This window comes from Actinomadura sp. NBRC 104412, assembly GCF_030269515.1.
GTDB lineage: Bacteria > Actinomycetota > Actinomycetes > Streptosporangiales > Streptosporangiaceae > Spirillospora.
Genome location: NZ_BSTM01000009.1, coordinates 1 through 56,155, shown reverse-complemented (window position 1 = coordinate 56,155; position 56,155 = coordinate 1). Strand labels below are relative to the sequence as shown.

Annotated in this window: 55 protein-coding genes, 3 tRNA genes, 1 pseudogene and 1 riboswitch (1 of these 60 cut by a window edge); of the genes and pseudogenes, 43 read left to right on the top strand and 16 right to left on the bottom strand. The window is 71.4% G+C overall.

What is annotated here, in order from left to right; all coding sequences use genetic code 11:
• From QSK21_RS13735 to QSK21_RS13725, 3 genes are all read left to right on the top strand, one after another.
• A protein-coding gene (locus tag QSK21_RS13735; protein ID WP_285696057.1) for a thymidylate synthase family protein crosses the window boundary here: on the top strand, window positions 1-446 show its 3' portion. The gene continues 223 nt to the left of window position 1, outside the view; 446 of the gene's 669 nt are visible here — the last part of the coding sequence; its start codon lies off the left edge, out of view; the stop codon is at window positions 444-446.
• Window positions 447-689: 243 nt separating this feature from the next.
• A complete protein-coding gene (gene serA, locus QSK21_RS13730) occupies window positions 690-2,276 on the top strand; it encodes a phosphoglycerate dehydrogenase (RefSeq protein WP_285696055.1) in 1,587 nt (528 codons plus the stop codon).
• Between the two features lie 686 nt (window positions 2,277-2,962).
• Window positions 2,963-3,649, top strand: a complete 687-nt coding sequence (locus tag QSK21_RS13725; protein ID WP_285696054.1) for a (2Fe-2S)-binding protein — start codon at window positions 2,963-2,965, stop codon at window positions 3,647-3,649.
• Here the strand turns inward: QSK21_RS13725 and QSK21_RS13720 are convergent.
• Window positions 3,552-4,346: a CbtA family protein gene (locus tag QSK21_RS13720; protein ID WP_285696053.1), complete on the bottom strand. Its 795-nt coding sequence runs from the start codon at window positions 4,344-4,346 to the stop codon at window positions 3,552-3,554. The two genes, QSK21_RS13725 and QSK21_RS13720, sit on opposite strands and share 98 nt — an antisense overlap.
• Complete coding sequence (locus QSK21_RS13715) at window positions 4,346-4,567, bottom strand: CbtB domain-containing protein (protein ID WP_285696051.1); 222 nt, start codon at window positions 4,565-4,567, stop codon at window positions 4,346-4,348. The genes QSK21_RS13720 and QSK21_RS13715 overlap by 1 nt, the downstream gene beginning before the upstream one ends.
• A 31-nt stretch (window positions 4,568-4,598) precedes the next feature.
• Window positions 4,599-4,789: riboswitch (cobalamin riboswitch) on the bottom strand.
• 835 nt (window positions 4,790-5,624) lie between these two features.
• Between QSK21_RS13715 and QSK21_RS13710 the strand changes: the two genes are divergently transcribed.
• The gene (locus QSK21_RS13710) at window positions 5,625-8,273 is read left to right on the top strand and encodes a LuxR C-terminal-related transcriptional regulator (protein ID WP_352231278.1); all 2,649 of its coding nucleotides are present in this window, start codon (window positions 5,625-5,627) and stop codon (window positions 8,271-8,273) included.
• Here QSK21_RS13710 and QSK21_RS13705 read toward each other — a convergent pair.
• Both QSK21_RS13705 and QSK21_RS13700 read right to left on the bottom strand, forming a co-directional pair.
• Window positions 8,270-10,954: a LuxR C-terminal-related transcriptional regulator gene (locus QSK21_RS13705; RefSeq protein WP_285696049.1), complete on the bottom strand. Its 2,685-nt coding sequence runs from the start codon at window positions 10,952-10,954 to the stop codon at window positions 8,270-8,272. The two genes, QSK21_RS13710 and QSK21_RS13705, sit on opposite strands and share 4 nt — an antisense overlap.
• Window positions 10,955-10,993: 39 nt before the next feature.
• On the bottom strand, window positions 10,994-11,614 hold the full coding sequence (locus QSK21_RS13700) for a M23 family metallopeptidase (protein WP_285696047.1): 621 nt from the start codon (window positions 11,612-11,614) through the stop codon (window positions 10,994-10,996).
• A gap of 170 nt (window positions 11,615-11,784) precedes the next feature.
• Between QSK21_RS13700 and QSK21_RS13695 the strand changes: the two genes are divergently transcribed.
• From QSK21_RS13695 to QSK21_RS13655, 9 genes are all read left to right on the top strand, one after another.
• The gene (locus QSK21_RS13695) at window positions 11,785-12,840 is read left to right on the top strand and encodes a 3-isopropylmalate dehydrogenase (protein WP_285696046.1); all 1,056 of its coding nucleotides are present in this window, start codon (window positions 11,785-11,787) and stop codon (window positions 12,838-12,840) included.
• Window positions 12,841-13,006: 166 nt separating this feature from the next.
• On the top strand, window positions 13,007-14,122 hold the full coding sequence (locus QSK21_RS13690; RefSeq protein WP_285696045.1) for a branched-chain amino acid aminotransferase: 1,116 nt from the start codon (window positions 13,007-13,009) through the stop codon (window positions 14,120-14,122).
• Window positions 14,123-14,442: 320 nt separating this feature from the next.
• On the top strand, window positions 14,443-16,020 hold the full coding sequence (gene cimA / locus QSK21_RS13685) for a citramalate synthase (protein WP_285696044.1): 1,578 nt from the start codon (window positions 14,443-14,445) through the stop codon (window positions 16,018-16,020).
• Between the two features lie 64 nt (window positions 16,021-16,084).
• A complete protein-coding gene (locus QSK21_RS13680; RefSeq protein WP_285696043.1) occupies window positions 16,085-16,366 on the top strand; it encodes a GNAT family N-acetyltransferase in 282 nt (93 codons plus the stop codon).
• A gap of 168 nt (window positions 16,367-16,534) precedes the next feature.
• A complete protein-coding gene (locus QSK21_RS13675; RefSeq protein WP_285696041.1) occupies window positions 16,535-16,906 on the top strand; it encodes an SEL1-like repeat protein in 372 nt (123 codons plus the stop codon).
• A 66-nt stretch (window positions 16,907-16,972) separates the two neighbouring features.
• Window positions 16,973-18,496, top strand: coding sequence for a cellulose binding domain-containing protein (locus QSK21_RS13670; protein ID WP_285696040.1), 1,524 nt, complete (start codon window positions 16,973-16,975; stop codon window positions 18,494-18,496).
• 92 nt (window positions 18,497-18,588) lie between these two features.
• Window positions 18,589-19,353, top strand: a complete 765-nt coding sequence (locus QSK21_RS13665) for a fumarylacetoacetate hydrolase family protein (protein ID WP_285696039.1) — start codon at window positions 18,589-18,591, stop codon at window positions 19,351-19,353.
• A 160-nt stretch (window positions 19,354-19,513) separates the two neighbouring features.
• Window positions 19,514-19,588, top strand: a tRNA-Gln gene (locus QSK21_RS13660).
• A gap of 355 nt (window positions 19,589-19,943) precedes the next feature.
• The gene (locus QSK21_RS13655) at window positions 19,944-20,873 is read left to right on the top strand and encodes a phosphotransferase enzyme family protein (RefSeq protein ID WP_285696038.1); all 930 of its coding nucleotides are present in this window, start codon (window positions 19,944-19,946) and stop codon (window positions 20,871-20,873) included.
• Window positions 20,874-20,876: 3 nt separating this feature from the next.
• On the opposite strand, the gene QSK21_RS13650 is transcribed toward QSK21_RS13655, so the two are convergent.
• Entirely contained in the window at window positions 20,877-22,277 is a 1,401-nt protein-coding gene (locus tag QSK21_RS13650) for an NsdA family TPR-like regulatory protein (protein ID WP_285696037.1), read from the bottom strand.
• 133 nt (window positions 22,278-22,410) lie between these two features.
• Window positions 22,411-22,788, bottom strand: coding sequence for a GntR family transcriptional regulator (locus tag QSK21_RS13645; RefSeq protein ID WP_285696036.1), 378 nt, complete (start codon window positions 22,786-22,788; stop codon window positions 22,411-22,413).
• Between the two features lie 114 nt (window positions 22,789-22,902).
• Between QSK21_RS13645 and QSK21_RS13640 the strand changes: the two genes are divergently transcribed.
• From QSK21_RS13640 to QSK21_RS13535, 22 genes and pseudogenes are all read left to right on the top strand, one after another.
• Entirely contained in the window at window positions 22,903-23,052 is a 150-nt protein-coding gene (locus tag QSK21_RS13640) for a hypothetical protein (RefSeq protein WP_285696035.1), read from the top strand.
• 105 nt (window positions 23,053-23,157) lie between these two features.
• Window positions 23,158-23,457, top strand: a complete 300-nt coding sequence (locus tag QSK21_RS13635) for a WhiB family transcriptional regulator (protein ID WP_285696034.1) — start codon at window positions 23,158-23,160, stop codon at window positions 23,455-23,457.
• A 307-nt stretch (window positions 23,458-23,764) separates the two neighbouring features.
• Window positions 23,765-24,325 carry a hypothetical protein gene (locus tag QSK21_RS13630; RefSeq protein ID WP_285696033.1) on the top strand — a complete coding sequence of 187 codons (561 nt, stop codon included), beginning with the start codon at window positions 23,765-23,767 and terminating at the stop codon, window positions 24,323-24,325.
• Between the two features lie 7 nt (window positions 24,326-24,332).
• Complete coding sequence (locus QSK21_RS13625; RefSeq protein WP_285696031.1) at window positions 24,333-24,470, top strand: hypothetical protein; 138 nt, start codon at window positions 24,333-24,335, stop codon at window positions 24,468-24,470.
• Window positions 24,470-24,868, top strand: coding sequence for an RRQRL motif-containing zinc-binding protein (locus QSK21_RS13620; RefSeq protein ID WP_285696030.1), 399 nt, complete (start codon window positions 24,470-24,472; stop codon window positions 24,866-24,868). The genes QSK21_RS13625 and QSK21_RS13620 overlap by 1 nt, the downstream gene beginning before the upstream one ends.
• A complete protein-coding gene (locus QSK21_RS13615; protein ID WP_285696029.1) occupies window positions 24,865-26,115 on the top strand; it encodes a hypothetical protein in 1,251 nt (416 codons plus the stop codon). The genes QSK21_RS13620 and QSK21_RS13615 overlap by 4 nt, the downstream gene beginning before the upstream one ends.
• Window positions 26,112-26,396 (top strand): hypothetical protein, encoded by a 285-nt coding sequence (locus QSK21_RS13610; protein ID WP_285696028.1) that lies wholly within the window; start codon window positions 26,112-26,114, stop codon window positions 26,394-26,396. Before QSK21_RS13615 ends, QSK21_RS13610 begins: the two co-directional genes overlap by 4 nt.
• Window positions 26,396-26,704, top strand: a complete 309-nt coding sequence (locus tag QSK21_RS13605) for a hypothetical protein (protein ID WP_285696026.1) — start codon at window positions 26,396-26,398, stop codon at window positions 26,702-26,704. The genes QSK21_RS13610 and QSK21_RS13605 overlap by 1 nt, the downstream gene beginning before the upstream one ends.
• Window positions 26,701-27,063 carry a TraA-like protein gene (locus QSK21_RS13600; protein ID WP_285696025.1) on the top strand — a complete coding sequence of 121 codons (363 nt, stop codon included), beginning with the start codon at window positions 26,701-26,703 and terminating at the stop codon, window positions 27,061-27,063. Before QSK21_RS13605 ends, QSK21_RS13600 begins: the two co-directional genes overlap by 4 nt.
• A gap of 12 nt (window positions 27,064-27,075) precedes the next feature.
• Window positions 27,076-29,058 (top strand): hypothetical protein, encoded by a 1,983-nt coding sequence (locus QSK21_RS13595; RefSeq protein ID WP_285696024.1) that lies wholly within the window; start codon window positions 27,076-27,078, stop codon window positions 29,056-29,058.
• A gap of 394 nt (window positions 29,059-29,452) precedes the next feature.
• Window positions 29,453-29,809, top strand: a complete 357-nt coding sequence (locus QSK21_RS13590; protein WP_285696023.1) for a hypothetical protein — start codon at window positions 29,453-29,455, stop codon at window positions 29,807-29,809.
• Window positions 29,806-30,279: pseudogene (locus tag QSK21_RS13585) on the top strand (DNA cytosine methyltransferase); the annotation flags it as partial. The gene QSK21_RS13590 and the pseudogene QSK21_RS13585, both read left to right, overlap by 4 nt.
• A 10-nt stretch (window positions 30,280-30,289) precedes the next feature.
• Window positions 30,290-30,652 carry a hypothetical protein gene (locus tag QSK21_RS13580; protein ID WP_285696280.1) on the top strand — a complete coding sequence of 121 codons (363 nt, stop codon included), beginning with the start codon at window positions 30,290-30,292 and terminating at the stop codon, window positions 30,650-30,652.
• Window positions 30,653-30,675: 23 nt separating this feature from the next.
• A complete protein-coding gene (locus QSK21_RS13575; RefSeq protein WP_285696279.1) occupies window positions 30,676-30,837 on the top strand; it encodes a hypothetical protein in 162 nt (53 codons plus the stop codon).
• A complete protein-coding gene (locus tag QSK21_RS13570) occupies window positions 30,834-31,691 on the top strand; it encodes a hypothetical protein (protein ID WP_285696022.1) in 858 nt (285 codons plus the stop codon). The genes QSK21_RS13575 and QSK21_RS13570 overlap by 4 nt, the downstream gene beginning before the upstream one ends.
• Complete coding sequence (locus tag QSK21_RS13565) at window positions 31,688-31,894, top strand: hypothetical protein (RefSeq protein WP_285696021.1); 207 nt, start codon at window positions 31,688-31,690, stop codon at window positions 31,892-31,894. The genes QSK21_RS13570 and QSK21_RS13565 overlap by 4 nt, the downstream gene beginning before the upstream one ends.
• Complete coding sequence (locus tag QSK21_RS13560; protein WP_285696020.1) at window positions 31,891-33,060, top strand: bifunctional DNA primase/polymerase; 1,170 nt, start codon at window positions 31,891-31,893, stop codon at window positions 33,058-33,060. The genes QSK21_RS13565 and QSK21_RS13560 overlap by 4 nt, the downstream gene beginning before the upstream one ends.
• Window positions 33,057-34,265 carry a DUF3631 domain-containing protein gene (locus QSK21_RS13555; RefSeq protein WP_285696018.1) on the top strand — a complete coding sequence of 403 codons (1,209 nt, stop codon included), beginning with the start codon at window positions 33,057-33,059 and terminating at the stop codon, window positions 34,263-34,265. Before QSK21_RS13560 ends, QSK21_RS13555 begins: the two co-directional genes overlap by 4 nt.
• A 209-nt stretch (window positions 34,266-34,474) precedes the next feature.
• Window positions 34,475-34,675, top strand: coding sequence for a helix-turn-helix transcriptional regulator (locus tag QSK21_RS13550; RefSeq protein WP_285696016.1), 201 nt, complete (start codon window positions 34,475-34,477; stop codon window positions 34,673-34,675).
• Window positions 34,675-36,096 carry a tyrosine-type recombinase/integrase gene (locus tag QSK21_RS13545; RefSeq protein ID WP_285696014.1) on the top strand — a complete coding sequence of 474 codons (1,422 nt, stop codon included), beginning with the start codon at window positions 34,675-34,677 and terminating at the stop codon, window positions 36,094-36,096. Before QSK21_RS13550 ends, QSK21_RS13545 begins: the two co-directional genes overlap by 1 nt.
• A gap of 277 nt (window positions 36,097-36,373) precedes the next feature.
• Window positions 36,374-36,446: transfer RNA gene (locus tag QSK21_RS13540), tRNA-Glu, on the top strand.
• Window positions 36,447-36,631: 185 nt separating this feature from the next.
• A tRNA-Glu gene (locus tag QSK21_RS13535) sits at window positions 36,632-36,707 on the top strand.
• A gap of 22 nt (window positions 36,708-36,729) precedes the next feature.
• Here the strand turns inward: QSK21_RS13535 and QSK21_RS13530 are convergent.
• From QSK21_RS13530 to QSK21_RS13505, 6 genes are all read right to left on the bottom strand, one after another.
• The gene (locus QSK21_RS13530) at window positions 36,730-37,128 is read right to left on the bottom strand and encodes an NUDIX hydrolase (RefSeq protein WP_285696013.1); all 399 of its coding nucleotides are present in this window, start codon (window positions 37,126-37,128) and stop codon (window positions 36,730-36,732) included.
• Between the two features lie 5 nt (window positions 37,129-37,133).
• The gene (locus tag QSK21_RS13525) at window positions 37,134-37,922 is read right to left on the bottom strand and encodes an SAM hydrolase/SAM-dependent halogenase family protein (protein WP_285696012.1); all 789 of its coding nucleotides are present in this window, start codon (window positions 37,920-37,922) and stop codon (window positions 37,134-37,136) included.
• Window positions 37,923-37,939: 17 nt separating this feature from the next.
• Window positions 37,940-38,239 (bottom strand): DUF202 domain-containing protein, encoded by a 300-nt coding sequence (locus QSK21_RS13520; RefSeq protein ID WP_285696011.1) that lies wholly within the window; start codon window positions 38,237-38,239, stop codon window positions 37,940-37,942.
• Window positions 38,236-38,595: a YidH family protein gene (locus QSK21_RS13515; protein ID WP_285696010.1), complete on the bottom strand. Its 360-nt coding sequence runs from the start codon at window positions 38,593-38,595 to the stop codon at window positions 38,236-38,238. Before QSK21_RS13515 ends, QSK21_RS13520 begins: the two co-directional genes overlap by 4 nt.
• A 57-nt stretch (window positions 38,596-38,652) precedes the next feature.
• Window positions 38,653-41,004, bottom strand: a complete 2,352-nt coding sequence (locus tag QSK21_RS13510; protein WP_285696009.1) for a glycoside hydrolase family 3 protein — start codon at window positions 41,002-41,004, stop codon at window positions 38,653-38,655.
• 102 nt (window positions 41,005-41,106) lie between these two features.
• Window positions 41,107-41,826, bottom strand: coding sequence for an IclR family transcriptional regulator (locus QSK21_RS13505; RefSeq protein ID WP_285696007.1), 720 nt, complete (start codon window positions 41,824-41,826; stop codon window positions 41,107-41,109).
• An 85-nt stretch (window positions 41,827-41,911) separates the two neighbouring features.
• On the opposite strand from QSK21_RS13505, the gene leuC reads away from it, so the two are divergent.
• Both leuC and leuD read left to right on the top strand, forming a co-directional pair.
• Window positions 41,912-43,351, top strand: coding sequence for a 3-isopropylmalate dehydratase large subunit (gene leuC / locus QSK21_RS13500; RefSeq protein WP_285696006.1), 1,440 nt, complete (start codon window positions 41,912-41,914; stop codon window positions 43,349-43,351).
• A 17-nt stretch (window positions 43,352-43,368) separates the two neighbouring features.
• A complete protein-coding gene (gene leuD, locus QSK21_RS13495) occupies window positions 43,369-43,956 on the top strand; it encodes a 3-isopropylmalate dehydratase small subunit (protein WP_285696005.1) in 588 nt (195 codons plus the stop codon).
• Here the strand turns inward: leuD and QSK21_RS13490 are convergent.
• The 4 genes from QSK21_RS13490 to pstC all read right to left on the bottom strand — a co-directional run bounded on the left by QSK21_RS13490 (window position 43,946) and on the right by pstC (window position 48,548).
• Entirely contained in the window at window positions 43,946-45,448 is a 1,503-nt protein-coding gene (locus tag QSK21_RS13490) for a substrate-binding domain-containing protein (protein WP_285696004.1), read from the bottom strand. The two genes, leuD and QSK21_RS13490, sit on opposite strands and share 11 nt — an antisense overlap.
• A 66-nt stretch (window positions 45,449-45,514) precedes the next feature.
• Window positions 45,515-46,273 (bottom strand): phosphate ABC transporter ATP-binding protein, encoded by a 759-nt coding sequence (locus tag QSK21_RS13485; protein WP_285696259.1) that lies wholly within the window; start codon window positions 46,271-46,273, stop codon window positions 45,515-45,517.
• A 104-nt stretch (window positions 46,274-46,377) separates the two neighbouring features.
• On the bottom strand, window positions 46,378-47,547 hold the full coding sequence (gene pstA / locus QSK21_RS13480) for a phosphate ABC transporter permease PstA (RefSeq protein WP_285696003.1): 1,170 nt from the start codon (window positions 47,545-47,547) through the stop codon (window positions 46,378-46,380).
• A complete protein-coding gene (pstC, locus tag QSK21_RS13475; RefSeq protein WP_285696002.1) occupies window positions 47,547-48,548 on the bottom strand; it encodes a phosphate ABC transporter permease subunit PstC in 1,002 nt (333 codons plus the stop codon). The genes pstA and pstC overlap by 1 nt, the downstream gene beginning before the upstream one ends.
• A 307-nt stretch (window positions 48,549-48,855) precedes the next feature.
• Here pstC and QSK21_RS13470 point away from each other — a divergent pair, with 307 nt between their 5' ends.
• The 6 genes from QSK21_RS13470 (at window position 48,856) to QSK21_RS13445 (ending at window position 55,609) form a co-directional block, all read left to right on the top strand.
• Window positions 48,856-49,809 (top strand): class E sortase, encoded by a 954-nt coding sequence (locus QSK21_RS13470; protein ID WP_285696001.1) that lies wholly within the window; start codon window positions 48,856-48,858, stop codon window positions 49,807-49,809.
• 151 nt (window positions 49,810-49,960) lie between these two features.
• Entirely contained in the window at window positions 49,961-52,135 is a 2,175-nt protein-coding gene (locus QSK21_RS13465; RefSeq protein WP_285696000.1) for a hypothetical protein, read from the top strand.
• 236 nt (window positions 52,136-52,371) lie between these two features.
• Entirely contained in the window at window positions 52,372-53,586 is a 1,215-nt protein-coding gene (locus QSK21_RS13460; protein WP_285695998.1) for a substrate-binding domain-containing protein, read from the top strand.
• A gap of 252 nt (window positions 53,587-53,838) precedes the next feature.
• A complete protein-coding gene (locus tag QSK21_RS13455) occupies window positions 53,839-54,783 on the top strand; it encodes an NHL repeat-containing protein (RefSeq protein ID WP_285695997.1) in 945 nt (314 codons plus the stop codon).
• Between the two features lie 144 nt (window positions 54,784-54,927).
• Entirely contained in the window at window positions 54,928-55,173 is a 246-nt protein-coding gene (locus QSK21_RS13450; RefSeq protein WP_285695996.1) for an SCO5555 family protein, read from the top strand.
• A gap of 157 nt (window positions 55,174-55,330) precedes the next feature.
• Window positions 55,331-55,609 carry an HU family DNA-binding protein gene (locus QSK21_RS13445; RefSeq protein ID WP_285695995.1) on the top strand — a complete coding sequence of 93 codons (279 nt, stop codon included), beginning with the start codon at window positions 55,331-55,333 and terminating at the stop codon, window positions 55,607-55,609.
• The last annotated feature ends 546 nt before the right edge of the window (window positions 55,610-56,155 follow it).

Genomic DNA, 56,155 nt, shown 5'->3' with positions numbered 1-56,155 from the left:
GCACCCGGGGCGCCGCCCGTCCCGGGCCGGGGCCACGGCCGCGCGGCGCGCACGGCGCCGACCGGCTCCGCTGGGTGATCGACCTACTGAGGGCCCGGCCCTGGACCACCAGTGCCTGGATTCCCTTCGCCGCCGCCCCGCCGTCCGATGCCGAACCGCGGGCCGCGGCAGGAGATCCGCCCGACCTGGTGCCGCGCGTCGTCGCCCTGTCGTTCCGGATCCGCGGCTACCGGCTGATCATGACGGCGATGTTCCGGTCGCAGGACGTGATCCGCTGCTACCTGTCCTACATCCCGCTGCGGGACGTCCAGGTCGAGGTCGCCGAGGAGCTGGGGCTGCCACCGGGACCGCTGCGGATCTTCATCGACGTCCCGCACGTCCGGGTCGCCGACGCCGACCATGTGGCGGGCATCCTCGCGGCGGTCCCGGAGCACAACGCCGCCTGACCCCGGACGGCCGGTGGGTCGGGCGCCCTTACGGGGACGTATGGCGCGAGGGTACATTTCGCCTGGCAAATGGGGTGTTCGGCCGGGTGTGCCCCCGGGCCGTAAGAGCCGCGTACGGTGGGCGATAGACTCGGGAAACCGAGGCGAGGGCACACCGTGGTGACTCGCGTGCAGATTCGCCCGGGGGCCCGAGCCCCCTGGACCCCGCAGTTCATCCCACATCCCATTCCAAAGGAACCTTCCTTGAGCAAGCCTGTCGTCCTCGTCGCAGAAGAACTCTCACCGGCCGGCATCGCGGTGCTCGAAGCCGACTTCGAGGTCCGCCATGCCGACGGCGCCGACCGCCAGACGCTGCTGTCCGCCGTCGCCGACGTCGACGCGCTGGTCGTCCGCAGCGCCACCAAGGTCACCGCCGAGGTCTTCCAGCACGCCAGGAAGCTGCGCGTCGTCGCCCGCGCGGGCGTGGGCCTGGACAACGTCGACGTCGAGGCCGCCACCAAGGCCGGTGTCATGGTGGTCAACGCCCCCACGTCCAACATCGTCACCGCCGCCGAGCACGCCATCGCGCTGCTGATGGCGACCGCCCGCAACGTGCCCCAGGCCCACGCGGCGCTCAAGCGCGGCGAATGGAAGCGCTCCAAGTACACGGGCGTGGAGCTTCAGGGCAAGACCGTCGGCGTGCTCGGCCTCGGCCGCATCGGCGTGCTCGTCGCCCAGCGGCTCGCGGCCTTCGACATGAACGTGATCGCCTACGACCCGTACGTGCAGGCCGCCCGGGCCGCCCAGCTCGGCGTCCGGCTCGTCACCCTGGACGAGCTGCTGGCCGAGAGCGACTTCATCACCGTCCACCTGCCCAAGACGCCCGAGACGCTCGGCCTCATCGGCGACCGCGAACTGCACAAGGTCAAGCCGAGCGTGCGCATCGTCAACGCCGCCCGCGGCGGCATCGTCGACGAGGAGGCGCTGGACCTGGCGCTCAAGGACGGCAGGGTGGCCGGCGCCGGCATCGACGTGTTCAGCACCGAGCCGATGACCGACAGCCCCCTGTTCCACCACGACAACGTCGTGGTCACCCCGCACCTCGGCGCCAGCACCCACGAGGCGCAGGAGAAGGCCGGCACCCAGGTCGCCCGCTCGGTGAAACTGGCGCTGTCCGGCGAATTCGTCCCGGACGCGGTGAACGTCCAAGGCGGCGCCGTCGCCGAGGACGTCAAGCCCGGCCTGCCCCTCGCCGAGAAGCTGGGCCGCATCTTCACCGCCCTCGCCGGCGGCGTCCCCGTCCGGCTCGACGTGGTCGTACGCGGCGAGATCGCCGCACACGACGTCAAGGTGCTCGAACTGGCCGCGCTCAAGGGCGTGTTCGTGGACGTGACCGAAGACTCGGTGACCTTCGTCAACGCCCCGCTGCTGGCCCGCGACCGCGGCGTCGAAGTCACCCTCAGCACCACCGAGGACAGCCCCGACTGGCGCAACGTCGTCCAGGTGCGCGGCACCATGGCCGACGGCACCGTGGTGTCGGTCTCCGGCACCCTGACCGGCCCCAAGCACATCGAGCGGATCATCGAGATCAGCGGCTACGACATGGAGCTGGTCCCCACCGAGCACATGGCGTTCTTCACCTACGTCGACCGCCCCGGGATCGTCGGAGTGGTCGGCCGGCTCCTCGGCGACGCCGGCGTGAACATCGCCAGCATGCAGGTCGGCCGTGCCAGCAAGGGCGGCAAGGCGCTGATCGCGCTCACCGTGGACTCGGCCATCCCCACCCAGCTCGTCGACGTGATCACCACCGAGATCGGCGCCGACAGCGGCCGCCGCGTCGACCTTGGGTAGTAGGTGCTTGTTTATTGCAAGCGAGAGCTGCGCTGTGTTCATTGGCGGTGCCTGCGGCGTCGGGCGCTGGGCGCCCTCCTTCTCCGGCACCGCGTGCGATCGCTGCATCGCTCCGACTCGCCTGGGGGCTCGCTTCGCGATCAGATTCTTGCTTCGCTCGAATCTGCCTTCGGTCGCGATCGCAGCGCTTGGGCGCCGTCCTGGGCTGGGGTGACGGGTTGAGGTCGTCGGGCAACGGACTGGCGTGACGCTGGGCGGCTCGTGGCAAAGGGGCTTCTGGGGTCATGGCCTTGGGAGCCCCCTTTGCTGTGCGATCAGCTTGGTGCGCTTGTGTCTCGGTATTTGGGATTGGTGACCGGCGGTCAAGACAGGGAGTTGGGTGGCGGGTAACCTGGAAGCATCATGCGGCGCTTCGTAGTGATCCTTCGCCGCCGCGACGGGGCCTGCTAGGCGGGCCAACCCCGTCGCGGAGCCGAGCGCTGGCCGTAAGCCCCATCGATCCTTCGCCGCTTCTTCGCAAGCTACGGAGCATTCTCATGAACACCACCTTGAACGCTGCCGCGTCCACCCCGCGTCCCGACGACGCCGAAGAGGAGGCCGCGCGCGCCCTGCAGAAGGCCCTGGACCGCAGGGACAACGGCGGTCGGAGCTGACGTCACCCCCGGCCCGGATGCGATCATGGGGGAATGAGGGCTGAGACCGCTGCGGTGCTGGCCGAGGCCGCGGCCCTCGGGCCGTTCTTCGAGATCGTCACCGACGAGTCCGAAGCGGTCGACCCGACCTGGCGGGCACTGCCGGAACGTGACACCGCGCGGCTGCTCGGCCTGACGGACCTGTACGCCGAGCGGCTTGGCACGGCCGAACGCCGGGTCGCGGCCTCGATCCTCTTCCAGGGCCTCGCCTCGCGGCTGTGGTCGCCCACGGTCACGGCCGCGGCACTCGGAATCGTCCCGGACCTGTCCCGCCTGCACTGGCGGTGGGCCCCGGGGGCGCCGATCGCCCTTTGGCTGGCCGAGCCCACGGGCCGGCCGGTCCACGACCCCGTGGAGGCGGCCGAGCTCATCCATCACGAGGTCGTGGAACGGCACCTACGTCCGCTGCGTGACGCGATGCGCGCCTTCGCGCGGTTGGCGGACGGCCTTTTCTGGGGCAACGCCGCATCGGCCCTCGCCGGGACGCTGCGCGCCGGTTCGCTGCGTCCCGGACTGGCCGCGCCGGTACGTGCCCTGGTGGACGAGCTGCTCACCCGCGAGCCGCTCGCCGGGACAGGGACGTTCAACCAGGGTGGGTTCGTTCGGCGTAGCTGCTGCCTGTACTACCGGGTGCCGCCAGGCGGGGAGATGTGCGGAGACTGCGCCCTGCTCCGCCGCTAGCCCGTTCGGTCAGGTACCCGAAAAGCAACCCCAATGTGGCCCACAGGGCGAGCTGCGTGCCCAGTGAGGCGATGCGGAAGTCCCACAGCACCGTCCCCGGGAACCCCTCGGGGATCGCGTCCGGACGTGGTGTCAGGCGGAACACGCCCGCGACCACGACCGCGAACCCCACTGCCGCGACCGTGGCCGCGTTCCAGGCGCCCAGGCGCGGCAGCAGCCGCCCGTACACGATCACCGCGGCGACCGTGCCGAGCACGCCCAGCGCCACCATGCCGAAATAGAGGGACGTACGCTCGCCGATGGTGCCCGGATCACCCACGGCCGGGGGAGTGGGCGGGTACTTCAAAGCCGGAACCAGCACCACAGCCACGAACCCCAGCGAAGCCACCAGCGCGGCGGTGGCGCGGGCGCCCAGCGGGCCCGAGGCCGAAGCGAGCCGCCCCTGGGCGAACGCGAACACGATCGAGAACAGCCCGCCGATCGCCGCCCCGTACACCGCCATGGCCGTGACCAGCCCGGCCGTCCGCTGCACCGTCCGGCTCACCACCTCCTCGCCGTGCTCGTGGGCCGCGGCATGCGACTCCTCGAACGCGATCGCGTGGGCGACCTGCGGCTCACCGTAGATCCAGGCGACGAGCAGGCCGACGGCCGCGGCGACCAGCCCAGTGACCATGCCGCGGATCAGCAGCGCCCTCATCAGTGGCAGGGGAAGCCGAGCAGATGACGGCCGTCGTGCGTGAACTCGTGCACCCAGGTGCCGCCGAACAGCGACGTGGCGCCCTGCTCGGCGCCCACGAAGTACAGCAACGCGGCCCCTACGACCAGGGCGAACACTGCCCACGGCAGAATCTCGCGAACGGGGATGCTCTGCGGCGCCGCGGTGGAACGCGCCTGCGGCGAAACGACGGGCTGGGCCATGAAGATCTCCTCACGGGGTGCACTCGCCCCGGTGACGGGAGGACGACGGGTCAGTCTCCTGACTCCCAGATCATCGCCGCCCTCCGACCTTCCCGCCGGAACATCCGGCCGTGGTCGCATGCGGGGGAGGCTCCCTGGTCACAGTGGCGGGACCGTCCTGGAATCGCACCAGAGTTCCTGCGCACCGTCGCCTCGGTGTGAACTTGTCGTCCCGAGCGTCCCCTTTGACCACGCCGCCCGTCAAGAGCCCGCGCACGGGCGGAACCGAGGTGAAGATCACGGACGTCCCTTCCGCTGGAACTTGAGTAAGGGCTACTCATGTGCCGTCCCGGTCCCATCGGCCACCCTCTATACCCAGGGAGCCTCTCCGGTAGCCAGCCAGCCCACCGGACAGGCCAACGGCACCGGCGCCGGTCGGCCGAATCGCCGACGCCGGATCGGGAGGGGGCACCGTCCGTATCTCCAGCGGGGGGAGATACGAACGGTGTCCCCTTGCTGTGTTTATTTGCAGGTGCGAGCTGCGCTCCTCGCCTGGCGGCTCGTCGCTTGTCGCACCTGCGGCGATCGCTGGCATCGCTTCGACTCGCCCAGGGGCTCGCTGCGCGATCAGGGTCTCGCTGGCGCTCGCCCCTGCCTTCGGTCGCGATCGCAGCGCTTGGGCGTCGTTCGGGGTTGGGGTTGTGGGCTGGGGTGGGTGCGAGAGGTGTTTGTTGCATGCGCGAGGTGCGCTCCTGGCCTGGCGGCTCGTCGTTTGTTGCACCTGCGGCGATCGCTGGCATCGCTTCGACTCGCCCAGGGGCTCGCTGCGCGATCAGGGTCTCGCTGGCGCTCGCCCCTGCCTTCGGTCGCGATTGCAGCGCTTGGGCGGCCGTTCGGGGGTTGAGGTCGTTGCGGTGTGTTTATTGCTTCAGCTTCTTGCCTTGGCGGATCGTTGTGTGATCAGGGGTTTCGCTTCCGTTTGAAGCCTGTCTTTGGTTGTGGTCGCAGTGCTTGGGGTTGTGGGCTGGGGTGGGTGTCGTGGTTTTCGTGGCTTGCTTTGGGATCGGGTGGTTCCGCTATGCGGGACAATCTGGCGTCGTACGATCCTGGTGTGCGTACCTCTTGGCCTTTTACCGGGCGTACGTCGACGCTGGACGAGGTGGACTCGCTGCTGCGCACGGGGGGCGCGCAGGGTGTCGTGGTGGCGGGGGCCGCCGGGGTGGGGAAGACGCGGCTGGTTCGGGAGGCGCTGGACCGGTTGGAGCCGGGGCTCTTCACGGTTCTGCAGGTTGGTGGGACCGCTGCGGACGCGGGGATACCGTTCGGGGCGTTCGGGCATGTGCTGCCGGTCGAGGGCGTGGCGGGTTCGGTGGTGAATCCGTTGCGGTGGGCCAGTGAGGCGTTGCGGTCGGTTTCCGGGGACGGGCTGCTGGTGGCGGTGGACGACGCGCACCTGCTCGATCCGAACTCGGCCGCGCTGGTGCACCATCTGGTGTTGCACCGGGAGGCGCAGGTGCTGGCGACGGTGCGTACCGGGGCGGCGGCGCCCGATCCGGTGACGGCGTTGTGGAAGGACGACCTGGCCCGCCGGGTCGACCTCGTGCCGTTGACGAAGGCGGAGAGCCAGGCGGTGGTGGAGGCGGCCTTGGGCGGGCAGCTCGCCGAGGCGACGGCCCGGCGGCTGTACCACAGCACTCAGGGGAACCTGCTGTTCCTGCGTGAGCTGGTCCTGGCGGGGCTGGCCGAGGGGCGGCTGGCGCAGGTCCGCGGTGTCTGGCAGTGGGACGGGGACCTGCCGCTCAGTCCCAAGATCATGGAGCTGATCGAGGCGCGGCTGGGGACGGTCGGGCCCGCTGAGAGGGAGGTCCTGGAGTACGTGGCGCTCGGTGAGCCGCTGGGCGCCGCGCAACTGGTGGACCTGACCTCCGAGGAGGCGGTGGAGCGCGCGGAGGCGCGGAACCTGATCGCCTCGGCCGCCACGGGACGCCGCATCCAGGTCCGGCCCGCGCACCCCTTGTACGGGGAGGCGGCCCGGGTCCAGGCAGGGGCGGAGCGTGTCAGAGGGCGCCTCGCGGATCTGGCCGCCGCGATGGAGAAGACCGGGATGCGCCGCCACGGCGATCTGCTGCGGGTCGCCACCTGGCATCTGGACAGCGGTACGGCGGCCGCTCCACAGCTCTTGCTGGCGGCGTGCCGGCAGGCGTGGACGCTGCACGACATGGACCTTGCGCTGCGGTGCGGGCGGGCCGCGCTGGACGCGGGCGTGGATGTCGCGGCGACGATCTGGCTGGCGTCCGTCCTGCTTCTGGCGGGGCATCCGCGCGAGGCCGAGGAGCATCTGGCGCGGATCGCGGACGAGCCGATGGACGAGGCGACCCGGGTGAGCCATGCCACGGTGCGGGCGTTCACGCTGGGGCTCGGCATGGGACGTGCCGCGCAGGCAGAGCGGTTGCTCGGCGGGACGTTGGAACGGACGACCGATCCGGCGCTGCGCCGGGAGGTCGTGGCGCACCAGGCCATCGGTGAGGTGTACGCGGGGCGGCTCGGCGAGGCCGTGGAGAAGGTCGCCATGGTGCGCACGCCGGGCTTGGTGACGCCGCGGGCGGCGGTGCTCGCGGACGCGGTGGACTCACTGGCGGCCATGCTGACCGGTGAGTTCGACCGTGCCGTGCCGCTCGCGTCCAAGGCGCTGGACGAGCAGGACGGCTGGATCCAGGAGCTCCCCACCCTCGTCGCCACGTTCAACGACGCCCGCGCGGCCTCCGCGTTGTTCGCGGGGGACCTGGACATCGCCGACTCCTACATCACCTATGGCGAGAAGCGGTTCGCCGAGGAGCACCTGTCGCATGTGCCGGCGGCGACGTCCCGTTACCTGCGCGTGCACTACTGCATGCTGCGCGGGGAGATCCGGCCCGCGGTGCGCTGGGCGCACGAGGCCGCCGCGCACGGGGCCAAGGCGATCAGCGCGCTGTCCGGCCATGGGTACGAGGTGCTCGCCTACGCCGCTGCCGCCGCCGGGGACGCCGACACCGCGTCCGCCGCGCTCGACCAGGCCGAGCGGCGCCGCGTCCCCACCGGGCGGATCTTCCATTTCCCCGGGGACGTGGCCCGCGCCTGGATCAGGGCCTCGACCGGCGACCTCGACGGCGCCGCACGCATCGCGCTGGAGGCCGCCGACCGCTACGCCGAACACGCGCTGCGTCCGTACGTCATGGTCGCCCTGCACGACGCGGTGCGCCTGGGCGCCGCCGAGCCCGCCCGTGCGGGACTGGCACGCCTGGCGGGGGAGATGGACGGCGCGCTGGCCGGCATCTGCGCCCGCCACGCCGCCGCTGCCGCCGACCGCGACGCGGAGGGCCTGGACGAGGTGTCACGGGCGTTCGCCGACCGCGGCATGGCGCTGTTCGCCGCGGAGGCGGCGGCGCAGGCATCCCGCGCGTACGGGACGTCCGGCCGCACCCGCGAGGCGAACGCCGCCGCGACCCATGCCCGCCTGCTGGCGGCACGCTGCCCGGACGCCCGCACCCCGGCGCTGACCCGGCTGGACGCGCCCGAACTGACCGCGCGTCAGCTCGAGATCGCCCGGCTCGCCGCGGACGGCCTGAGCAACCGGGAGATCGCGGACCGGCTGGTGCTGTCGGTGCGCACCGTCGCCAACCACCTCCAGGCCGTCTACGACAGGCTCGGCGTCCGCGACCGCGACGGCCTGCGCGGCGTCATCGGCTAGCCGGGAGGGGCGCCCGCGAGCAGCTCGGCCAGTTCGCCGCGCCCGCTGACGCCCAGCCGCTCGTAGACGGTGGCCAGGTGGTTGCCGACCGTGCGCACGGAGATCTCCAGCCGGTCCGCGATCTCCCGGTCGGTGAGGTCCTGCGCGGCGAGCTGCGCGATCTGCCGCTGGCGGTCGGTGAGCCTCGGGACGGACAGGTGCGCGAGCGCCGGGGTGCGCGGGCCGTCGCAGCGCGCGGCGAGCGCGCGGGCCCGGGCCGTCGCCGCGGACGCGCGCCTGCCGTCCCCCGCGGCCTCGTGGACCCCGGCGGCCTGGGCGGCGGCCTCCGCCGCGTAGAGGATCAGCCCGCGGCCCTCGAACTCCTGCGCCACCCGCATCAGGCCGTCCGCGTCGGCGTTCACGGCGGCGCGGGCATGCCGTGCGCACAAGGGGGCCAGCGCGCCCTCCATCCGCCGCGCCACGGCCTCCAGCCGTTCCGCCGCGACGGCGACCGACGCGTCCCCCGCCTCCCGCAGGCGCACCGCGTCGTGCAGCGCGAACATCGCGTACCCCAGCAGGCCGTGCTCCTCGGCGTCGTCGGCCGCGACCAGCGCGACGTCCACGCCGGTGGACGTGTCGCCGCGCGCCGCCAGCACCCAGGGACGGGCCAGCAGGATGGAGAACTCGACCCCGTGCCAGGCGGGCCGGGACAGGTCGGCCGCCCGGTCCAGCGCCCACTCGGCCTCGTCCACCCGTCCGAGCTGCGCCGTGGCGCACGCCAGCTCGCCGTAGCACAGCCCCGCGTACATGGCCGAGCGGTCACCGAGGCGGGCCGTGCCGTTCCGGGACCAGCGCATCGCCTCGCCCAGCTCGCCGCGCAGCCGGTGAAGCTGGGCGCGCCAGCCGCTGAACGAGGCGGCGACCCGGTCCCACTCGCCGAACTCGCGCACCAGTCCCAGCCCGCGCGCGGCGCCGTCCAGGCCCTTAGCGGTCTCCCCGGCGAACAGGTGCGCCACGGTACGCGCCTGCGTGAAGTAGGTCATCGCGATGGGGATCTCGTCCCGCCACTTCGCGATGTCGTTCATCGCCGCTTCGGCCACCGCTATCGCGCGGTACGAGCGGCCGCCGTAGGCGTGCAGGAGCGCGTCGGCGGCCTCGGTCGCGGCGACGACCGGCGGGCCCGCCGGGACGAGGGCACGGGACCGCTCCACCGCCCCGGCCCCCTCGGCGAGCCTGCCCGCCGTCACGTGGATCCAGGCGGACAGGGACAGCAGGTGCCGCCGCGACTCCGGCTTGGTGACGGTCTTGGCCGCCTCGTCCAGCACCCTCTGCCCGGCACGGTCGTCGGCCAGCCCCAGGGCCAGCACCAGCGCGCGGGCACCGGCGTGCAGCGCGCGCTCCCGGTCGTCGCGGAGCCGCCCCGCGACCTCGCTCAGCGCGACCTCCGCCTCCCGGTCGCGGTCCGCGAAGTGCAGCACGGTCGCCAGCAGCGCCGCGGCCATGCCCGCGCCGCCGGGACGCCTCCCCGGCCGCGCCAGGTAGCCGTTCAGCGCCGCCGACGCCAGCCGCGCCGCCAGCTCCAGGTCGAACCCCGACCAGGCGATCCGGGCGGCGCGCAGCAGCAGCCGGGGATCGGTGTCGCCGCCGGAGTCCAGCCGCCAGGTCGCCAGTCTCAGCACGTCCTCGCGCCGGTGCGTGCCGGCGTCCTCCACCGCCTCTGCCAGGCGGCGCAGCCGGGCACGCGCCGCCAGCGGGCCCATCCCGGCACGGACCGCCTCCGCGTACAGGGCGTGGGAGAGCCGGAGCAGCCGCCCGCCCGCCTCGTCCGGGATGGCCGTGACGAGCTGCCGAGCGGTCACCCGGCCGACCGCGTCCGCGCCGGCGAGCCGCCGCAGCAGCGCCTCGTCCAGCGGCTCGCCCAAGGCCAGGTACTCCAGTGCGCGGCGCTCCTCGTCGTCGATCGCGCCGATGCGGGCCTCGATCAGCTCGCGCAGCCTCGGGCTGAGGGTCGGACCGGCGGCGCACCGCCACACCCCGCCGCTCTCGGTCAGCATCCCGGCCAGCACCAGCTCGCGCAGGAACAGCGGGTTGCCCCCGGCGATCCGCCACATCCGGCGGGCGCCCGCGTCGTCCACCTGGCCGCCGACCACCGTCTCCAGCAGCAGGGCGGTCTGCGCGTGCGACAGCGGCCCCAGCTCCAGCCGGTGCAGCGCGCCGTCGCGGTACAGCCTGTCCAGCGGCGCGGGGATCTCCGCCCCGGTACGGGCCGCCGCCAGCAGCCGGGCGTCGCCGCGGCCGAGCACGTCCACGATCAGCGCCGTGGACGCCGGATCGAGGTTGTGCACATCGTCCACCGACAGCACGAGCCGGCGTCCCGGACCCGCCACCGCCTCCGGATCCAGCCGCGGCCCCTCCCCGGGCGCCGGATCCGCGGGCAGCAGGTGCGCGAGCGCCCCGTACGGGATCCGCGCCGCCGCCTCCGTCGCCTTGGCCCGCACCACCAGGTTGCGGCGCGGGTCGAGATTGGCGGCCACCTTGCCGGTCAGCCAGGTCTTGCCGACCCCCGCGTCCCCCGCCACGATCACACCGGACGCCCGAGGGTCCAGCAGCGCCGAGCGCACCGCCGCGAGCTCCGTGGTCCGGCCGACGAACGGCCAGGAACCCTCGGCGGACGGGGGGTGGGTGGGACGCCATGCGGCCACGCGCCGAGTCTATGGAGCGACGGGCCGCTCCACACCCTCTCAGACGGGGGCGCCTACATAACCCGACACCCGATGGACCACGGCGCGATCGGGGCCGGTCAGCAGCGCCGGGTTCTCGCCTGGGAGCAGCTCCGTGGAGTTGACCGCCTTCTCCGCCCGCGCCAGCGCCTCCAGCGACACCGCCAGGGTGACCACCGCGCCGTCCCGCTGGTCGGGCGACCACAGCGCGAAACCGCCGATCATGCCCGGGACCTGCCGCATCACCGGGACGATCCGCTTGTCGTGGGCGTACCGGGCCGAGGCGATCCAGTCGTCGTCGTGCGCGCCGTCGAAGTAGACGATCACGGCGGCGCCGGGCGGCCGTGCCGCGTCCGGCCCCTCGAACCGCCCCTCGACCTCGTAGATCCGGTCGCTGAACAGGGAGACCGGCCGCGGGCCGGGCCGCTTCTCCTGGGTGCGGGCGGCGGCCAGCCTGGCGTCCTCCTCCGTGCGCCACAGCGTCAGGAGCGCGCCGCCCGCGGTGTCCTCGACCGCCTCCATCAGCCACAGCCCCGCGAAGCCCGGATGGCGCGAGACGATCTCCATCAGCCCGCGCTCCGCGATCTCCCCCTCGTCGCGGTCCTGGATCACGCTGACCGTCTGCAGCCTGGCGTACAACATGATCGGCTTCCCTCCAACGGAAGCCGTGTCGCCTCCGTGTACGAGAATGCTCCTGCGCGGCCGCCCTCCGCCTGAGTAAGCCCTACTCAACCACGGGCACGCCTGGGATGCCCGTCTCGGGTAGTGAGAGGAATGCCCAAGCCCTGAGACGTTTGCAGTAGAGTGCGCCCATGGCTTCGCGCAGCATTCACCTGGCCGTCATCCCCGGTGACGGGATCGGCCCCGAGGTGGTCGCCGAAGGGCTGAAGGTCCTCGACGCCGTCGCGCCCTCGACCGGGCTGACGTTCGAGCGGACCTCCTACGACCTCGGCGCCGCCCGCTGGCACCGTACCGGAGAGACCCTGCCCGACTCCGTCCTGGACGAGCTGCGCGGCCAGGACGCCATCCTGCTCGGCGCGGTCGGCGACCCCACCGTCCCGAGCGGCGTGCTGGAGCGGGGGCTGCTGCTGCGGGCGAGGTTCGAACTCGACCAGTACGTGAACCTGCGCCCGGTGAAGCTGTTCCCCGGCGTGGCCACGCCGCTGGCCGGGGTGACCACCGGCGACATCGACATGGTCGTCGTCCGCGAGGGCACCGAGGGCCCGTACGCGGGCGTCGGCGGCGTCATGCGCAAGGGCACCCCGCACGAGATCGCCACGCAGGAGAGCGTCAACACCGCCCACGGGGTGGAGCGGGTCGTCCGCTACGCGTTCGAGCAGGCCGCGAACCGGCCCCGGCGCAAGCTGACCCTCGTCCACAAGGACAACGTGCTGACCTTCGCCGGTGACCTCTACCAGCGCGTCCTCAAGCGTGTCGGCGAGGAGTACCCGCAGGTCACCACCGACTACTGCCATGTCGACGCGGCCACCATGTTCTTCGTGAACGACCCCGGCCGGTTCGACGTGATCGTCACCGACAACCTGTTCGGCGACATCATCACCGACATCGGCGCCGCCATCGCCGGGGGCATCGGCCTGGCCGCCTCCGGCAACGTCAACCCCGAGCGCACCGCCCCGTCCATGTTCGAGCCGGTGCACGGCTCCGCCCCCGACATCGCCGGGCAGGGCAAGGCCGACCCGACCGCCACCATCCTGTCGGTGGTCATGCTGCTGGACCACCTCGGCGCCGCCGACGCCGCCCGCCGGGTCGAGCGCGCCGTCGCCGAGGACCTGGCCGAGCGCGCGGGCCAGGGCGCGCGTTCCACCGCCCAGGTCGGCGACGCCATCGCGAAGCGAGTATCCGGCTAGCGGCGCGTCCGCTCATGACCGGGCGCGCCTCCTACGGGCGCGCCCGGTTTTCGCGTGTGCGCGTCGCGATAGGAGGAGTGAGCTGGATGAAGCACGACAATATGGACTAGTAAGGAGTGCCGCGCGGCGATGGGGCCGCGGTCGGCGATCCGGGAGAGGACCCACGATGACCACCCAGGACTTCCAGATCACGCTCAATGAGCGATCCGCGACGGCCGAAGAGCGCGAACGCGTCCTCGCCGATCCGGGCTGGGGCCTGCACTTCACCGACCACATGGTCACCATCCGGTACAAGGAGGGCAAGGGCTGGTACGACGCCCGGCTCGAACCGTACGGCCCGATCCCCATGGACCCGGCGAGCCAGGTCTTCCACTACTCCCAGGAGCTGTTCGAGGGCCTGAAGGCGTACCGGCAGGCCGACGGCACCATCGTGACGTTCCGGCCGTACGCCAACGCCGCCCGGATGAACCGCTCGGCCCGGCGGATGGCCATGCCCGAGATTCCCGAGCAGCTCTTCGTGGACTCCCTGGAGATACTGGTCAGCACCGACAGGGAGTGGGTCCCCACCCGTGAGGGCCAGAGCCTTTACCTGCGTCCCTTCATGTTCGCCACCACCCGGGCCCTGGGCGTCAACCAGCCCGCCGACGAGTACATGTTCGTGGTGATCGCGTCCCCCTCCGGGAACTACTACGCCCGCGGCATCAAGCCCGTCTCGGTGTGGCTGTCGCGCGACTACACCCGCGCCGCCCCCGGCGGCACCGGCGAGGCCAAGACCGGCGGCAACTACGCCGCCTCGTTCGCCGGGCAGGCCCAGGCCGTGGAGCACGGCTGCGACCAGGTCGTCTGGCTCGACGCGGTGGAGCGCCGCTGGGTCGAGGAGGTCGGCTCGATGAACCTGTTCTTCGTGTACGGGACCGACGCCGAGCACGGCGGCCAGGGCGCGCGCCTGCGCACGCCCGCGCTCACCGGCACGCTGCTGCCCGGCATCACCCGCGACTCGATGCTCAAGCTGGCCCCCGACCTGGGCATCCCCGTCGAGGAGGGCAGGATCAGCGTCCAGGAGTGGCGGGAAGGCTGCGAGTCCGGCGAGATCACCGAGGTGTTCGGCTGCGGTACCGCCGCCGTGATCAGCCCGGTCGGCCATGTCAAGGCCCCGGACATGGAGTTCACGATCCGCGGCGGCGAGACCGGCCCCATCGCGATGCGCCTGCGCGAGGAACTGATCGGCATCCAGTACGGCACCCGCCCCGACCCCTACGGCTGGGTCCACAAGATCGTCTGAACCCCCGACGCCGATCCGCAGCGTGTCCGCCTACGGTTATCCACAATCCGGGGTCGCGCTTTCTCTCTCCGGAGGGCGGATGCGCTGCGGGTTGAGGTTGCGTCTCGCATTGTGAGACGCGTGTCCCAAGTGTGGTGGCGCATGTGGCAGACTGTGCTCATCATGCGTCGCAGCCTCGTGATTATCGGCTGGCGCGCCGGCTGACTACGGGACAACCGCCGGCGCGCAGACCTCTCACGTCCGTGAGGGGTCTTTTTGCTTTCCAGGTTCCGGGACCGGTGAAGGGCGCGACGGCCAGAACCCTGAGGGGGACCAACGACATGCAGGGTGACGCCTTCCACGTCTACGACACCACGCTGCGGGACGGCTCGCAGCAGGAGGGGCTCAACCTCTCCGTGGCCGACAAGCTCGCCGTCGCGCGGCACCTGGACGACCTGGGCGTCGGGTTCATCGAGGGCGGCTGGCCCGGCGCCAACCCCAAGGACACCGAGTTCTTCAGGCGGGCCCGTACCGAGCTCGACCTGAGGCACGCGCAGCTCACCGCGTTCGGCGCGACCCGCCGGGCCGGGATGAAGGCCGCCGACGACCCCCTGGTGGCCGCCCTGCGCGAATCCGGCGCGCCGGTCGTGACGCTCGTCGCCAAGAGCCACGACCGGCAGGTCGAGCTGGCCCTCCGCACGACCCTGGAGGAGAACCTCGCGATGATCCGCGACACGGTCTCCCACCTGCGCGCGGAGGGCCAACGCGTCTTCCTGGACGCCGAGCACTTCTTCGACGGCTACAAGGCCAACCCCGCCTACGCGCTGGAGGTCGTCCGCACCGCCGCCGAGGCGGGCGCGGACGTGGTCGCGCTGTGCGACACCAACGGCGGGATGCTGCCCGACGAGCTCGCCGACATCGTCCACGAGGTGGTCTCGGCGGGCGCCCGCGTCGGCATCCACTGCCACGACGACTCCGGCTGCGCGGTCGCCAACACCCTGGCCGCGGTGAAGGCCGGCGCCACCCACGTCCAGGGCTGCGCCAACGGGTACGGCGAGCGCAGCGGCAACGCCAACCTGTTCACCGTCATCGGGAACCTCCAGCTCAAGCGGGGCATGCGGCTGGTCGGCGACGACCAGCTCGCCGAGATGACCCGGATCGCCCACGCGATCTCCGAGGTCACCAACCTCACCCCCAGCTCCCAGCAGCCGTACGTCGGGCTGTCGGCGTTCGCGCACAAGGCGGGCCTGCACGCCTCGGCGGTCAAGGTCGATCCCAACCTCTACCAGCACATCGACCCGGCGGCGGTCGGCAACGACATGCGGATGCTGGTCTCCAGCATGGCCGGGCGCGCCTCCGTCGAGCTCAAGGGACGCGAGCTGGGCTACGACCTGTCCGGGGACAAGGCCAAGGTCGTCGTCGACCGGGTCAAGGAGCTGGAGTCCACCGGCTACACCTTCGAGGCCGCCGACGCCTCCTTCGAGCTGCTGCTGCGCGAGGAGCTGACCGGCGTACGGCAGCGGCACTTCGAGGTCGAGTCGTGGCGCGCCATCGTCGAGCGCCGCCCGGACGGGTCGATGGTCAGCGAGGCCACCGTCAAGCTGCACGCCAAGGGCGAGCGGATCATCGCGACCGGGGAGGGCAACGGGCCGGTCAACGCCCTCGACAACGCCCTGCGCGTCGCCCTCGGCCGCCTCTACCCCGAGCTGGCCCGGCTGGAGCTGGTCGACTACAAGGTGCGGATACTGGAGGGGACGCACGGCACCGGCGCCCGTACCCGCGTCCTCATCGAGTCCAGCGACGGCGAGCGCGAGTGGGGCACGGTCGGCGTCGAGGACAACGTCATCGCCGCGTCCTGGCAGGCCCTGGAGGAGGCCGTCACCTACTGCCTGCTGCACGCGGGCTACGAGGCGAGCTGAGGCGCCGGCTCGGGGGTTCCGCGGGCGCGCGGAATTCCTCGGGGGCGGCGAGCATTACCCCGGCATGAGCGAAGACGTGATCGACAACCCCCAGGCGAGCCGCTACGAGATCCATGTGGACGGCAAGCTGGCCGGGTTCGCCGAGTACGGGAACCGTCCCGGAAAGATCGTTTTCACCCACACCGAAGTGGGCGCCGAGTACGAGGGCAAGGGTGTCGGCAGCGCGCTGGCCAGGGGCGCGCTGGACGACGTCCGGGCGCGCGGCCTGGCGGTCGTGCCCAGGTGCCCGTTCATCAAGGGATGGATCTCCCGGCACCCCGACTACGAAGATCTCGTCGCGAGCTGACCGGACAACCGGCAGGAATTCCACGAATACCGGGGAAACCGGTGGCGGGCGGGCGGGGTCACCGCCATGATGTTGTGCGCTCGCGGACGCGGCAGTCCCCGGTGCCACGTCGTCCCCTCATGTCCGAGTTCTTGGTTCTTGTTCCCGATTCCGTTCCGGAGTGATCGCATGTCCGTCCGTCCCTGGCAGTCCGAGCGCGCGGGGTGCTCCACCGGCGAAGGGTCCTGGGCCGACGTCTCCTACGGGCTCGGGGTGCTCTACGAGCAGGAGGACGACCTGGAGCGCGCCGCCCGGTGGTTCCGGCAGGCCGCCGAGTGCGGCCGGCCCGGCGCCGCGATCCGGCTCAGCGCCGTGCTGGGACGGCTCGCCGACGAACGTGCCGCCGGACCGGCCAGGCCGCTGCTGGCCGAGGCCACCCGCTGGCTCAGCGAGGGCATGGACACCACCCGTCCCGACGCCATCGGCATGATCACCGACATGCTGGACCGGCACCAGCGGGCCGCCGCGCGCAGCGCGCTGGAACCGGCGGGGGCGCGCTGAGGCGAACCTGACCGGCGCCCCGGTCGTCGGAGTTCATGAGCCGACGCAGGGTCGACGCATGGGAAGGTGACCGAGTTGAGCGGCGAGGAGCCCGGGTACGTCCCCCCGGACCACAAGGACACCACCGAGTTCAAGATCCCGAAGCTTCAGGACGCGTACGCCGGTCCCGTCCAGGACGACGACGCGAACGGCCCCGGGAGCGTCGCCGACGACACCCTGGTGGACCGGACGGCCGGTTCCGGCTTCGCGGACACGACCATGCAGGACTTCCCGGCCGACGATCCTCCGGAGGAGGCGGGCGCGGCCGGCGCCACGCTGGTGGACGACGACCGCGGGTCCGAGGCGCCCTCGACGGTGACCGACTTCCAGGCCGAGGCCGTCCCGGCGCCCGACGACGATGACCCCACGCCTCCCGTCCAGGGCGTCCCCCTGCCCCCTTACGCGCTGGTGCAGGACGAGGCGGGGACCACCGCGGTGGACGAGCCCAAGCCGACCCTGACCGACGCCGTACGGCCCGAGCCGGAGGAGATCCCGGCCGAGGCGAGCCCCGCCGAGACGGCCTCGGCCGAAGCGGCGCCCGCTGAGGCGGCACCCATCGCGACGGCCCCCGAGGCCGCGCCCGACTCCGTGCGGGTGGCGCCCATCCCGCCCGCCACCCCCGAGGTTCCGGCGGGGCCGTGGACGGAGCAGTTCGGCGCCGAGGAGGCCACCGGGCGGCAGCAGGCCGCGTTCGAGCAGGGAGCACCGGTGGCGCCCGCCCCGGCGCCCGTTCCCGAGACGCCCGCCGGTCCCACCGAGCCGCACCAGGCGGCGTCCCCGATGCCGTCGCCCCCTCTTGCCGCTCCCGTCCCGCCCTCCGCCGGTCCCACCGCGCCCGAGGCAGCGTTCTCGCAGGCGCCTCCTCCGCCTCCGCAGGCACCGCTCGTCCCGGGGATGTCGCCGCCCACCGGACCCGTCGCGGGGACCGGGAACGGACGCTCGGGGCGCAGGCCCCTCCTCCTCATCGGGGCCGTCGTGGTCCTGCTGGCCCTGGGCGGCGCCGCCGTCGCCTTCCTCATGGCCGATGGCGACAACCCGCGGGGACCCGTCTCGCAGTCGTCCCCGCCCGCGGCACCGACGTCCCCCGCGGCCACCGCACCGGCACCCGGCGGCGGCCCCGGGCCGACCGGAAGCCCGGCACCCGGCGGCGCTCCGGACGACGCTCCCGGCGGAGCCCCCGGCTCGCAGGCTCCCGACGGCGGCGTCCCCGAGCCCACCGCGCCTCCCGCCGGGCCGGTCGTGAACGGTGAGGGGATCACCTACCAGCTCGTCCAGAGGGACCCCGGCTACTTCGAGGGCAAGCTGGTCATCACCAACCGGAGCCGCGAGCCGATGCGCACCTGGCGGATCACCTTCACCGTGCCCGACGCCAACGTGAAGAACATCTGGGGCGCCCGGCTGGTCCGCAAGGGCGAGCAGGTGGAGATCGGCAACCTGGAGAACGCCCCGGCCATCCAGCCGGGCGCCACCTGGGAGATCCAGTACGGCGCGGAGGGCTCACCCGTCCAGCCGCAGAAGTGCCGGCTCAACGGCAAGCCCTGCGGGTTCTGACGGGCGCGGGCCGGCCGTAAGGCGGCCCGCACCTACCGGCCGGTTCTCACCTGCCGCCGGGCGCGGGCCGCGCCGACGCTACCCTCGTGGCCATGCGTATCGCGAGGTTCACCACCGACGAAGGCGTGTCCTTCGGGGTGGTGGAGGAGAACACCGTCGCCGCCATCGCGGCCCACCCCTTCGGAGAGCTCACCTTCACCGGCCTGCGCTACCCCATGGCCGACGTCCGGCTGCTGGCGCCCATCCTGCCCAGCAAGGTGATCGCGATCGGCAGGAACTACGCCGAGCACGCCCGCGAGATGGGCGGCGAGGTGCCCGACGAGCCGGTGATCTTCGGCAAGCCGTCCACCGCGGTGATCGGCCCCGGAGAGGCCATCGCGTACCCCGGCAAGCTCAGCGAGCGCGTCGACTACGAGGGCGAGCTGGCCGTGGTGATCGGCCGGCTGTGCCGGGAGGTGCCCGCCGCCCGCGCCGGCGAGGTCATCCTCGGCTACACCTGCGCCAACGACGTCACCGCCCGCGACCTGCAACGCAAGGACGGGCAGTGGACCCGGGCCAAGGGCTTCGACACCTTCTGCCCGCTCGGGCCGTGGATCGAGACCGAGGCAGACCCGTCCGACCTGGCCGTCAGGACCACCGTCAACGGCGTCACCAAGCAGGACGCCCGCACCTCCCTGCTGCTGCACGACGTGCCCACCCTCGTCGAGTACGTCAGCCAGGTGATGACGCTGCTGCCCGGCGACGTCATCCTGACCGGCACGCCCGCGGGCGTCGGCCCCCTGGAGATCGGGGACGAGGTCACCGTGAGCATCGAGGGCATCGGCGAGCTCACCAACCGGGTCATCGCCCGCGAATAGGCGTACACCCCGGCGGCGCGCGCCGGTGACCGTCTCAGGACCCGCCCGGCCTCCCGCGCTGAACGCCCGTGCGCACGGGCCAATCGTTTTGGTCCAAGCCTCCGGGGTCCTGTATTCTCTTCGAGGCGCGAGCGGCCCCAACGGGGGCCGTTTACCGCACTGGGGTATGGTGTAATCGGCAGCACGACTGATTCTGGTTCAGTTAGTCTAGGTTCGAGTCCTGGTACCCCAGCCAGCGAACTACCTGCGGCGGGAGCCTCACAGAGGCCCCGCCTGCATCGTCTCTGAGGTTCCTTGGGAACACATGGGGAACCATCGGGACTGAAGGCCCTCCCGCCCCCAGAGCGAGCAAGCGCCCCTCCTCCTCGCAGCGTCCTTGTTGAGGAGCGCTGCGGATCCTTTGGTCAGGGTCCCCGGTTCACCTGACGTGGACCCACCACAGGAGCCTGAAACCTCTGGTCAGTCCTGACCCGAGTTGCTGGCGCAGACCTCGCCCTCGACCTCCGTGCTGGCTAGGCGTGGGGGTGAGGACACTTGGTCCGGCCACCTCAGATCCAGCGGACGCCAGCGCAGCGGGTAGCGTGCCAAGCATGACGGGACACGGACCAGCTGCCGCCAAGCAGGGCGAGACGGAATCCTTCACCCGAGAGAACACCGCCCGCATACTTCGGCTGGCCTGTGAAGCGGCAGGGCAGGACCCACATGGCGCGTGGCTCCTGCGTCTGGGGTCGAACGCGGTCTACCGCCTCCAGGTGCCTGTGGTGGTCCGGATCGCTCGGAGCCCGGAAGACCTTCCTGAGGCAAGGCGTGGCGTCGAGGTTGCGCGCTGGCTTGAGTCGGTCGACTATCCGGCCGTGCGTGCCCTCGACGTCGAACAGCCGGTCATCGTCGAAGGGCTGCCGGTCACCTTCTGGGCGGCGGTATCCGATGATGGAGATGATTGGGCGTCTACCGCAGAAATCGCGCACGTAATTCGCAGGCTTCACCTGCTCGAATCTCCGTCTGGCCTCGACCTTCCCGCCCTCGACCCGTTCAGCCGCGCAGAAGATCGCATCCGTTCGGCTACCCGTCTGGTTGAGGATGATCGGAACTTTCTGACGGTGCGGCTCGCGAGGTTGAAAGCTCAATGGAAAGAATTGAAGCCAGTCCTGCCCCGTGGCGTGATCCATGGTGATGCCAGCGTGGGAAATGTGCTGCGTGATAGAGGCGGCATCCCAACCCTGATGGACCTGGACGGGTTTGCGATCGGACCTCGGGAGTGGGATCTGGTTTTGACTGCTCTCTACTATGAGCATTTTGGCTGGCATACGCAACAGGAGTATGCAACATTCGCGCGGGAGTACGGCTTTGACGTGATGGCGTGGGAGGGTTATCCCGTCATGCGAGACACCAGAGAACTTCTTATGGTGACGTGGCTGGCCCAGAAAGCAGGGGAGAACGCTCAAGTGGCATCGGAGGTCTGGAAGCGCATCGGCACTCTCCGAGATGGCGGGAGCCGCAAGGATTGGAAGCCTTGGTGAACTTCACCGCTGGCCGGACGAAGAGGCTATGCGCCAAAGACGCGACGCTCGGGCTTGCTCGTTGAAGGATGCGATTGCAGGGGACATGCCAATTGCCTGGAGGCGTTCACGGAACTCCCGAAGGTAACTCACGCAACGGGCCGACCTGAGTTGTTCACCTAGCTTCAACGCTTCGAGCGCCACCATGCATGCGCGCTCCGGCTCGCCCGCGTTGAGGTGAGAATCGGCAAGCACCATCGTTGCGAAGAAGTCGCTTCGCAGATAGACCCCATCATCGATCGTCCCAAGGCATTGGTCCGCGTACCTGGATGCATCTACCGGGCGGCCGAGGTCGCGGAAGCAATGCCCGAACTCCGCGGCAAGTTCAGCATCATCGAAGTAGCGGATCCACTCGGGATCGTCTTCGGGGTTCCTCCGCTCGAATTCTTTGACAGCCTCAGACAAGGCGAGATCGCAAGCTCGTGCGTCGCCGAGTCTCGCAAGGGCTCGCGCTTCCATGGCTGAGAAGTGGGCGGACAGGGTTGGTGTGGCAATCCCCTGGGTTCCGGCCTTGGCCGCGCGTGCGAGATTTGCCGCGTCTCGGAAGCGTCCTACGAACGTTGCCTGGTGGCTCATCGCGTCGAGGATGCTGGCTGCAAGTAGGCGGTCGTCGCCAGCCTGGGCCAAGCCCAGCGCCTGAATGAAGTATCGCTGTGCCAAGCTATGGAGACCGCTGTCATACGACATCCATGCGGCAAGAAGCGTTGCCTCAGCAACTGATGAAAAGACGTTGCGTCTTACTGAGTCCGTATAACGACCCCTAAGAAGACGCTCGCCATCGGTCGCAAGGTACTGGACGAGAGACTGACGGGCATGGCCGCCACCAAACCTGTTGTCCAACTGGGAGAACAGGCCAACTGTGGTCCGGAAGCGCATGACGTCGGATTCGCCGATGTTCGCCCCGTGAGTAGATAGATTTCCGGAGACGCTTGGATTAACCAGCCACCGTAGCGAGACGGACTCCCATGCACTGGGATCGACTTGTGGTCTCAGGACAAGTGAGGAATCGTCCAAGTCTGCGCGCCATAGTCGCGCCACGTTCTCGGCGCCATCGTTCAATGATTCGGGATACTCCAGGCCGAGGGTAAGCGGTGGGGCTTCGCCTGCGGTCGCCATTCCGATCTCTGAAAGAGCGACGCGCCTGCCGAGTCTTCGCCCCAGAGCCGCGGCAATGAACATGGGGGTTTTGCCGCGGGGACTCATGCCATCCAGCCATCGAGCCACGTATGTGTGATCGCACCGTCGAAGAGGCTCGCCCGCCCGTTGCGACTCGTCCAGGACGGCCCGGGCGAAAGCCTTGTGCGAGTCGAAGCCAGCATCGGCCATCAGCCGGGCGAGACGATCATTGGGGGTCCTGGCAGCCATGTCCTGCCCTGAGTGCACATCTGCGCCCCCCAGTGCGTCCTGTCGACCTCACTGGAGAGCGGCGAAGCTCTGGTCTGTGCCCAAGGCTAACGAGGTAGGCGAACCCCCGTCGATGATCCGCGCAAGGACTCACTCATTGAGCGGCGTCTTGCGGGGGAAGCCGGTCAAGGAGGTCCTGCACAGCTTGTTCGGCGCTGGCAAGTTCAGATCGTGCCTGGTCGATCCTCTCGCGAACCTTGACCAGCTCGACCCGAAGGTCTCGTTCGCTCGCTTTACGCACGGATGGATCCCGGACATAGGCGCCGCTGGCCTTCCGGACCTCGACGAGTCCTTCCTTCGCCAGCAGCTGAACGGCGGTGGCCGCGGTATTCAGGGCAACGCTGTGATCGGCCGCAAGCTGGCGAAGTCCGGGCAGCCGACTTCCTGCCGGATACCGGTCCCCGTGCTCGATCTCTGCCCGCAACAGGGCAGCCAGGCGCCGACTCGGCAACTGCTCATCCCGCTTCGCCACAGATCACACCCTAACTGAACCGTCTTGAGACGGAGGCTTGACAGCCCCTCCACTCGTCCCTACTGTTCCAATACAGAGCGACCGTACTAAGACGGTCGATCGGAGGTAGCAGACATGTTCCCCGAGCGTACGAGCAAGATTCCGCAGTACCTCGCGGTTGTCGCGATCGCGATTTACGCGGTCAACAACCCGCAGTCGGCCGCTGAGCTGGTCAACAAGATCGTTGGCGCGATCATCACGTTCTCCAACTCGCTGGGTGGCTGACCTGCGATGTTGCCGTCTCGCTCTCGTCCGGCACCGGCGCACAAGCCGCCAAGCGCGCCGCCGGTGCCGGGCTTCCAACCGATCACGGACCTCAAGGAGATCGCGATGGGCACTCGCCCTTCGGACCTGCCGTTGACCGTCCTGCTGTCGCAGGTGGCCGAGCGTGCGGAGTGCCGGCATGACCCGGACTTGCACACCGGCCCGGACAGCTTCGAGGTCGAGCCGCCCGCAGAGCGGCTGGCGCGGTTGGACGCGGCGCGTGAGGTGTGCCGCTCGTGCCCGGTGTGGGACCTGTGCCTGGACTACGCGGTGCGGGCGCGCCCGGCGCATGGGGTGTGGGCCGGTCTGCTGCCGCGTGAGCTGGCCGGGCTGCGCCGTGCGGTGCGGCGGCCGGAAGCGGCGTGATGCCGCGCTGATTGTCCGATGCCCCGGGACGCCTCACCTACCACAGATCGACGTCCCGGGGTCCCTCTCAAAGGAAGGAACCTCCAACGATGGCCGATGACCCGACCAAGGGCAAGTCCTCTGACTGGCCGAACGGCGAGCCCAAGTCTGTGCGGGACGCCTACGACAAGCAGCAGTCCGGCAAGTCCGGCGGCAAGTAGCCGGCGCCGCGTCCGGGCGGTCCCGCCCCAGCCCCCATGGGGGTGGGGCCGTCTCACCCGGCGCCAGACCTTGCCGGATCCCCGAGACCCTGTGAGAGGCCCTTGTGTTGTTCATCTTCGATGACGCCACCGATCGTGACCTGGCGTCCGATGGCGTGTCCCGGTACGGCGCCTACCTGCGGTTGCACCACTCCGAGTTCCGTTGCTGGGAGGACGACCCGATCACCGGTGATCCGGCCGAATTCGCGCGTGCCGCGTGGGAGGTGGCCCGGTCCCCGATCATGTCGCCGCCGTATGTCACGTGGACGTCCGAGCGGGTGCAGTCGGTGACCTTCGCCGTCAGCGGCTACGACGGCCGTTCGTTGATCGCCCGGGTGCAGATGGCCGTTCCGTGCCCCCAGGCGCTGGTCGAGGTGCGCGGGTTCGACGGGTGGACCCGGCCGCGGTGGAGCACCAGCTACGAGCCGCCCGAGGATGCCGCTCTGGCCGAGCGCCCGGCGATGCTGACCACCACGCACCTGCTGTGGAGTATCCCGCCCGAGCAGCTGCACACCCCGGCTGATGCGCCCGCAGAGCTGACCGTGGCCGACGCCAAGGCCGCCGTGAAACGGCTCGGCCGACTGCTGGACGAGCGGCTGGCGCCGGTGCTGGCCGCGCTGGGGGAGTGAGGACGCGATGATCCCGAGCACCCCAGAGCAGCGCCCGCTGTCGCGATGCTGCCGGGCCCCAGTGCTGGCGACGCTGCGCGGCGTCCGCTGTTCCCAGTGCACCCGTTCGCTGCCCCCGCATCTGATCGTGGCGGAGGTGCTGTGATGGGCCGCCGTCGTAGCCCTGCCCGGTTCTTCGATCCGACCGGCGCCCGGTACGGGTCGCCCACGTGGCCGTGGCGGATGGCGCCGCCGCACCTGCTGACCCGGCGGCAGTTGGCTGCTCAGGGTTTGCGTCCGGGCGGTCAGCCGGTCGCCGGTCAGGTGCTGTGGTACTCGCGCCGCTACCCCTCGCGTCATCGGTCGGGTGTGCGGGCGGCCTACCTGTACGACGTGCGGTTGGCGCTGCCCAAGCGCGCGCCGACCGATGCCCAGCGCGCGGCGCTGGCCAAGGCGCTCAAGGCGCGCCGCACCTGCCCCGAGTGCGGGACCGATGCCGGGTTCGTGCTGCCCGCGCACTGGGAGTCCTGCCCTTACTGCCCTGGATGGGAGGCCGCAGCATGAACGCCGTCCCGCTGACTCCGCTGGCTCTGGCCGAGGTCGAGCGTCGCGTTTTGCCGGAGTCACGCGACGCGTCGGCCCCAGCTGCTGGAGGCGATGCGTCGTCTGAGGCCCTGCACGACGCGTCGGGTCCGGCCGCGCTTGCAGAGCATGACACCTCTGGTCCGCAGGGCCGTCCCAAGTCCGAGGTCCGGTCGTCCAGGCGTCGCCGTCGGCAGATGACGCCCGCGGAGCGGGTGGCCGCGCTGAGGGAGCGGTTGGAGCGCAAGGAAGGCCGCGCTCGGGTCCGTGCGGAGGCGCGTACCCGCAAGGCCGAGCGGGTGTCCAGGCAGCGGCTGGCTGATCTGCGTCAGCGTTCGGTGCTGGCCGGGGAACGCGCTCGGGTGCGTCATCAGGTGGCGCAGTCGGCCGAGGCTCGCGCGTTGCGGGTGGAGCGCACCCGGACGCTGGCGCTGGCGGTCCTGCTGCCGGTGATGGCCGCGTTCGGTGCGTGGTCTGCGGCCGGTGTCCAGGCGGGCATGGTGACCCTGCTGGGCCTGGACACCGACGCGCCCGCCGCGGTGCTGGCCTGGCTGGTTGAGCCCGCGCTGCTGGGCGTGGTGGCCGGAGTGATCCTTATCCGGGCGCGGCTGCGCAGTGCGGGTGGTGATCTGGACGAGCGCGCCACCTGGATCGAATCGGGTGCGCTGCTGACCAGCGTCCTGCTGAACATGGCCGGCCACTGGCCCGAGCATCTTGACGGCGCAGGGCTGGCGACCCTGGCAGGACACACCCTGGGACCGGTCGGCGCAGCGAGCACCGCCTTTTTGATCAGCGTGGTGGAAGACGGTGTTTCGCGTGCCACCCCGTGGCTGCTGGCCAACGGGGAGCCCGCCCCCACCCTCAACGGTCCCGGCGATGAGGCGGCCCCGTCGCCGAGCCGTACCCGCGAGCCCGCCGAAGCGGCGGCGCCGCGTGTGCCTGCCCCGGCGCGCGTACCTGCCGCTGAGAACCCTGTACCCGACCGTGTACCCGTACCTGACCGGCCGCGCCAGCGACCTCACCTGGATGGTGAGCCGCTTCGGGTACGCGCTGCCGAGGTGTTCGCCACCGAGATGTCCGCCGGTGAGGTGCCCTCGATCCGCCGTATCAAGGCCGCGCTGCGCTGTGGCCAGGCCAAGGCCGCCGACATCCAGGCGTACCTGTCGGCCGAAGTTTCCGCCCGTGTACCTGCTTCGTCTGTCCCTGCCGTGAGGGAGGCCCGTTCATGAGTGCCCCGTCCCGTACCCGCCGCGCATCCCGTATTCGCCCGTCCCGCCGCCCGGCGCGCCGTACCCGGCGGGGACGGTTCCGGCTGGCGTTCATTGACCGGTTCATGCTGGCGGGGATCGCCGGTGGGTCGGTGTACCTGGTGTTGCTGCACCTGCTGGGGGTGGCCCCGAGGCCGGCCGCGGCCTTCGGGCTGGTGGTGTTCGGGTTCGCTCTGGGGGTGTTGGCCCGGATGCGGTACCTGCCCCGGCCGCGGCTGCGGATCACCTGGCGGAGCCGGTGATGGCCCTGGCGACGTCCCGCCCGCCGGTCGGCGACCGTAGCGGGCGCGGCCCCGGCGCGTGGGCGCTGGGGGTGCTGCGTGGCCTGCTGGCGGTGGGCTGCCTGCTGGCCCGCGCGGTTGCGGCGCTGCTGGGCGCGGCGCTGGCGGTCCCGCCCGACCTGTGGACGCGGATCGGGCACGCGATCGCCGATGAGTACCGCGCCGGCCGCGTGGGCGCGATAGACGCCGAAGTCCTGGACGATCCCGACCCTCAGCCCGGTGAAGGTTCGGCTGGTCATGACCCTTTCGACATGGAGGTGTGCAGGTGAGCGCACGCAAACGCATCCCGGAGCTGTCGAACATCCCGTTCACCGGCGCCAAGTCGATCACGCAGTACTCGCAGGCGTCCCGGGGCATCTGCCGGGACCTGGCGACCGAGTTCGACATGGCCGCCGACGAGGTGTACGGCGCGCTGATCGCCTCGCAGAAGGGCAACCCGCTGCTGTTGGGGGTGGATGTCAAGTTGCGCGCCCGCCGGGTGCGCAACCGGCTACGGCGCGCCTCTGAGCACGCCAAGGGCGCGGCGGTGGAGTCGGTGAAGTTCCACTCCCAGTTCCGCAAGGAGTTCGCCGACGTGCTCAACCCCCCCAAGCCGAAGAAGCCCAAGTTCGACTTCAAGGACGAGTAGCAGGGGAGCATCATGGCTGCTAGGAACACGCAGGTCGCGACCGTGGAGGAATCCTCCTGGGAGCGGGTCAAAGCCGCTCAGGCGTCCAAGCTGGCCACGCTGGCGCCGCCGTGGCTGATCTGGCCCATCGTCGCCGGGATGGGTCACACCGCGCACACTCTGTGGGGCCAGGCCGGTGGGCAGACCGCCGCGTGGTCGGCGATCGGACTGACGCTGGGCACCGGGGTGCTGTCCGGGGTGACATGGCTGGTCTCCCACACCCGCGGCATCCTGGGCCGCGGATCGGCGACCGTCACCACCTTCGCCACCGGCATGTGGGTCACCTCGTGCTCGGTGGCGGGCATCGGCCAGCCGGTGATCGGCTGGTTCCTGCTGGCCGGTGGCGTGGTGACCTGCGCGGGCTGGAACATCCGCACCGTCATCCGCAGCAAGCACGGTGTCTCCGGGGTGGTTGACCCGCTGGCGTTCCTGTTCGACCAGGGCAAGGGCAAGGCCGGTCTGGACGGCGCCCGGATGGCCACGATCAAGGCCGGTGAACGCAAGATCGAGGCCGCCATGGCGCTGCCCGCCGGTCAAAAGACCGTCGCGGACGTGCAGAAGAAGACCGAGCACATCGAGGGCGCCATGGGCCTGCCGCCCGGCACCCTCACCGTGTCCCCCGACACCGACCGCGCCGACCGCGCCAAGGCCACCCTGTCGGACCCGCGCATCATGCGCGAGCCGATCCCCTGGCCCGGCCCGTCCCGGCCCGGCGGCTCGATCGCCGAACCGCTGCGGCCCGGCGTCTGGCAGGACGGTGACGATGTCGAGTACGTCATCGTCGGACATCACCGCCAGGACATGGGCAAGACCGGCGCGGGCAAGTCCATCGGCGCCACCTGGAACATGCTGGCCGAGATCGTGACCCGCACCGATGTGGCGGTGTTCGCCGCCGACATCACCAAGGGAGAGCAGACGCTCGGCCCGCTGCGCCCCGCGTTGCACCGCTTCGAGACCACCAAGCAAGGCGTCCGATCCCTGATCAACGACATCCACGCCCAGCTCAAGCCCCGAACCGACTGGCTGTCGGCCCGCGGCTACGTCAACTGGGAGCCCGGATGCGGCCTGACCTACTGGGTCCTGCACCTGGAGGAGTTCCCCGACATCGGCGAGGCCCTGGGCGATGCGGGCATGGAAACGTTGCTCAAGCTGCTCAAGGCCATCCGCTCGGCCGGCGGCAGCGTGGTCATGTCGTTGCAGCGCAGCGACTGGACGCAGATGCCCACCATCGCCCGCGGCCAGCTGGCCAACATGTGCTTCGGGGTCGCCAACTCCCACGACGCCGCATTCGGGCTGTCAGAGGCTCAGGAGGACGCTGGAGCGCGCCCAGAGCTGTGGGGGTCCAACCAGCCCGGCATGGCCTACCTGGACGCCCCAGGCATCGACCCGGCCCGCATCGCGATGCCGCTGCGCACCTTCGCCTGGCTCGACGAGCACGGCAAGCCCGACACCGCCGCGATCGCCGCGCACGCCGCCGCCTGGCCCGCCGAAGCCAAGACGGTGGACGAGTTCACCGCCGCCATCGCACGCAACACCACCCCCGCCCTGACCGCCGTCCACGACGCCCCCGGCAGCTCCTCTGCCGAGGACCAGGACAGCGAGGAGTGGAGCCCGGAGGACGACCTGAGCACGCCCGACCCGGACCCATCCCTGACCGCCGACATCGATGACCCGATCGAAGACGACCCGGACGACCAAGAATGGGAGTTCACCCCTCCCGACCCCACCATGACCGCCGCTGAGGCACGCCAGACGCTACGCGAGCGACTGGCCGAGTGGCTCGACGAAGGACGCCAAGACTTCACCACCGCCGACCTGTCAGACCTGTGGACCGCCGCCGGCCTGTCCCGCTCCTGGGCCCGCAAACAGATCGGCCAACTCCGGGAAGAGGGCGTCTTGGCCTACGACGACACGACCCAACGACACCTGCTGATCTCCCGACCGAAAGCCGCCTGAGCGCCCGCGCGTGTGCGCGCGCACGGCTGCGCGTGGGCTGCGCGCACACACATGTTGATCATGCTGGCACAGGTGGCACACGCAGGTGGCACCCCCGGGTGGCACGCCCTGGCACCCCCGGGTGGCACGCCGAGGTGGCACCCCCGCTCACCAGTAACCCAACCCCCAAACCCCCGCCAGGCCGCCACGCCGGGTGGCACCCCTGCCCGACCCGCACCCCTAGGGGGAGCGCGATGAACCGTCCGCCTCGCCGACTGCGCGGCGGCTGAGCGCAACGGGCGGTCCGACGCACAGCCACCAAGCACGCCGCCGGACCGCCCTACCCCAACCGATCACGGACCCCAACGGAGACCCGCAAGCCACCGCCGAGCCCTGGAAAGAGGCACCCACCATCATGACTCACAACCGGCCACCTGTCCCGCCCGCCGAGCAATGGCCCCTGCTGACCGGCCCGGACTGCCCGCGCTGCGACCGACCCACCGACGTGGAATGGATCGGCTCGGCCACCTCCTTGGACGGCACCGAGGTCAGCGTGTGGCACTGCCACGCCTGCCCCGCCGACTGGACCATCCGCACCACGCTGTGGCCCGTCCTGGACGGCCCCGACTGCCCCACCTGCGACCGCCCCGGCACCGTATGGGCCGCGCTCGACCCGGACGAGGGCGGGGACCTGTGGATCTGCCCGGACGGGCACGAGTTCACCCTCACCCCCGAGGGCCTGATCATCCTGCCTGGTGAGGGGGCGGCATGACCGGCCTGACACTGGGTTCGCTGTGCTCGGGCTACGGCGGGCTCGACCTGGCCGCCGCGCGCGTGTTCGGCGCCCGCACCGCGTGGGTGGCCGACCCCGACCCCGGCGCCGCCGCCGTCCTGGCCCACCGCTTCCCCCAGGTGCCCAACCTCGGGGACCTGGCCGCCGTCGACTTCACCGCCGTGCCGCGCGTGGACGTGCTGTGCGCGGGTTTCCCCTGCCAAGACCTGTCATACGCCGGCCAGGGCGCCGGTATCCGGAAAGGGACCCGTAGTGGACTCTGGCACCACATCGCCGACGCCGTGGGCGTTCTACGACCCCGCTACCTCGTCCTGGAGAACGTCGCAGCCATCGTTGCCCGGCGTCCCGGACTTGACGTCGTGCTCGCCGACCTTGCCGCCCTCGGGCTTGATGCTCGATGGGCATGTGTACGCGCGTCCGACATCGGCGCCCCACACCGCCGGGACCGCTGGTTTCTCGTTGCTGCCGACCCCGCGCACCTCCGACACCAACGGCCCCGGCACCCATGGGCAGGGCGGCCCGGACCTGCGCACCGCCGTGATGCTGCTGCCCACGCCCCGCGCGACGGACGGCACCAAGGGCGGCCCCAACCAGCGCGGCAGCAAGGGCGACCTGATGTTGCCCTCGGCCGTGACGCTGCTGCCCACACCGACCGCCAGGGACGGCAAGGGTACCGACCTGCCGACCCGGACCGGCGGCCCGTCCCTGCCGACGTTGCTCGCTGGGGACGCTACGCGCCCGCCATCGCCCGATGGGAGCACATCACCGGCCGGACAGCTCCAGATCCCACTGAACCCGGACGAGCCGGACGGCCCCGGCTAGCCCCCCGGTTCGTCGAGTGGCTGATGGGCCTGCCGGACGGGTGGGTCACCGCCGTGCCCGGCCTGTCCCGCAACCGGCAACTCACCCTGCTGGGCAACGGCGTGGTGCCCCAGCAGGGCGCCGCAGCCCTGGCTGCCCTGCTGGCCGACGCTCACGCCACCACCGGGCACGGTGATGCGGCATGACGCGGCCGATGACCACGGCCGAGGCCGCCCGCGCCGCCGAGCACGCCGCCCAGTTCGTCACCGGCCACGCCGAGCAAGACGAGTCGGCTACCGATGGCGGGACGCGACGGGTGTGCGCCTGGTGCCAGGGACCGATCCCAGTGACCATGCGGCGGGACGCGGTGTGCTGCTCGACCCGGTGCCGCCAAGCCCGGCACCGCTTCACCCGCACCATCGGCACTCACGAGGGGGGAGCCGTCGCGGGCGGCCGTCCGCTACGGCTGGCCTACGCCGACCCGCCCTATCCGGGGAATGCCCGGCTGTACCGCGGCCACCGCGACTACGCCGGGGAAGTCGACCACGCCGCGCTCATCGCCCGGTTGGCCACCTATGACGGGTGGGCGTTGTCGACCTCGGCCGCCGCGCTGCCCGCCGTGCTGGCGCTGTGCCCGCCCGGGGTCCGCGTGGCCGCCTGGCACAAGGGCGAGCGCCCCACCCCCGCACGGTGGCCGCTCAACGCCTGGGAACCGGTCATCTACTCAGGTGGCCGCCCATCGGATGTGTCGCGTCCACCGGCGGACGCGACACGTCGGGTGGACTCCCTCGTGCACGGGGTCGCGCCGATGACGACCCTGCCGGGCAGGGTGATCGGCGCCAAACCCGCCGCGTTCTGCCGCTGGGTCTTCGACCTGCTGGGCGCCGCCCCCGGCGACACCCTGGACGACCTGTTCCCCGGCTCGGGCGCCGTGACCCGCGCCTGGGCCATCTTCACCGGCCGCCCCGACCCGTCGCTCCCAGCTGGAGACGACGCGTCGTCTGAGGCCCCGTACGACGCGTCGTGTTCCACCACGGCGAAACCCGAGGGGGTCGCGTGAGGACGACCTACCTGGAAGCCGGCCGCCCGGTCACCGTCCTGGCCCGCTGGCGGCCCCCGTCCAAGACCGACCCGGCCCCGGCCTGCCCGCCCTGGCTGCACTGGCACGGCCCGTCCGGCACCGCGCCCCGCAACGTCGCCATACGCCGCGCGGACGGGTCGGCTGCCGTCCGCCCCTTCCGAGGACTGAGGAAACCCACATGACCACCCCCACGCCCGCCAGTGGTCTGGACTGGCGCGATGCGCAGCACTTCGGCGGAGGGCACCGCCTGCCCTGCATCCGCTGCGGGCGCGGCGCGTTCTGCCTCGACGAGTCCGGCCGACCCTCCCACAAGACGTGCGCCGAGGCCGCCGCACGCGCAGCGTCGGGCACCCGGCCAGGTGCCGACGCCCAGACGGCGCAACTCGTCAATGACCCCGCCGCGCCCGCGCAGGACCGTGATGGGGACCTGTTGGCCGCCGCGCTGGCGTGCGCCGAGCGGGGATGGCGCGTCTTCCCCATCCGCCCCCGGGTCAAAAAGCCGCCGGCGGTGGCCGACTGGGAGGGCCGCGCCACCGCCGACCGCGCCCGCATCCAACGGTGCTGGCAGCACCGACCCTCCCTCAACGTCGGGATCGCGTGCGGCCCCTCCGGGCTGGTCGTGATCGACCTCGACCGGCCCAAGCCCGGCCAGAGCCCGCCGCCCGAATGGGCCGGCGCCGCCGACGGCGCCCAGGTGCTCGCCGCGCTCGCCGACCGGCACGGCCAGCCCTACCCCGCCGACACCTTCACCGTTCGAACGGCCACGGGAGGCACCCACCTGTACTTCACCGCACCGCCCGGCGCCGAGCTGCGCAACACCACCGGACGGCACCGCACCGGCCTGGGCTGGCTGATCGACACCCGCGCCGCCGGCGGCTACGTCGTGGCACCCGGAAGCGTGGTGAACCTGCCCGACGGCACCGGCGCCTACCAGGTCGTCAACGACCGGCCGCCGGCGCCGCTACCGCCCTGGCTAGCCGACCTGCTGACCACCGCACGCACCCCGCCACCCCCTCCCTTGAGTGCCCCCACCGGCCGCGCGCAGGTGGCCGACCTGCCCGCCTACGTCCAAGCGGCACTCAAGGGGGAGTTGGCACGGGTGACCGGCGCCGTGACCGGTGGCCGCAACCACGCCCTCAACAAAGCCGCCTACAACCTCGGCCGCCTGGTCGGCGCCGGCGTGCTCCCCGAAGAGGCCGCCAACGACGCGCTATGGAACGCCGCCGCCGTCCACTTCTGCACCGGCCCCAACGCCTTCACACCCGCCGACGCCCGCGCCACCATCCGGTCCGCGCTCGCCGCCGGCACCCGCAACCCGCGCACCATCACCAGGGGGAACGCAGCATGACCCACACTCACCCCGCCGACCGGCAGCCGATCGACGGTGCCGCCCTGCTGGACAAGCTCCGCGTCGCCCTCACCCGGTATGTGATCCTGCCCAGCAGCTACGCCGCCGATGCGGTCACGCTGTGGATCGCCGCCACGCACGCGCAACCGGCCTGGCCGCACGCCCCGCGGCTGGTGATCCGGGCACCGGAGAAGCGGTGCGGCAAGTCCCGCCTTCTGGACATGGTGGAGGCCACGTGTCACGAGCCGTTCATCACGGTCAACAGCAGTCCGGCCGCGGTCTACCGGTCCATCACCGCCGACCCGCCCACCCTGCTCGTGGACGAGGCCGACACCATCTTTGGCGCCAAGGCCGAGGGCAACGAGGATCTGCGCGGGCTGCTCAACGCCGGACACCAGCGCAACCGCCCGGCCAAGCGCTACGACGCCAACCGCAACACCGTCGAATCCATCCCCACCTTCGCCATGGCCGCGCTCGCCGGCATCGGCGCCATGCCCGACACCATCGAAGACCGCGCCGTCGTCATCCGCATGCGCCGCCGCGCCCCCGGCGAGGCCGTCGCCCCCTTCCGGCACCGCCGCGACCGCCCACCGCTGCGCAACCTGGCCGACGAGCTTAACCGCTGGCTCCGCGGCAACCTGGCTGCCCTGGAGGTCGCCGAACCTCCCATGCCGGTCGAGGACCGCGCCGCCGACACGTGGGAGCCCCTCGTGGCTGTTGCCGACCTCGCCGGCGGGCGCTGGCCCGAACGCGCCCGCGCCGCCGTCCTGGCCCTCACCGCCGAGGCCGACGACAACGGCCAACCCTCACCCCGGCTCCGCCTGCTGGCCGACTGCCGCGCCGCGTTCGGCGCCGACAACGCCCTTCCCACATCGGTGCTTCTGGAGCGGCTCAAGGCCGACCCGGAAGCGCCCTGGGCCGACTACGGCCCCAACGGGCTGACCGCCATGCGGCTCGGCGCGCTGTTGCGCGAATACGACATCCGATCCGCCAACATCCGCTTCCCCGGTGGAGGCCAGGCCAAGGGCTACCAGCGCGCCGACTTCCTCGACGCATGGGCGCGCTACTGCCCCGCCGACGACCCCGCCGACGACAACGCCGCACCGGCCACCGTGCTCACCCTCCCAGGGGTAGGCGTCCCACCCGTCCCAGCCGTCCCGCCCCAGGTCAGCCCCGGGACGGCTTCACCCCCTGGGACGGCTTGAGCCGTCCCACCGGACGTCCCTGGGACGGCTCAAGCCGTCCCACCCGAAAAGCCGTCCCAGGGCTGACCAGCGAAAACGACCCTGGGACGGCTGGGACGGCTACCCCTGGCCCGCCTCGACCCGGCGCCGGCGCACACGCCACCAAGCACGCCGTCGGCGACGGCAACCCCGCAGCAACTCCGACCGCCTCCTCAGAAGCGAGGACGCCCGTGAAGAAGACGGTAATTCGTTCCAACGAGAAACTCACACTGGCCGAGGTATGCGCAGAGATTAAGATCTCACGATCGACGTTCTACGAGTGGCGGGCTAAGGGCATCGCGCCGCCCTGCTACAAAATCGGCAACGGCGAGCTGCGCGTCAGCCGGGACGACCTTGACCGCTGGTGGGAAGAGCGCAAGGTGGACGCCTGATGGCCGACACGAGTTACAACGTCAGCGTTTACGCCATAGAGGCGCGTAAGAACGCCGCCGGTAAGGTCACCTCGTATCGCGTCGGCTGGAAGGTGGGAACGCAAACCTTTCGCGAGCCTTTCAAGAAGTCCGCTCAAGCGGATAGCTTCCGGTCTGACCTAGTGTCGGCTGCACGTAAAGGGGAGGCTTTTAGCCTTAGCACCGGCCGCCCTGTCTCCTGGCAGCGGGCAACGAACCGCATGAGTTGGTACGAGTTCGCCTGTGCGTTCGCGGACAGGAAGTGGAAGGACGCTTCCGCCAAGCATCGTGCGGACATCGCCCGTGTGCTCATGCTGGCGACGGTGGCTCTGCTCAAGGCCGACCGCGGGCGCCCGGACGACAAGGCGATACGTCACGCGCTCAGCAGATGGGCGTACAACACGAAACAGCGCCCGCACGCACCGGAACACGTCATTTCCGTTCTCAAGTGGGTTTCTCAGAACTTGCCCAACGTTGATGTCCTGGCCGACCCCGAGGTACTGGAGTCCGTTCTAGATGCCATCACCACACGGCAGGATGGCAAGCGGATGGCAGCCGTGACAGTGAAGAAGTATCGCGGCATCCTGCATAACGCGCTCGAATACGCGGTTCTGCGTAAAGCGCTGCTGGCGAACCCGTTGACAGGCCGGAAGTGGATTACCGTCAGAGCATCGAGCGAAGTGGACCGCCGTTCGGTCATCAACCCGGCGCAAGGACGCGCGTTCCTGGCCGCCGTCGAAAAGCAGGACCCGAGCGGTCGGCGACTCGTGGCGCTGTTCGGGGCAATGCTCTACTGCGGTCTGCGCCCCGAGGAAGCGGTGGAGATTGCGGAGCACAATCTCATCCTGCCGACGCGCGTCCTGAATCCGGCCACGGGGACGTACGAGGACCCGTCGGAAGAAGAGGACTGGGGAGAGCTGTACGTCGGCCCCGTCGCGCCGGAGGTGGCGCGTGATTGGACGGACAGCGGCGAACGGCGGGATAGCCGCGAGATGCCCAAGCACCGCGCCGAGGGGGAGACCCGCGGTCCCATCCCCATACCGCCGGTCCAGGTCCGGCTGTTCCGTCGCCACCTGGAGGAGTTCGGGACGGGCAAGGAGGGCCGGCTGTTCCGTGGGGTCCGGGCCGATGTCGTCCCCGGCGAGACCATCCGCAAGGTGTTCGGCCGTGCCCGGGAGAAGGTGCTCACGGCCAAAGAACAGGACTCACCGCTCATGAAGCGGCCCTACGACCTGCGGCACACGTGCCTGTCGACGTGGCTCAACGCGGGCATCCCGCCCAAGCAGGTGGCCGAGTGGGCAGGCAACAGCGTAGACGTGCTGCTCAAGACGTACGCCAAGTGCATGGTTGGGCAGGATGCCGCCGCTCGCCGGCGGATCGCCGAAGCGCTCAAGGGCGGGTAGCGGCTCCACTGGGAACGGATGGGGAACGGTGGCCCAGTGACGCCCGTTGACCACCGGACACGGCCGGACATCGCGCCAGACCGCTTCCAGCCGGGCGACGCTGGTTGGAAGCGGTTTGGTGCGGTCACGACTTACCGCTAGAGTAGGGCTCGCTGGACGCCAGTTCGGATTCTGGTTCAGTTAGTCTAGGTTCGAGTCCTGGTACCCCAGCGTCTTCGGTCCAGGCTGTTCGTTGCTCCGCAACCGTATCGCCGGCCGCTGGCAATGGTTAGTTCCGGCCCCCGTCGTCTAGTGGCCTAGGACGCCGCCCTCTCAAGGCGGTAACGGCGGTTCGAATCCGCTCGGGGGTACGACCGGGGTCGTTGTGCTCGTCGTCTTTGGGTGACGCGCCGGTGACCTTGGTGTCGGCCCAGGAGATGTCCCTGGAACCCCCCGGATGTTCGGGCTCCGCCCTCGTGTCGCAAGATCGCGTTGGGTGGAATCGGGTTGTTCGGGTGGTGTTCTTACGGGCATCATGGCTGTGGTCGTTGTTCTGGCCCCCGTCGTCTAGTGGCCTAGGACGCCGCCCTCTCAAGGCGGTAACGGCGGTTCGAATCCGCTCGGGGGTACCACACGAGCGCGTAGAGGTTTCCTTCAGCCGAGCAGTCCCCGTTCGATGGCGAGGTCCAGGGCGGCTTGGGCGGCGGGTGCCAGAAGGTCCCGCTCCGACGGTGACACGTAGAGATACTCGTCGACCTCCGCGGTCGCCGTGATCTCGCCGCGGTAGGCGGCGGTGAAGCAGGCCATCCTGACCTTGGTGTCGGCCGGCTGGTCGTGGGCGGTGGTGTGGACGACGCCCAGCTCGCGGAAGGTGGGACGGTCCAAGGTCACCGACAGCTCCTCGCGCACCTCGCGGGAGAGGGCCGTCCAGTCGTCCTCGCCGGGTTCGCGCTTGCCGCCCGGAAGGTAGAGCAGGTCGCGGCCGCGGGCGCGCACCGCAAGCATCCTGCCGTGGGCGGCATGCACCCAGGCGACCACATCGAGGTCGGGCATGTCGATCATTGTGCCCGGCGCAGGGTCACGACGTCCCCGCCGCCCAGACCGAAACGCTCGGCGGCCGATCCCTGGTTCACCGCGACGCCCAGCAGCCCGGACGAGTCCTCCCAGACCAGGGGATGGTTCTTCGGCACCGTTCCGTAGGTCGCCGCGTACGGGACGGGCGCCCCGTCAACGGACAACTGCGTGCCGTGGGGCGTCGGGCCGAGGGCCGCCTCCAGGTCGGCGGTGGTGGCGTTGAGGATGAGGCTCCCGAAGCGGTCGACGTAGAGGATCGGGGCTCGCAGTTCCCCGTTGCCGATCGCGGGCGCGGGCAGGTCCAGCGGCAGCGGGTCGGTGATCTCGGGGCCGAGGTCGGCGAGGTCCGTGCCCTTGGCGATGTGCGCGGCCGCCGGGGCGAAGACGTCGCGGCCGTGGAAGGACGCCGACACGCTCGGCAGCCGGAAGGAGGGGTTCTCGATCACATGCGCCCGCACCGGCCCGCCCAGCTTCTCGGCGGCCGGGACCAGCAGGCCGTTGTCGGGGCCGATCAGCACGTCCCCGCGCCCGGTGACGATCGCGATCGGACGGCGGGCCGTGCCCACGCCCGGGTCGACGATGCCCACGTGGACACCCTCGGGCAGGTACGGGAGCGCCTGCCGGAGGAGCATCGCGCCCTCGACGATCCCGTACGCGGGGACCTCGTCGGAGAGCGTGAGCACGGTCGCGCCCGGCGCGATCGTGTAGATGACGCCCGCGCAGGTCGCGGTGTAGGCGTGGCCGAAGTCGGTGGTCAGGCTGATGAACGGCACCCGACCGAGGGTAGTCGTCAGGCCCCGAGCGCGAAGAGCAGCCCCATGACGGCGAACAGGACGGTGACGGCGGTCGCGAGCAGCACGGACACCGGATCGGCCAGGTGGCGGGGCGTACGGCGCGGGTGGCGCTTGAGGGCGCGGCGGAGCTGGAGGGAGACCGCGCCGCAGACCGCGGCGGCGGCGAGGACGGCGCCGGGCGTGGACGGGGCCAGGCGTACGCAGAGCAGCCCGGCGGCGGCCAGGGCGAGGGTGGTGCGATACCAGGCGAGGGCGGTGCGTTCGGGCTGGGCTCCGCGGTCCCGCAGCACGCTCATCGGGTCACGAGGAGGGCGACGAGCAGGACCGTCGCGCACAGGGCCAGGCCGTAGGACATGATCGGCGCCAGTGCCGGGGGAGGCAGGGTCTCGGAGCGGCGCAGGGCGCGTTCGGTGCGGAGCCAGCGGCGGAACGCCATGCCGGCGATGAGCGCCCCGGTGAGGGAGAAGGCGATCGACAGGCCCTGCCGGAGGGGCGCCGCGAGCATGTCGCCGGTCAGGGCCACGCCCACGCCGCCCGCGATCACGGCGAGGGCGGTGCGGATCCAGGCCAGGAAGGTGCGCTCGTTGGCGAGGGTGAAGCGGGGATCGGGATCGCTTCCCTCGGCGAGCAGCCGATCGGTCCAGCGGTCCATGCACGTCATCGTAGCGATCTTTCACACGGTGCCGTCCGGCGGAGAGGGCCGCGCGGCCTAGCGGATCTCCGTGTCGAGCCGTAGGTCGGCGATGGAGCGGCCGATGTCCAGCCGGTACGGGCCGGTCAGACGCTCGTCCAGGGACACGGTGACGGTGACCGTCTCGCCCGGAGCGGCGTCCGCGACGGCGAAGCCCGCCAGGCGGAGGGGCAGGGACGGCGCCGAGGCGTAGCACTGGACGACCTCACGGCCCGCCCGGTCGCCGGTGTTGCGCACGGTGACCTCGGCCGTGCCGCCCGGCCCGGACGCGGTCACCGACTCGTACTCCCAGGTGGTGTAACCGAGGCCGTGGCCGAACGGGTACGCCACGTCCTCCGGGGCGTAGTACCGGTAGCCGATCGCGGTGCCCTCGGCGTACTCGAGGGTGCCGTCGGGCCCCGGCACCGGGGACAGGACGCCCGTCTCCGTGACCGGGAAGGTGGTGGGGAGCCGCCCACCCGGCTCGGCCAGCCCCGTGAGCACGTCGGCGATGGCGTCGCCGCCCTCCTGCCCCGGCAACCAGGACCAGAGGATGGCGGCGACCTCGTTCCGCCACGGCATCAGGACGGGCGCGCCCGCGTTGACCACCACCACGGTACGGGGGTTGACGGCGGCGACGGCCGAGACCAGGTCGTCCTGGCGGCCGGGCAGGACCAGGGTCGTACGGTCGTAGCCCTCGCTCTCGACCTCGTCGTTCGTCCCGACGACCACGATGGCGGCGTCGGCGGAGCGGGCGGCCTCGACGGCGGCGGCCAGCTCGGCGTCCTCGCCCAGGTGGGGCTCCCGGTAGCCGATGCCGAACGTCAGGACGAGCGGCGGGTAGGTGAAGGTGTGCCGGAGCTCGACGGGGACGGGCAGCCCGGCGGGCAGCTCGGCGGTCACGCGGTGCTCGGGCGGCTTCATCAGGGACTCGACGGCGTCCTCGCCCTCGGGGACGAGGGTGAGCGACGTCACGTCCGTCCCGACGCGGAGCTCGAAGTCGCCGATGCCGGTGACGGCGAAGGTGTGAACGCCGCCGCGGTCGGGGGTGAACCGGGCGCGCAGCACGATCTGCCTGGTCGCCTCGGGGGCGCCTGCGCCGAGGAAGCGCAGCGTGGCGGCGCGGCGGTGCTCCGACAGCAGCAGCCCGCCGTCGGCGTCCAGGTAGTCGGCCCGCGCGCCCGGCTCGCCGGTTTCGGGGTCGGTCATGAGCGCGAGCGGCGGCGGCGCCGGCCGCCCGTGCGGGTGGACGCCGGCGTGGACGGTGATCTCCGCGTCCCCGCCCAGGGCGCGCCGCAGCCCTTCGGCCGGCGTCACCACGTGCGCGGGCTCGACATGCGCGCTGCCTCCGCCCTGCGCGGCGAACCGCACCGCGTTCGGGCCGATCAGCGCGACCGTGGTCGCCGCGCGCAGCGGCAGCGTGCCGTCGTTGCGCAGCAGGACCATGCCCAGGGACGCCAGGTCGCGGAGCCGGCGCCGCGCGTCGGGCGGCGTGGTGACCGGGGGCGGGCCCGGCAGCCCGTCCAGCGCGCCGACGCGGGCGGCGAGCCGCAGCAGGCGCAGCACCTTGTCGTCGATCAGCTCCTCGGCGACCTCGCCTTCGCGGACGGCCCGCACCAGGTTCTCCCGCCAGGGGGACGTGGGGAGCCCCGGCATCTCCAGGTCCATCCCGGCCTCGGCGGCGGGCACGGTGGAACGCAGCGCCGTCCAGTCCGAGACGACCACGCCGTCGAACCCCCACTCGCCCTTCAGCAGGCCGGTGATCAGCTCCCGGTGCTCGGTCATCGTGACGCCGTTGACCCGGTTGTAGGCGGCCATCACCGCCCAGGCCCCGGCGCGGCGGACCGTCTCCTCGAACGGGCGCAGGTACAGGTCGCGGAGGGTGCGGTCGTCGATGATCGCGTCGTACGACATCCGCGCCGTCTCGGAGTCGTTGCCGACGAAGTGCTTGACCGTCGCCGCCACCCCCGCGGACTGCACGCCCCGCACGAAACCGGCCGCGATCCGCGAGGTGAGCAGCGGGTCCTCGGAGTAGTTCTCGAAGTGGCGGCCGCCCAGCGGGGTGCGGTGCAGGTTGACCGTCGGGGCGAGCTGGACGTGGACGCCCTTGTCGCGGGCCTGCGCGCCGTTCAGCCGTCCCGCCTCGAAGGCGGCGTCCGGGTCCCAGGTGGCGGCGAGCGCGGTGGGGCAGGGGAACAGCAGGCTGTGGTCGCGCTCGTCCCAGGTGGTGCCGCGCACGCCGCTGGGGCCGTCCGACAGCACGAGCGGGGCCAGGCCGATCTTCTCCGCCGGGCGCAGCGTCCAGAAGCCCGCCCCGGTCAGCAGCCCGACCTTCTCCTCCAGGGACAGCCGTTCCAGGCGTCGCCGCAGCTCGGCCTCGTGATCGGTCATGCGCCCTCCCAACCCGGATGGTAGGGCAGGACCGCGCCGCGTCCCATGAGGCCGCGTCCCATGTAGTCGCGTCCTATGAGGTCCCGTCTATGAGGCCGCGTCCTACGAAGGTGTGCGGCGCATCGACGCGGAGATCTTCTCGGCGGCGGCCACGACGGGACCGGCGTGCAGGCGGCCGGGGGAGCGGGTGAGGCGTTCCAGCGGTCCGGACACCGAGACGGCCGCGATCACCCGTCCGGCGGCGCCGCGGACGGGGGCGGAGACGGAGCCGACGCCCTGCTCGCGCTCGCCCACGCTCTGCGCCCAGCCGCGGCGGCGTACCGCGGCCAGTGTGGCGGCCTCGAACTTGGCGCCGCGCAGTCCCCGGTGCAGCCGGTCGGGCTCCTCCCACGCCAGCAGGATCTGCGCCGCCGACCCCGCGGTCATCGGCAGCGCCGCGCCGACCGGGATGGTGTCGCGCAGGCCGCTGCTGCGCTCGGCCGCCGCCACGCAGATCCGGACGTCGCCCTGGCGCCGGAAAAGGGACGCGCTCTCTCCCGTGTGGTCCCGCAGTTGCGCCAGGATGGGCTGGGCGACGGCCAGCAGCCGGTCCTCCCCGGCCGCCACCGCCAGCTCGGCCAGCCGCGGGCCCAGGATGAACCGGCCCTGGGTGTCGCGGTGGACGAGGCGGTGGTACTCCAGCGCGACGGCGAGCCGGTGGGCGGTCGGGCGGGCCAGCCCGGTGCTCTGCACGAGCTGCGCCAGCGAGGCGGGGCCGGCTTCGAGGGCGTTCAGGACGAGAACGGCTTTGTCAAGTACGCCGACTCCGCTAGAGTTGTCCATGTCTTGATATTGCCGTCTCGTAATATGAGATGCAACCCGGCGGGAGAGCCCGCGAGCAAGGTACCGATCAGGTGAGGTGGAATCGATGGGCCGCACACTGGCCGAGAAGGTCTACGACGCGCACGTGGTGCGACGAGCCGAGGGCGAGCCGGACCTGCTCTACATCGACCTGCACCTCGTCCACGAGGTCACCAGCCCGCAGGCGTTCGACGGCCTGCGCATGGCCGGGCGCAAGGTGCGCCGCCCCGAGCTGACGATCGCCACCGAGGACCACAACGTCCCCACCAAGGACCTGCTGGCGCCCATCGCCGACCCGGTGTCGCGCACCCAGGTCGAGACGCTCCGCAAGAACTGCGCCGACTTCGGCATCCGGCTGCACCCCATGGGGGACGACGGCCAGGGCATCGTCCACGTCATCGGCCCCCAGCTCGGCCTGACCCAGCCCGGCATGACCGTGGTGTGCGGCGACTCCCACACCTCCACGCACGGCGCGTTCGGCGCCCTCGCGTTCGGCATCGGCACCAGCGAGGTCGAGCACGTCCTGGCGACCCAGACCCTGCCGCAGATCAAGCCCAAGACCATGGCCGTGACCGTGAACGGCACGCTGCCCGAGGGCGTCACCGCCAAGGACCTCATCCTCGCGGTGATCTCCCGGATCGGCACCGGCGGCGGCCAGGGCCACATCATCGAGTACCGCGGCGAGGCGATCAGGTCGCTGTCGATGGAGGGCCGGATGACGGTCTGCAACATGTCCATCGAGGCCGGCGCCCGCGCCGGGATGATCGCCCCGGACGAGACCACCTTCGCCTACCTGAAGGGCCGCCCGCACGCGCCGGCCGGCGCCGTTGCCGGGGGGTCTGGGGGGTCGTCCCCTCAGAATGAGAGCGACTGGGACCGGGCCGTCGAGTACTGGACGTCCCTGCGCACCGACGACGACGCGACCTTCGACAAGGAGGTCGTGATCGACGCCTCCGAGCTCACCCCGTTCGTCACCTGGGGCACCAACCCCGGCCAGGGGCTGCCGCTGGCCGAGTCCGTGCCCGACCCGGCGTCCTTCGACGACCCGGTGCAGCGGCAGGCCGCCGAGCGGGCCCTGGAATACATGGGGCTGACCCCGGGCACCCCGCTGCGCGCGATCGAGGTCGACACCGTCTTCGTCGGGTCCTGCACCAACGGCCGCATCGAGGACCTGCGCGCCGTCGCCGGCGTCCTGGAGGGACGCAAGGTGGCCGACGGCGTCCGCATGCTGGTCGTCCCCGGCTCCATGCGGGTCAAGAAGCAGGCCGAGGAGGAGGGGCTCGACGCGGTCATCTCCGCCGCCGGGGCCGAATGGCGCGAGGCCGGCTGCTCGATGTGCCTGGGCATGAACCCCGACCAGCTCACGCCCGGCCAGCGCAGCGCGTCCACGTCCAACCGCAACTTCGAGGGCCGGCAGGGGCCCGGAGGCCGCACCCACCTGGTGTCGCCCGCCGTCGCGGCCGCGACGGCCGTCACCGGTCGCCTCACCGCCCCCGCCGACCTCTAGACAAGGAAGCCCACGACATGGAAGCGTTCACCATCCACACCGGCCGGGGCGTGCCGCTGCGCCGCAGCAACGTCGACACCGACCAGATCATCCCGGCCGTCTGGCTCAAGCAGGTCAGCCGCACCGGCTTCGAGAAGGGCCTGTTCGCCGCCTGGCGCGAGGACCCGGAGTTCGTGCTCAACCAGCCCCAGTACGAGGGCGGCAGCATCCTGGTCGCCGGGCCGGACTTCGGGACGGGCTCGTCCCGCGAGCACGCGGTCTGGGCCTTGCAGCAGTACGGGTTCCGGGTCGTCATCGCGCCCCGCTTCGGCGACATCTTCCGCAACAACTCGACCAAGATGGGCCTGCTGCCGGTGGTCCTGCCGGGCGCGACCGTGGAGGCGCTGCAGGACCGGATCGAGAGCGACCCGTCCACCGAGATCACCGTCGATTTGGACGCCCGCGAAGTGCGCGCCGGGGACCTCACGGCCTCCTTCGAGATCGACGACTACACCCGCTGGCGGCTGATGGAGGGCCTGGACGACATCGGCCTGACCCTGCGCCACGCCGACGACATCGCCGCCTTCGAGGAGCGGCGCGCCCCCTGGATGCCCGTCACGGCCTAGCGCGGTTCCTGTTCCGGATCGCCATCACGGCCGGTGGGACGACGAGGGCTCCGATGAGCACGAGTGCCGGTAGCGGGCCGAGGCCGGGAACGCCGGGCCCGTTGAACCCGACGGGCTTGGCGTTCTGCTGCCGGCCGGAGCCGCCCGCGACCGTCCCCAGGCCGGCACCCGCACCGGAGCCGCTGCCGGCGGTCGCGCTCGCGCTCGGCCCGGCCGAGTTCCGCCCGCCGCTGGTGGCCCCGTCCACGCCGCCGGGCAGGTTCTCGAACGGGTCGCGCGGCGGGCCGGCGCCGGCGCCGAGGCTGCCGTGGAACCTCGGGTTGGCGCAGTTGCCCGGTGTGAGCCGCCGCGGGCGTTCACCGGTCATCCGGGCGACGGAGTTCTCCATCTCCTGGGAGAGGTTCGTCGGGAGCGGCGAGTAGCCGATCCGCGCCATCTTCACCTGGCCGTCGCAGGCGACGTAACGCATGAACTGCGCCAGCGTGGACTGCTTGCCACCGTCGCTGTACGGGCCCGCGCACGTCTGGCGCCCGCGTCCGGGCAGGCACTGGGTCATCATGTAGCTGTAGGCGGAGATCGGGTAGGCCAGGGGATTCTTGGAGGTGTAGACCCCGGAGAGCTCCTGTGAGAGGTCGGGCCGCAGCGTCGCGTCCCTCAGCGCTTCGGAGATGTTCAGGGCATACGGCTTCGTCCACTTCCCGGCGCCGTTCTTCACCCAGGCGACATCGACGCCGTGCTTGATGGCGTAGCCGAACTCGTCGTAGCCGATGCTCCATGCCGAGCTGCCGACGAACTGGGCCATCTCGTCGGAGCCGCCCCTGCCCACGATGTTGGGCGCGAACTGGCCGCCGACGTCGTTGGGCGTGTCGGGCAGCGAGGTGATGCGGCGGTCGGGCAGGTTGTGCTTCGACCGGAACCTGTCGTAGACGTCGCGGGCGGCCTCGCGCACGAAGTCGTAGAACAGTGCCGTCGTCCCGGACGACCCCGTCCGGAACACGACCCTGATGGGCTGGTCGGGCAGCGCCACGCCGCCGTTGGTCCTGGTGATGTCGGGGTGCGACCAGTTCGAGATCTCCCCGGTGAAGATCCGTGAGATGGTGCGCTGGTCCAGGTGCAGCTTGTCGTACCTGTTGCCGCCCCGATCCCGGACGTTGTACATGATCGCGATCGCGCCGGCGACGTCCGGCACGTACTGGAAGCCGCGCGGCAGGGTGTTGCGGCCGCCGTAGAGGGACTTCACCTCGGCCTCGGTGCCGGCGTAGTCGGTCTGCCTGGCGTCGTACTGCCCCACGCCGGTCGGCGACCCGACGCCGGTGTAGTTGACCTTGATTCCCCGCGCGTCGGCGGAGCGCGTCCACTCGTCCATGGCCAGCTCGACATACGTCGAGCCCGAGCCGTTGACGAGCGTGGCCGCCCGCGCCTCGGGCGCGGCGACCCCGGCGCCCAGCGAGCAGACCGCGAGCAGGATGACCGTGGCGAGGCCGGTGCGCATGGCACGATGCCGGGTTTGGGCCATGGAGAACATGGAGATGACGCCTCTCGTCGGGTCCGGCGGCCGTCAGCCGAAGCGGCCGCTGACGTAGTCGAGCGTGCGGGGGTCGTCGGGGGAGGAGAACATCCGGTCGGTAGGCCCGTGCTCGACGATGCGGCCGGGCTCGTTCTCGGCGGCGAGGAAGAACGCGCAGTGGTCGGACACCCGCTGCGCCTGCTGCATGTTGTGCGTGACGATCACGACGGTGACCTCGTGCCCGATCTCGGCGATGGTCTCCTCGATCCGGCGGGTGGAGGTCGGGTCGAGCGCCGAGCAGGGTTCGTCCATGAGCAGGACGTTGGGCCGTACGGCGAGGGACCGCGCGATGCACAGCCGCTGCTGCTGGCCGCCGGAGAGCTCGCCGCCGAGGGCGGAGAGCCGGTCCCTGACCTCGCGCCACAGCCCGGCCCTGGTCAGGCTCTGCTCGACCAGGGCGGTCTTGTCGTCGCACTTGATGCCTGCCAGCTTGAGCCCGGCCAGCACGTTGTCGCGGATGGTCATCGCCGGGAACGGGTTCGGCTTCTGGAACACCATCCCGATCCGCATCCGCACCTCCTGGGCGCGCCGCGCGGCCGAGTAGATGTCCTCGCCGTCGAGCAGCACCTCGCCCGCCAGCGAGGCACCGGGCACCAGCTCGTGCATCCGGTTGAGGATGCGCAGGAAGGTGGACTTGCCGCAGCCGGACGGGCCGATCAGCGCGGTCACCCGCCGTGGGGCCATCCGCAGGTTCACCCGGTCGAGGACGAGGCGGTCGCCGAACCAGGCGCACACGTCCTTGGCCAGCAGCTCGGCGGCGCCCGGCGGGGGACCGCCGGTCAGCGTGATCTCACGCCTTGCCGTGGTGCCCGGGTCGGGCGCCGGTCCTGAGTCCTTGACGGGGACGGTGGAGGTCACTGGGTTCCTTTCTGTGGCTTCGCGGGCCGTCGCATTCCGCGGGGCCGTCCGCCGGAACGGCGGCCCCGGCCGATGAAGCGGGCGACGGCGAACAGGGCGAGGACGACGGTGATCAGGACCAGCGCGCCGGTGAACCCGCGTTGCGCGGCGGTCTCCGAGGGTTTCTGCACGTTCGAGTACACGAAGAGCGGCAGGCTTTCCTGCGGGTCCTTGAGCGGGTTGGCGTTGAGGAGGTCGAGCCCGAACGAGGTGAACAGCAGCGGGGCGGTCTCGCCGACGGTGCGGGCGATGCCGAGCACCACCGCCGTGGTCACGCCGCTGCGCGCCGTGGGCAGCACGACCGACCACACGGTCCGCGCCCGGGACGCGCCCAGCGCGAGCGATGCCTCGCGCAGTCCGTTGGGCACCAGCCGGAGCACGACCTCCACGGTCCGGGTGACGGTCGGGATCATGACGATGCTCAGCGCGATACCGGCGGAGAACCCGTTGAACCCGGTGCCCAGCGGGATGATGAGCGCCGCGTAGACGAACAGTCCCGCCACGATCGACGGCACGCCGCTCATGGCGTCCACCAGGATGCGCAGTGGGCGCCGGAACCGGGACCGGGTCTCGTTGAGGAAGATCGCGGTGAGCACGCTCAGCGGCACCGTCCACAGCAGCGCGAGGGTGAGCTGCTCCAGGGTGCCGACGATCGCGTGCAGGCCGCCGCCGGCCGAGGCGGGCATCTCGGGGGTGACGCCGCTCAGATCGTCGGTGAAGAAGCCGGGGCGCAGCGCGGGCAGCCCCTCCACGAGCACGTACACCAGCAGGAAGCCCAGCGGGAGGATCAGCGTCAGGATGCCGGTGCGGATGATCGTGGCGGCCACCCGGTCGGCGGCGGCCTTGCGACCGAGGGTGTCCCAGGTGACGACGTAGACCATGGCGAGGAAGACGGCGTACCAGGCCACCAGCCAGCCAAGCCGGCCGATCCCGTCGGTCAGCCTGGCGAGGATCAGCCAGACGAACAGAAAGGACGAGAGGCCGCACCCGCCGAGCACCGCGAGCTCGCCGCGGGTGAGGCCGGACATCCGGCGGCGGGGCGGCCGACCTGCTCCGCCCGCGGCCCCGGCGGATCCGGGCCGTGCGGCGGCCCCCTCCGTCCGTGGCGCGTCCGAGGTCGTGGTCATCAGGGGGCCTCCACATCCGCTCCGGACCGGCTCCGCGCGATGATCGCCGCGGCCGCGAGGTTGATCACGATGGTGAAGACGAACAGCACGAGGCCGCAGGCCAGCAGCTCCTCCGCCAGGTCCGGGGTGCCGGCGTTGGCGGCGATGAACCCGGCGATGGTCGAGCCGCCGTCCTGCATGATGTCGGCGGACAGGATGGGGACCTGCGGCAGCAGCAGCTTCACCGCGATCGTCTCGCCCAGCGCGCGGCCGAGGCCGAGCATCGAGCCGCCGATGACCCCGCCGCGGCCGAACGGCAGCACGACGCTGCGGATCATGCCCCACCGGGTGCCGCCGAGGGCGAGCGCCGCCTCCTTCTCGCCCGGCGGGGTCTGCGCGAAGACCTCCCGCATGATGGACGTGGTGATCGGCATCACCATCAGCGAGACGACCAGGCCCGCGATGAACATCGACCCGGTCAGCTCCGCCTCCGGCGCGGTGTCGAAGATCGGGATCCAGCCGAGGTTGTCGCCGATCCAGCGCGACAGCGGGACGATCCGCTCGTTCAGGAACGTCATCCCCCACAGCCCGTACAGGAGGCTGGGGATCGCGGCGAGCAGATCGACCACCCCGGTCAGCGTGGTGCGCAGCCGGGGACTCGCGTACTCGGTGATGAACAGCGCGGCCAGGACGCTCACCGGAAGCGCGAACACGCACGCGATGGTCCCGACGATCACCGTCCCGGACAGCATGCCCAGCACCCCGAAGACCGGCGGGTCGGCGTTGAGCTGCCAGTTGACGGTGGTGAAGAAGCCCCAGCCCGCCGTCTCCAGCGCCGGTGCGGCACGCAGGAGCAGGAAGAAGCCGATGAGGAAGAGCAACGCGAACATCGCTCCGGCGGCGGCCGTGGTGACCCTGCTGAACAGGCGGTCGGGCCGGGTGGGGCGATCCACCACCGGCCGGGGCCTGGGCGGCGGGGCGGGCGGCCCCGCCGCCGGTGCTTCGTCGGCGAGAGTGGGCATCGCGTGTGGTCCTCGCAGTGCTGGTTCCGTGGGCGGGCGCGCAGGCGGGTGCGTGCGGCGTGCGCGGGCACGGAAGGGCGGCCGTGCCCCCGTACCCGGCGGTACGGCATGAGTGTGCGCCGCCGGGTCGCCTGCGCGGGTGGCTCGCCGGTTAACGCCCGACGGGTCCGAGATGAAGCGGTCCGGGGCCGCGCCGACCGGGGGTTGACCGGGTACGACGCGGCCGCTGACGCTGACCCGGGGGTCGCCGCGGGCGGCTCCGCCATGTCGACATGAGCCCGTGCGGCCCGTGAAGGAGAGGAAACCGGTGACCGAGGCGATCTCCACCGAGTCCGCGCCGGACTCCCCTCCGGACGGGGCTTCGCACCGTCCGCGCGAGGAACGACCCGGCACCACCCGGCGGCCGGCGCCGTGGCATCCGCGCAGGATCGGCGTGGTGGCGGGTGTCTGGCTGCTGGTCACGGTGATGTGCGCCGGGCTGCTCGCCTACGGGCTCGGCCCGCTGCTGGAAAGCCGGCAACAGCGGGCGCTGCTCGGTGACTTCCGCGCCCGGATCGCCGAGGTCGTCGGCCAGCGGCAGTCGCTGTTCGGCAGGGTGGACAAGCCACGTGCCGCCGAGCTCGGCGAACCGGTGGCGATCATCCAGATCCCGCGCATGAGACTGCAACAGGTCGTGGTGGAAGGCGCCGACTCCGAGCGCACGCAGGCCGGGCCCGGTCACGTCCCGGGGACGGCCGGTCCCGGGCAGCCGGGCAACTCGGCCGTTGTGGGGCGCCGCCACGGCTTCGGCGCGCCGTTCCGCACGCTGGACACCCTGCGTCCGGGGGACGACATCATCGTCACCACCACGCAGGGCCAGACGCTGTACAAGGTGCTGTCGGTCGGCCGCGCGAACCTGGCCGTCCGGGACGTCTACGCGAGCAGCACCGACGACCGGCTGACCCTGGTGAGCTCCTGGACGTGGACCCCGTGGGAGCGGCACCGGTCCCTGGTCGTGGTGGCGAAGGCGACGGGGCTGCCCTTCCCTCCCACTCCCCAGGGCGCGCGCTCGCGTCACCAGGACGGACGGCACGGCGACCCCTCGGCCGTCCCGCTGATGGTCCTTTACGGGGTGCTCTTCGCGGGCAGCGCCGTCGCGTCCGTGCTGCTGTACCGGTGGTGGCTGACGCTGTCGACCTACGTGCTCACGACACCGGTCATGGTGGCCCTCATCGTCCTCGCCGCCGAGGCCGGCACCCGCCTGCTGCCGGCGTGGATCTGACCTCGCGACCCCCACCCCGTCCCGTCACGGCACGGGTGTCGCGGTGATGAACGCCCGACGGAACCGCGATGAAGCGGGACGTGAGGGCGTTGACCGGCGGCTCGGCCGCCGCCGAGCCTGACAGAGGATCACAGGGGTGCAAGGAGCATCGATGAGAACACGGCGGACGGGCCTGATGCGGCGGTCATCGCGCGTGGTGGCCTTCGTGTCGGTCCTGTTGTGCTGCGCGGCGGCGCTGTCGCTGGGCCCGGGAGCGGTGGGCGGTGCCGGCGCGCGGGCGGCGGCGGGCGAGTACGAGATCGCCCAGGCGACCCTGGCCGACTTCGCCGACGGCGTCCAGCCGGGCGACCGGGTGCACGTGGCGATCCAGGCCAAGGTCTCCGGCACGGTGTACGTCAACGGCGTCGCCATCTGCGGCGTTCCCGAGCCGACCAAGGGCTGCCGGAGCCCCGGCGGCCTGCCCCCGAGGTTCAGCGGCTTCATCCCGAACACCGCGACTCCCGACGAGAACGGCTGGATCGAGTTCTCGGTGATCATCCCTCCCGAGGACGAGGCCACCTTCACCACGGGCGGGGCGAACTTCTCCTGCACCCCCGGTGACCGGTGCACGATCAGGTTCACCTTCAACGCGCCGGCGGGCATCATCACCGACACGACCTCGCTGGAGTTCACGGTCAAGGAGTCGGACGAGATCGAGGGCTGCGGCGCTCCGGAGGAGGGCGAGTACGTCGACGCCGTGGGCGCCCCCCGGTTCGAGGGCACGCAGATGGCGCTCGCGCAGCGCCGGTGCCAGGGCGGTAAGAAGCAGGATCTGGACTTCACGGCGGTGCCCGAGCTGACCGCGCGGGACCAGTTCCGCACAGGGGTCGGCGATGTGTTCCCCGATGTGTTCTTCGCCGCCGGCGGCGCGACGGTGGGCGAGGATCCGGCGGCCGCGGGCCAGCGCAGGTCGGTTCCGGTGCCGGTCGCGCTGAACGCCGAGGTCCTGGCCATCGTCGGCGGGTACTTCAAGAAGGCGTGGCCGAGCAACTCGTGCGCCGCCTCGCGCTGCCTCCGGTCGACACAGCTCGACGACATCAGGCTCACGGCCGACCAGCTCGCCAGGACCCTGGAGCAGCCGGGGACCGCCTTCCAGGGCGACCCGGCCACCAACCCGGTGCTGGCCGCCAACCCCCAGCTTGCGAGCACCCTGCCGGGCGTGCCCGGCAGTTTCAGGTCGATTCCGCCCACCGGGCGGAGCTTCGGCGTGGCCGTCGTGGGGTACGCGCCTCCCCAGGTGGGGCACTGGGTCCTGTCGCGCTACCTGGCGCGTCACGCCCCGGACGCCTGGAGGTACTCCACCGCCCGCAACGGCCACGCGGCCGGTGAGCCGGTCGGCGAGATCTGGCAGCTCGGCCCGCTGAGCAGGCAGGTCGGCACCGACCTGGAGTCGCATCCGCTGAAGGCGGACCGGGCCAACCTCGACAAGCAGGTGGCGACGGAGATCACCGACTGCTCCACCGCCGTCAACGGCAACGCCTCCGGGGCCTGCCTGAACTTCGTGCTCACCGACCTCGCGACCGCCCAGGCGCTGAACCTGCCGGTGGCGAAGGTACAGAACGCGGCGGGCGAGTACGTGGCGCCGACGGCGGAGAGCCTGAACGCCGCCGTCGACGACATGACCGCGTTGCCGGACGGCAGTCTCGTCCCGGACCTGGACAAGACCGACCCCCGCGCCTATCCGTTCACCTTCGTCGAATACGCCAACGCCGCCACGCAACTGGGCGACGCCTGCAAGGCGAAACTCGTCCGCGACGTGCTGGGCGACCTGGTCAGCGCGGACGGTGGCCAGAGACAGCTCAGCCCGGGTCTCGTCCCGTTGCCGGGCGAGCTGCGTACGCAGGCGACGGAAAGGCTGGGCCAGATCGGCCCGAACACGGCCTGCCCGGCCGGCGCCGACCCCGACGGCGAGGACGATGACGACGGTGGCGGCGGGTCCGGCGGCGACGACCTCGCCGGTTCCGCCCTGCCGGACGGCGGCACCGGCAGCGGTACGGGCGACACGAGCGCCGGAGCCGCAGGCCGCCATCCGACCCGGCCGGTGACCCCCGGCGGCCAGCAGCAGGCGCTCAAGGCGGCCAACGACGCCTCCATCCCGCTCTTCGCCGGCATGGCCGCGCTCGTGCTGCTCGTCCCGCTTTCGGCGCTGGCCCTGACCAACGGGCTCACCTCGGGCACCGCGTACGGCTCGGCGGGCCGGCGGCCACCGCCCCGCGTGGCGTACGCGCTGGCGCTGATCGCCACGCCGCTGCGCCGCGCCGCGGTCTTCCTCGCCCGGCGACGCTGAGGCACCTGTTTCCTCGAAACGCGATTATCGAGAAGGGCCGTGCCCGGAGGCTTTCACCGGGCACGGCCCTTTTTCTGTTCCTTTCTGTTCGCGAATCTGACCGGGAGTCACGCCGTCGGGCCTGAAGGTGGGAGCCGTCGGTTGTCCACCGGATGGAAGGCCGGGCTTAACGGGCGGGCCGCTGAATGAGGTCGCACCGGGCAACAGGGCCCGGAGCGTCTCGCGGAAAGGACACCATGTCTTCCATCAAGACCCGCGTGCTGGCGGCAGGCGCGCTGGCGCTGGCGCTGGTGGGGGTCACGACGGCTCCCGCTTACGCGGCGCCCGCGGCCGACGGCGTACCGCAAAGGCTGACGATCGCCGGCTCCGACACCACCGAGGACGTGATGAGCGACCTCGCCGCCGCCTGGAACGCCGCCAACGCGGCGAACCCCGACCCCGACACGGCCCACAACGTCCCGGTGCAGGCGAACGCCGCCGACCCGGCGTTCACCGTGCCCGCTGACGGCACGTGCACGTCACCGAGCGGCGGGCGCAGCTACGTGAACAAGGGCGTGGCGGACGGGATCAACACCTTCCCCGCCCCGAACGGATCCACCGACGGCAGGAACGCGCTCGCCGGCACCGGGAACGCGAGGCCGGGACTGCCCTGGCCGACCGACAACCCCACCACCGGGTGCATCGACATCGCCCGGTCCTCCTCGCCCCCGAGCGGCAGCGACCCGGCCGGCTTCCAGTACTACGCGTTCGCGCTCGACGCGGTCACCTGGGCGGCCTTCGACGGCGCCGCGCCGGACTCGCGTTCGCTGACGGTCGACCAGCTCCGCGACATCTACGACTGCGACATCACCAACTGGAACGAGGTGGGCGGCTCGGACCAGCAGATCCAGCGCTATCTGCCGCAGAACGGTTCCGGCACCCTGTCGTTCTTCACCGGCACCGTCCTGGGCTTCAACCCCATCACCAGCCAGGACATCATCGACAAGTGCAACGCCGCGGAAGCTCCCCCGGTCATCCAGATCCAGGAGCACGACCTGGACGGCATCGACGACGAGGCGAAGGACGCGGCGATCTCGCCGTTCTCGGTGGCCCAGTGGGTCGCGCAGGGCAACGGCAAGGAGACCGACAAGCGCAACGGCGCCTTCCTGGGCCTCCAGGCGGGCATGAACCCGGTCACCGGGACCGACGGCGGCCTCGCCCCCAACCCCGACGTCATCGTCGAGCCCCCGTTCAACTCGTTCGAGGGCGTCCGTTTCGTCTACAACGTCATCGACACCGCGCAGGCCCATGACGGGCAGGCGCTGCGCATGGTCGGCTTCGACAACACCGGCCCCGGCTGGCTCTGCGACCCCGACAGCGCCGGCGTGACCGACATCATCAACCAGCAGGGCTTCATGCGCCTCGAGGACGCCGGCTTCCCGAACCACCACTGCCGGGGCGAGTCCATCTAGCAGCGACGGCTTGCGACCTCACGCCCCTTTCGCGCACGACCGCGGGGCCCGGGACCAGCCATCCCGGGCCCCGCCGGAAAAGCCGGTGACTCATGGTTCGCGGCGCGTCCAACCAATGGAGGGCTCCCCGCGCTCACCGGACCCGAATCGCTCGGTCCCTCAATTCACGCAGAGCAGAGAAAGGACGGAGCGGCGCCTCGCCACCGGCAGGAGAAAACGGGGCCGGGCGCCGCGAAACCCATGACCCGTAATGTGACGATCGCCGCAACCTCGATCATCGTGGCAGGATGCGTACTCGCCGGCGGTGTCCCCGCACACGCCGGGACGCCGGCCGCCGGGCAGCAGAGCCGGCAGGTGCAGACGGCCCTCCAGACCACCATCACCCTCCCGAACGGCTGGCGGCCCGACGGCATCGCCATCGGATCGGGCCCCTACGCGTACTTCGGATCGCTCGGCAACGGCTCGATCTACCGTGCCGACCTGCGCACCGGTCAGGGCGCCGTCCTCAGCCAGGGGCCCGGCACCCCCGCGGCGGGGCTCAAGCTCGACAGGCGCGGCCGGCTCTTCGTCGCCGGCGGCTCGGCCGGAAGCGCGCGCGTCCTCAACGCCCGCACCGGCGAGGTGCTGGCGACCTACACCCTCGCCACAGGTGTGAGCAACATCAACGACGTGGTCCTCGCGAACGGGGCGGCCTGGTTCACCAACTCGTCCGAGGCCGCGCTCTACAAGCTTCCCTTCGGGGCGGACGGGGCGCTCCCCGAGCAGCCCGTGCGCCTCCCGCTCACCGGTGACCTGGTGACCGGTCCCGGGGAGAACGCCAACGGCATCGTCCCGACACCGGACGGCAAGGGCCTGCTGGTCGTCCAGACCAACACCGGCCGCCTGTTCCGGGTCGACCCGTCCACCGGGGCGACCCAGGCGGTCGACCTCGGCGGCGAGACCCTCACCAACGGCGACGGCCTGCTGCTGCGGGACTGCGCCCTCTACGTCGTGCAGAACAGGCTCAACACCGTCTCCGTACTGAAGATCAACAAGGCGGGCACCTCGGCCCGCGTCGCGCGCCGCATCACCGACCCCGGATTCGACACGCCGACCACGGCGGCCGCCTACCACAACCGGCTCTACCTGCCCAACGCCCGGCTGACCACCCGCCCGACCCTGACGACGCCCTACACCGCGGTCGCGATCAAGCCCTGAACCACGCGCCCCGCCGATCCCCGCCCACCGCGACGGCGGGACCGGTCCCGACCCGGATGTACGGACCGGTCCCCGCACAGAGCACAATTTCAGGAGTGGCGCCCGCCCTCCGCGGTGGGCGAGGATCGCAAGGGGGCTTGCACCTTGACCGAACCGGAGACGCCGGTCCCGTGGACCGGTCCCGAGTGGGACGACCCGGCGCTGACGCGGCTCGCAGAGCGGCTGCGGGACGCCCACCGCCGGGTCGCGCCGCTGCCCGCCGAGACCCGGCGGCGGCTGATCCGGCACCTCCTGGTCATCACCGACCTGGCCAAACGCGACCCCGAGCTGGCCGCCAGGAAGCTCGAAGTGTTCCTCTCCGATTTCCATCGGGCACCCGACGCCCGCTAGCGTGCGAGGTGGCCGGCAACGGTCCGGCGCCTGGCGAGACGGGGGCGAGACCGACCAAAACGCCTGCGACACGGGAACTCTTGCTTGCAGGTGATTGTGTCGATGCTATGGGTCCTTTAGTTTCGTTCGGGCAAGGGGGGAACTAGAGGAGTAACCCATGAACAAGCGTGAGCTGGTCGACGCCATCTCTGACCGGCTGGGCAGCAAGAAGGCCGCAGCCGAGGCCGTCGACGCGATCCTGGAGGCGATCCAGACCGCGGTCGCCAAGGGCGACAAGGTCGCGATCACGGGGTTCGGTTCGTTCGAGAAGGCCGACCGGCCGGCCCGTACGGCCCGGAACCCGGCAACGGGCAAGACCATCGAGGTTCCCGCGACGTCCGTGCCCAAGTTCAGGGCGGGCGCCGACTTCAAGAACCTGGTGGCCGGAAAGAAGTAACTCTCGATCACGACAGCAGCCCAAGGCCGTGTAACCACGGCCTTGGGCTGCTGTCGTGTCATTGTGGGGGGGCGGGTCATTGTGGGGGGGCGACCCCCCACACCCCCCGGTGCGGGGTCAGCGACCCCCGCCGCTCGCCTGGCGGCTCGCGGCGGCGGCGACTCATTGTGGGGGGGCGACCCCCCACGCCCCCCGGTGCCGGGGCCAGCGACCACCGCCGCTCGCCTTGACGGCTCGCGGCGGTGGCCACTGACCCCGGGCGGGGCTCTGCCCCGCGCCCCGGTCAGGGGCTTCGCCCCCGACACCCCCTTGGGGCTTTGCCCCTTGCCCCCTAACGGGGGTTTGGCGCTTGCGCCTGGTCGGTGCCTGCCGCAGCGTTTGTGGCAGGGTGGGGGTGGCCGGGATGCAGGCCGGTCAGGCGGCCGCGTCCAGGCGGGTGGTGTATGAGAAGGCCACCTCGCGATCTATTGATTAGTTAAGCACTGATTGCCTCAATTGTCACATCAGCATCATTGGTGTCGCTTTCGTGGCCGACTTTCTGGCAGG

Coding starts and splice junctions, on each gene's coding strand:
- QSK21_RS13640 (WP_285696035.1), top strand. CDS start 22,903: ATGTTCCCCGAGCGTACGAGCAAGATTCCGCAGTACCTCGCGGTTGTC.
- QSK21_RS13625 (WP_285696031.1), top strand. CDS start 24,333: ATGATCCCGAGCACCCCAGAGCAGCGCCCGCTGTCGCGATGCTGCCGG.
- QSK21_RS13610 (WP_285696028.1), top strand. CDS start 26,112: ATGAGTGCCCCGTCCCGTACCCGCCGCGCATCCCGTATTCGCCCGTCC.
- QSK21_RS13710 (WP_352231278.1), top strand. CDS start 5,625: ATGCGGGACAATCTGGCGTCGTACGATCCTGGTGTGCGTACCTCTTGG.
- leuC (WP_285696006.1), top strand. CDS start 41,912: ATGGGCCGCACACTGGCCGAGAAGGTCTACGACGCGCACGTGGTGCGA.
- QSK21_RS13680 (WP_285696043.1), top strand. CDS start 16,085: ATGAGCGAAGACGTGATCGACAACCCCCAGGCGAGCCGCTACGAGATC.
- QSK21_RS13490 (WP_285696004.1), bottom strand. CDS start 45,448: ATGCGCACCGGCCTCGCCACGGTCATCCTGCTCGCGGTCTGCTCGCTG.
- QSK21_RS13590 (WP_285696023.1), top strand. CDS start 29,453: ATGACTCACAACCGGCCACCTGTCCCGCCCGCCGAGCAATGGCCCCTG.
- pstC (WP_285696002.1), bottom strand. CDS start 48,548: ATGCCCACTCTCGCCGACGAAGCACCGGCGGCGGGGCCGCCCGCCCCG.
- QSK21_RS13650 (WP_285696037.1), bottom strand. CDS start 22,277: ATGGCTGCCAGGACCCCCAATGATCGTCTCGCCCGGCTGATGGCCGAT.
- QSK21_RS13615 (WP_285696029.1), top strand. CDS start 24,865: ATGAACGCCGTCCCGCTGACTCCGCTGGCTCTGGCCGAGGTCGAGCGT.
- QSK21_RS13515 (WP_285696010.1), bottom strand. CDS start 38,595: ATGGACCGCTGGACCGATCGGCTGCTCGCCGAGGGAAGCGATCCCGAT.
- QSK21_RS13700 (WP_285696047.1), bottom strand. CDS start 11,614: ATGTTGTACGCCAGGCTGCAGACGGTCAGCGTGATCCAGGACCGCGAC.
- QSK21_RS13560 (WP_285696020.1), top strand. CDS start 31,891: ATGACCACCCCCACGCCCGCCAGTGGTCTGGACTGGCGCGATGCGCAG.
- QSK21_RS13545 (WP_285696014.1), top strand. CDS start 34,675: ATGGCCGACACGAGTTACAACGTCAGCGTTTACGCCATAGAGGCGCGT.
- QSK21_RS13655 (WP_285696038.1), top strand. CDS start 19,944: ATGACGGGACACGGACCAGCTGCCGCCAAGCAGGGCGAGACGGAATCC.
- QSK21_RS13445 (WP_285695995.1), top strand. CDS start 55,331: ATGAACAAGCGTGAGCTGGTCGACGCCATCTCTGACCGGCTGGGCAGC.
- QSK21_RS13510 (WP_285696009.1), bottom strand. CDS start 41,004: ATGACCGATCACGAGGCCGAGCTGCGGCGACGCCTGGAACGGCTGTCC.
- QSK21_RS13725 (WP_285696054.1), top strand. CDS start 2,963: ATGAGGGCTGAGACCGCTGCGGTGCTGGCCGAGGCCGCGGCCCTCGGG.
- QSK21_RS13505 (WP_285696007.1), bottom strand. CDS start 41,826: ATGGACAACTCTAGCGGAGTCGGCGTACTTGACAAAGCCGTTCTCGTC.
- QSK21_RS13635 (WP_285696034.1), top strand. CDS start 23,158: ATGGGCACTCGCCCTTCGGACCTGCCGTTGACCGTCCTGCTGTCGCAG.
- QSK21_RS13575 (WP_285696279.1), top strand. CDS start 30,676: ATGGGCCTGCCGGACGGGTGGGTCACCGCCGTGCCCGGCCTGTCCCGC.
- QSK21_RS13675 (WP_285696041.1), top strand. CDS start 16,535: ATGTCCGTCCGTCCCTGGCAGTCCGAGCGCGCGGGGTGCTCCACCGGC.
- QSK21_RS13460 (WP_285695998.1), top strand. CDS start 52,372: ATGTCTTCCATCAAGACCCGCGTGCTGGCGGCAGGCGCGCTGGCGCTG.
- QSK21_RS13570 (WP_285696022.1), top strand. CDS start 30,834: ATGACGCGGCCGATGACCACGGCCGAGGCCGCCCGCGCCGCCGAGCAC.
- cimA (WP_285696044.1), top strand. CDS start 14,443: ATGCAGGGTGACGCCTTCCACGTCTACGACACCACGCTGCGGGACGGC.
- QSK21_RS13620 (WP_285696030.1), top strand. CDS start 24,470: ATGGGCCGCCGTCGTAGCCCTGCCCGGTTCTTCGATCCGACCGGCGCC.
- QSK21_RS13715 (WP_285696051.1), bottom strand. CDS start 4,567: ATGGCCCAGCCCGTCGTTTCGCCGCAGGCGCGTTCCACCGCGGCGCCG.
- QSK21_RS13605 (WP_285696026.1), top strand. CDS start 26,396: ATGGCCCTGGCGACGTCCCGCCCGCCGGTCGGCGACCGTAGCGGGCGC.
- leuD (WP_285696005.1), top strand. CDS start 43,369: ATGGAAGCGTTCACCATCCACACCGGCCGGGGCGTGCCGCTGCGCCGC.
- QSK21_RS13690 (WP_285696045.1), top strand. CDS start 13,007: ATGACCACCCAGGACTTCCAGATCACGCTCAATGAGCGATCCGCGACG.
- QSK21_RS13695 (WP_285696046.1), top strand. CDS start 11,785: ATGGCTTCGCGCAGCATTCACCTGGCCGTCATCCCCGGTGACGGGATC.
- QSK21_RS13720 (WP_285696053.1), bottom strand. CDS start 4,346: ATGAGGGCGCTGCTGATCCGCGGCATGGTCACTGGGCTGGTCGCCGCG.
- QSK21_RS13595 (WP_285696024.1), top strand. CDS start 27,076: ATGGCTGCTAGGAACACGCAGGTCGCGACCGTGGAGGAATCCTCCTGG.
- pstA (WP_285696003.1), bottom strand. CDS start 47,547: ATGACCACGACCTCGGACGCGCCACGGACGGAGGGGGCCGCCGCACGG.
- QSK21_RS13555 (WP_285696018.1), top strand. CDS start 33,057: ATGACCCACACTCACCCCGCCGACCGGCAGCCGATCGACGGTGCCGCC.
- QSK21_RS13530 (WP_285696013.1), bottom strand. CDS start 37,128: ATGCCCGACCTCGATGTGGTCGCCTGGGTGCATGCCGCCCACGGCAGG.
- QSK21_RS13520 (WP_285696011.1), bottom strand. CDS start 38,239: ATGAGCGTGCTGCGGGACCGCGGAGCCCAGCCCGAACGCACCGCCCTC.
- QSK21_RS13665 (WP_285696039.1), top strand. CDS start 18,589: ATGCGTATCGCGAGGTTCACCACCGACGAAGGCGTGTCCTTCGGGGTG.
- QSK21_RS13465 (WP_285696000.1), top strand. CDS start 49,961: ATGAGAACACGGCGGACGGGCCTGATGCGGCGGTCATCGCGCGTGGTG.